Source organism: Virgibacillus sp. FSP13 (assembly GCF_054048505.1).
Window position 1 is genome coordinate 115,344 of the sequence record NZ_JBSVKG010000001.1, and the last position, 57,671, is coordinate 173,014.

The window sequence follows — 57,671 nt, forward strand, 5'->3', positions numbered from 1 at the left end:
CGTATTTTGGAAGTTGGCCAGATCAAGGACAAGCTTTCTATACATAAACCGGAGAAAATACTTCAAAACAGTTGCTTAACAAATGGTTCGACATTGGTAGGTAGAAGGACTGCTGTCAAACAAATTCTTAAGACCAGCAGCAAATTGCCGATCCCAGTAATTCCAGAAAAAGATGTATTTATGTTGCCCACAGCCTCAACCAAAAGCAAAGATTGTGTATGGCTCTCCTTTTATCACATCGAATATTATGAACAACGCGATAACCGGACGTATGTATCTTTTTACGATGGCTCAGGTATTTACATCAACTCATCTGAAAGTACGATCGATATGCAAATTAAAAAGGCTAGTCAAGTAATAACGAAAATGAATCGACCAGCAGCATTTGGCTAAGACTGGTAGTGGTAGCTGAAAAGACCTAACATATACTTCTAATCAGAACGGTAGGTACATATTGTTAAGCGTGGGAGATAAGGAAGTTGATCAATGTTGATTGATTTCCTTATTTCTTATTTCAGTGATTTTACGATTGACCGGTCAGTAAACGTTTAATTTCTTTTGACGTTTGTTGCTTTTTCGCACTGCGGGGTCTCACCGATGCCTTTCTTCCCCCGTTAAAAGGAAGGCCGACTAAGAATGGGCTTGCGCTCAGGCGTCGGCATAACACCTATGAAGGGGCATGTATACGGGCTGCTTGTTAGGAAACTCATGCCATAAACGCGTGAACTCGGGCCGAAGCAGGGGAAGCTCGTGCCATAAACGCGTGAACTCGGGCCAAAGCAGAGGAAACTCGTGCCATAAACGCGTGAACTCGGGCCGAAGCAGGGAAAGCTCGTGCCATAAACGCGTGAACTCGGGCCAAAGCAGAGGAAACTCGTGCCATAAACGCGTGAACTCGGGCCGAAGCAGGGGAAACTCGTACCATAAACGCGTGAACTCGGGCCGAAGCAGGGGAAACTCGTGCCATAATCGTGTGAACTCGGGCCAAAGCAGGGGAAACTCGTGCCATAATCGTGTGAACTCGGGCCAAAGCAGAGGAAACTCGTGCCATAAACGCGTGAACTCGGGCCGAAGCAGGGGAAACTCATGCCATAAACGCGTGAACTCGGGCCAAAGCAGAGGGAAAACTCGTGCCATAAACGCGTGGACTCGGGCCAAAGCAGAGGAAACTCGTGCCATAAACGCGTGGACTCGGGCCAAAGCAGAGGAAACTCGTGCCATAATCGTGTGAACTCGGGCGAAAAGAGAAGAAGCATTCAAAAAAGCAACAGTCTTTTAGAAAAGGCCTTTTTAAAAAATAAAGAACTTTTTTGAAACGAACCCATCTAGTTATCCGTATGATAGGGACATATGCTAAAATGAATTAAAATACCTTAAAACGAGAACCTGAGGGTAATGCTACAAGGTAAATAAAGTACATAAATTAGTGGTTTCACCGCCAGTCAAATTGGATAGGGAAAAAAATAAACAAGAGGAGATACATATATGAAAAAGACATTTTTAATCGTACTAGCAGTTGTCTGTTTTGGACTACTCGCAGCATGTAATCAAGATGATGAAACAAAGGAGGATAATAGTGATAAAGTTACAGCTGTGGAGACAGCAAAAGTCGAACAAGGAAATCTCGTAATCAATAAATCAATCTATGGCCGTACCGCTCCAAAATCGTCAACGCCAATTATGGTAGCAAATCCAGGTGAGCTAACAACACTTAAAGTGGAAAATGGGGATGCCGTTGATGAAGATGATCTGATTGCAGCCGTTGGTGGACGCAATATTTATGCACCAACGTCTGGGGAAATCGCTAATTTAACTGCAGAGGAAGACTCCGTTGTGTCTAATTCCGACCCGCTCGCAGTAATTATTGACCTGGATTCGTTAAAATTGCAATTCACTGTTACAGCAGATGAATTGAAGTTGTTTGATAAAGAAGCAACTTATAACGCCATGATCGATGGTGAAAAAATCGAAGCAGAAATTACGTCGATTGCGAAACTACCAAATGATACGGGATTATATCCTGTAGAAGCGACAATTGACAACGATGATGATGCCTTTTTACCAGGTGTTGTCGCTGAACTGCAAATTCCGGAGAAGAAAGTGAAAGATGCGATTATCGTACCAACAGAAGCGATCATAGAAGAAGGCGGTGAATCGTTTATTTACGTTGTCGAGGACAATAAAGCTGTAAAAAAAGATGTCACTGTTAACGAAACCCAATCTGACCGGTCCGCTATTAAAGGGGAAGTGAAAAAAGGGGAAAACGTTATTATAAGTGGACAGCTGACATTACAAGATGGCAGTAAGGTGAACGTTGTGAAAGAGGGGAATGCATCGTGAAGCTAGTAAATACCTCTGTCAAACGTCCTGTTGGCGTCATCATGATCGTGCTAGCGATTCTTGCGCTAGGTCTCGTATCGATGCGCAACCTTGTCATCGATCTATTTCCGAAGATTGATTTACCTATTGCTGTTGTCGCAACAACGTATGAAGATGCCGCGCCACAGGAAGTTGAGAATTTAGTCAGCCGTCCGATTGAATCATCTGTCAGCTCGATCGAAGGAATTGAAACTGTGCAAACCCAGTCACAATCCGGATCATCGCTCGTCATGATGATGTTTAAAAATGGTACGGATCTTGACCAGGCATTGCTTGATGTAAGGGAAAAAATCGATCAAACAAAAGGATTTTTACCAGAAGGGGCAGGTGATCCAAGTGTGCTCCGCTTCAGCCCGGATCAATTACCGGTTATGTGGGTAGGGCTGACTGGAGAAGACCCGGCAACCTTAACGAAAGTCGCCGATGATCAACTTGTACCGTTTTTTGAACGTCAAGGTGGGGTTGCATCGGTAACCGTTGAAGGCGGAAAAGAACGCGAAATCCAGCTGATATTAGATCAAGCAAAATTACAGCAATATGGTGTTACAGCACAAACACTTACCCAAGCACTTAACAGTTCGAACCAATCGGCATCAGCTGGTTCCGTTGAAAAAGGAGACAAAGACCTACAAATCCGTGTAACAGGGGAATTTGACTCCATTGATGATATTAAACAAACGATTGTTCAAACCGAAACAGGTGCGACGATTCATGTAGAAGATGTTGCTGAAGTGAAGGACACTTACAAAGAATCGTCATCGACAACACTCGTTAATGGTGAACCATCCATCGTTCTGTCGGTTATGAAAAAGACGGACGGCAACACAGTCGAAGTATCTGACAATGTCAAAGCAGGCATGGATGAAATCAAAGACGAGTTACCTGAAGGCGTGAATTTGGACGTCATTATCGATACATCGGAATTCATTACACTATCGATCAATTCTGTCGTAAAAAATATTATCATTGGCGGGATAATTTCCATCTTTGTTTTGCTATTATTTTTGAAAAGTGTTCGAGCGACACTCGTTATTGGACTATCAATCCCAATTGCGATTATCTCCACATTTACGCTCATGTATTTTACCGGAGAAACGCTGAATGTCTTAACACTCGGCGGATTAGCGCTCGGAATCGGGATGATGGTCGACAGTTCGATCGTTATTTTGGAAAATATTTATTCCTACAGGCAGCGCGGATATAGTCTGTTTGAATCAGCGACAAAAGGGGCCTCAGAGCTAGCGCCAGCCGTTATCGCATCAACCACAACAACATTGGTCGTGTTTTTGCCAATTGTGTTTGTTGAAGGAATCGCTTCTGATCTGTTTACACCATTAGCATTAGCGGTATCTTTCTCCCTAATCGCATCACTTGTTGTGGCTGTAACATTAGTGCCGATGCTGTCATCAAAATTACTATCGAAAGCAATGGAAAACCATGGACGCAGGTATTGGTTCGACCGCTTTATGGATCGAGTCAATAATGGCTACCGCAACGTATTGAAATGGGTATTGAAACATCGCAAGACAACGGTTTTCGGAACCATTGTGGCGATCGTTGCCAGCCTTGCCTTGATTCCATTTATCGGGGCGGAATTTATTCCATCTTCAGATCAAGGCCAAGTTGGAATTCAAGTGGAGGCACCAGCAGGAAGCTCCCTTGACCATACAAATGATATTGTGGAGCAAGTCAATGATAAGCTAGCTAACTATGAGGAAGTAATCGAAACGAGTTTTGTTAGCGTTGGTGGCGGTGGCTTTGGTGCAGCAGGTGGAGGCGGAAATAGCGCTTCATATACCATGCAATTAACCCCATCATCAGATAGGGAAAAATCAACAAAAGAAATTGTCCAGGAAATCAATGATGATGTGCAAAATATTCCTGGTGCAGAAATTGCCGTTAGCGCGATGGATAGCGGAATGAGTATGGGCGACCCTGTCTCAATTCAATTAAGCGGACCAGAGCACGAAGTATTACGGGAGCTTGGCGATCAGGTTGTTGCCCAAATTTCTCAAGTTGATGGTGTCTATAACCCAGAATCGTCCGCAACAGCAGGGGTTCCACAGCAAACAATTACGATAAACGATGAAAAAGCAGCGATGTATGGATTGACACAACAACAAATCACCGGTCAAATTCAGTTGCAATTCACCGGGCAAGTGGCAACGAAATATCGAGAAGAAGGACACGAAATGGATGTTACGCTATTGTATCCAGAAGATGAGCGAAGCAAAATCAGTGACTTGCAAAATATGAACATCCAATCACCATCTGGTACGACAATTCCGCTTGAGGATGTAGCGGAATTCAAGGAAATCCAAGGTCCCGTAACATTAACTCGGGAAAATCAACAGCCACAGATGAATGTCACAAGTGAAATCGTTGACCGTGATCTAGCGAGTATTACAACAGATATTGAAGCAACGCTAGATGACATGAATTTTCCAGAAGGATACAGCTATAATATCGGCGGCCAAGCAGAGGACATGGCCAAATCATTTTCCGATTTGGCAGTAGCGCTCGTATTCTCGATATTCCTGGTATATGCAGTCATGGCAGTGCAATTTGAGAACTTCCTCTTCCCATTAATCATCATGTTCTCCATGCCAGCAACTGTTATCGGCGTTATGCTCGGACTATTCGTAACCGGATTGCCGTTAAGCATCCCAGCATTTATCGGGGTCATTATGCTCGCCGGTATCGTGGTCAATAACTCGATTGTTTTAGTTGATTATATCAATATACTAAGGCGCAAAGGCATCGACCGGTATGAAGCTATATTACAAGCAGGACCAAGCAGACTGCGCCCAATCCTGATGACAACTTTAACAACGATCCTAGGCATGGTGCCATTAGCATTAGCGTTAGGTGAAGGAGCCGAAACACAGCAGCCATTGGCGATCACGATCATATTCGGACTTGGCGTCTCTAGTATCTTTACACTGTTATTGATCCCGGTTGTTTATACACTGTTCGATGATTTGACTGCGAAGATAACGAGAAGGAAGAAGAAAAAAGGGGCATAAGTTTTTTGGGGAAGTAAATAAGACACGAATTGAGGGTACTAATCGTAGGGTGATTGGTGCCCTTGGTTTTTTAATAATGTGTTTTCTATTTGCTAATACACGCGGACGAGGTTGTTGGATTGTAAAATATTCAAACTATTTGTGGTGTTTATGATAAAATGAATATAGATTTGTGTAGATGGCCTCATTAAAATAAATATATCTACTGAAATTGCCCGAAAAAAAATAAACAAAAAGCAATACGGAGGTGACTCAAATGAAATGGGAAGATGTACGTCAAGCCTTTCCAGAGCAATGGGTATTGATTGAGGCAGTACAAGCTTATACGAGTAAGGGGAGTGAACGTATTTTGGAGGAAATTGCTCCCTTAAAGAAATTTTCCAGTTCCCCAGAAGCAATGAGAGAATATCAAGAACTTCATCGAGAAAATCCTACCCGAGAATTATATGTTCTTCATACTAGTCGGGAAAGACCTAATATTATAGAGAGGAAGTGGGTAGGTGTGAGGCGATGGAGATAGGTTATTACTTACAAATATGGAATTAGCCTCCAAGGGCCAGTCGCTGTTCGAGATATGACTGCGAAGATAACGGGAAGGAATAAGAAGATCAGCTTCTCTATTGAGACAATAAGTAGCACATGAATTAAGGGTGCAAATCGCTTTATGATTGGTACCCTAATTTTTTATAAAGCATTTTTTCCTCAACATCGGCGGGCAACTTGAATAAGTTTACTAAAAAGCATTGCAAAAACGGAGGTGGAAGGTTTGAGTCTTTGGTTTTATATTACAGTTATTGTTGGCTTTTCCCTAATTTATTATGGCTATGACAAGAAGAAAAACTATGAATTAAGAATTGCAGAAATGGAGTTGGAACAAAAAAAGTTAGATTTAGAAATGAAAAAAATTGAATGCGGTATATCTGAAGAACAACAGGATGCAAATGAGTAGCACGAATTAACGGTGCTTCAGTCTACTATTTGGAGTGGTCGGTGTACCGTGTAGGAGATTCAAACTGCTTCAAAGGTTTCACTAGTTTCTTGTTTTATAAGTCAATAGGTAAAAGACAATTCTTATTAAGTAAACGGTGCATTACACTGGCGCTTAGTCTAACGCGAAGTTAGGGGCTGTCAGAAAAGAGCACGGATTAACAGGAATGACCAGAACGATGTTGGTAGACTGAGTAAAGAAAAGGGAGGGTTTCATATGGAGGGACTTCAAAAAATGCTGGATTGCATTGACTATATGGAAAGCAATTTAGACAACGATCTTTTTATCGATGATATTGCTGCAATCGCCTGTATGTCTAAATTTCACTTTCAACGGATGTTCAACATGCTAACAGGCTATACCGTGAGTGAATATATCCGAAATCGCCGCATTACAGTCGCTGCACAGGAGCTGGTTCATTCAAATTCCAAGGTGATTGATGTTGCTATGAAGTATGGATATGAGAGTCCTGAATCTTTTACAAAAGCATTTCGGAGAATTCATGGTATCAGTCCATCAACCGCTAGGAAAAATAGTCAATCTTTGAAGGCTTATCCAAAACTCTCTTTTCAAATTCAGCTAAAGGGTGATGTCGAAATGGATTACAAGATTGTGGAAAAGGAAGCTTTTACTGTTGTAGGAAAAAGTATTCGCACAACTACTATTGGTGGCGAGAACAACCGAAAGATAGCTGCTTTCTGGGATGAATCAAATCAGAATGGATTCATAGGGGAGCTTGCTAAAAACTGCGGATCTCTTGGATTAATTGGAATTTGCCTGGATTTTGACAAACAACAAGAAAATCTAACCTACCTAATCGGTGCGGAAAAAAATGGCGAACAAATCCCATTTGACTGGGAGGAGAGACAGATTTCATCAGCAACCTGGGCCGTTTTCCCTGTTCACGGTGCAATGCCTGACGCGATGCCAAGGGTGTGGGAGCGGATATTCTCTGAATGGTTTCCGGCAACTGGCTACGAACATGCTGATGGACCAGAATTGGAGGTATACCCAAGTGATGCCGACCCGTCTTTAGAAGACTACTATAGTGAGATTTGGATACCGTTGAAAAAATAGGGAAGATGCATGCGGGGACAAGGACAATCACTGTTCTTGTTCTTGCTGTTTTTATGTGGCTGCTGATAAAATTTTATGCAGGGCGAGATATGAAATTAAATGCAAACACTGGTGCAATAACTGACGTGTAATGTGAGTTTAAAATAGTACTAGAATAATTACGTATTCGTGAAGGGAGGCTGGTCATTTTGAAAATAAGAACGTTTTTGATCGTGATTATTGTGCTCATGCAATTCTCAACACTTGTAAATGTTACAGTATTTGATGGAGGGTGGGATGGAATTACTTTGGCCTTTCATACAATATTATTTGTTATGGCGATGGGGATTCATGCACAATCTAGTAAAACGGATCGGAGTTAAAATTTACTTAGGAAATTCAAATAATTTGGCTAGTTGACTACATCGGAAAAATTAGGAGGATGTTATGATACTAAACATGTTAATTCCAATCATTATATTGGCTCTACTTGCTGGTGGGGTTTACTTATTGATTAAATTATTTAAAAAGTAGAGGAAACTGGTAATTTCATATACATAGGAGGGGACGTTTTGGAATTTGATTTAATTTGGATAGCTTTAGGAATTGCTGCCGCAGGATATTTTATTGGAGAAGGGCTGAAGAATTTTCAAAATCCGTCTGCGAAAAGCCTTATTGATTCATTGGACAACGATGATGAGCACGAATTAATCAAGGAAACTGACGTACATTATTTAATGGGTATATCGAAGGAAGACGCAAAAACTTTAATTCAAGAGCATGAAGACATACCACACATTCTAATAAATGGTAAGGTGTACTACCCAAAGGAAAAATTGCGTAAATGGTTGTTAAATTTAGGGGAGTGAGCATGCTTCGGTACATTTTTAGGCATCGAAATTATGATAGAGATTAAGGGCGTTGGCACAGTGACCACGCCTAAGATTGCCTCGTTTAAATCCATCATTTTGCTTGTTTCCACATGAGCTTCCGGATTGTCTGATTCACAACCTCCGAAAACATTAATCCAATCGCAATGCCCCCAGACAGCAGCATTACTTTTGCCGATAGTTGAACCGCTGTATAATAATCATTTTCGACAAAATTGCGCATGGCATCATAGGCACTGCCACCCGGAACAAGCGGTATAATCCCAGACACAATAAAAATAATAATCGGCGTTTTGAACAACTTGGCACAAATTTGGCTCAACGCCCCAACAAGCATAGCCGCCAAAACAGTCGCGGGAACAACATCCATCCCTTGTTGAACAAGCAAATAATATAAAATCCAGCCAAGCATACCGACCAAACCACATTGAACTAACGCCTTTCTTGGTGCATTAAATAAAATCCCAAAACCAGCCGCGGCAATAAAGCTGGTTAACAGATGTGCAATGATCGTCATTTGAAGTACTCCTTTTTAAAATTTATAGTATGTGTAATATATCGCCCAGAATTGTGAGCTTATTGCCCGAGATTGCGAACTTATTGCCCGGGTTAGTGAGTGCAACGCCCGAGATCGTGAGTGCATGGCCCGAGATTGTAAGTGTATGGCCCGAGATCGAGAGCATATCGCCCGAGTTCATGAGCGCATGGCCCGAGTTCGTGAATACATCGCCCGAGATTGCAAGTGCATCAACCGGATCCCTGAGACAATACTAATTACAAAAACCCAAACACTACTGCAACACCTGCACCGATCGCAAATGCAGTCAACACCGCTTCAACGCCTTTCGATACGCCAGCGACCAGGTGCCCGGCCATTAAATCGCGCACTGCATTGGTGATGTGTAACCCCGGCACAAGCGGCATCACAGCACCAATGATAATTTTATCTAACTCCACTCCTAAGCCACTATAAACGAATCCAATTGCCATTGCTCCAATCAATAACGAGGCAAAAAACTCCGCGATAAACCGAATTTCGACTAATCGGTCAATCCCCAGCATCGCAGCAAATCCAAACCCGCCAACAACGACCGAGGGCAGATAATCATGCCATATTCCACCAAACATAATTGTAAAGCTGCCGCTGACAAGTGCTGCTGCAACAATTTGCATCCAACCAGGAAATGTTAACTTAGCTTTATCAACCCCATTAAGTAGGGTCAACGCACCGGAAAGTTCCACCTCACCCGCACTAATTTTCCGTGATATATCATTCACGTTTGCAATTTTATGTAAATCAGTTGAACGATTGGAAATCCGAATAAAATTGGTTGATTCCGCAAAATCAGTTGCAAAATTAATACCAGTAGGGGTCGCATAACTCTGGGCATTTTCCAGACCAAACGCCGAGGCAATCCGATTCATGGTATCTTCCACACGATAGGTTTCCGCACCACTCTCCAGCATAATTTTCCCTGCCAGCATGCAAACCTTTGTTATCAAACCAGGATCATTCACGTTAACAACACCTCGCAAACTTGAAAACTTCGCACTAATCCATGCCAATATTATAAGGTGTAATGGTCTCGATTGGAAGGATGACAGGTTGAAATAGTTGCCGATTTCCTTTTGTGAATATCACACGAGGGTATAGAGTATTAACAGGAAATGCAGAGTATCGGCGCCAGCGAGAAAACATCGTCCCGAGAGGAGAAACATCGGCGCCAGAGAGAAAACATCGTCCCGAGAGAAGAAACATCGGCGCGAGAGCGAAAACATCGTCCCGAGAGGAGAAACATCGGCGCCAGGGAGAAAACATCGTCCCGAGAGGAGAAACATCGGCGTCAGGAAGAAAACATCGTCCCGAGAGAAGAAACATCGGCGCGAGAGCGAAAACATCGTCCCGAGAGGAGAAACATCGGCGCGAGAGAGAAAACATCATCCCCAGATACGCCCAGCCCAAAATAACAAAAAGTGCTCCTACCTGATTGTAGCAGCACGCTATGGCTAAAAGCTTTTTTTCCTGTCTAATGTTGCTCATATAAAATCGTTTGCGCTATGCCAATAAAATATTCCGATTCATCAACAATGTGGTCAATGACAACTTTTGCCGTTTGATTGCCAGAAACAGCTTTACTTTCTGTCTTGACTTGCCGGCAAAATTGAATAAAAGCTACACTTTCTTGCAGGCAGAATGATACGAGCTCAAGCACTTGTTGATACAAATTTGGCGAAAGTTGATTGTTGCTCCTGATGACTGACTCAACAAAGCGTTTAACATGTTGATGGGTTGTATTCAATACATCCTCCCATCTTTTCAATGCATCAACAAATTCCTTTTCCAAATTTTGTACAAGTTCCCGCATAACCACCGTATGCTCAGCTTCTTGCTGCTTCCAAAATTCGGTTTCATCTAAAACCCTTAGTGGCATCTGACTTCCATAATAATATTGCACCCGACCAGCCCCCTAATTGTGTAAATTAAAGATGTCCAATAATATGTATGCTTGTAACGGGGTGATCATGTTATGAAAGGAGTAAGATCATCACCCATTTACCCACTTTTTCATTTAACTTATCATTTTACAATAATAATAACGTATACTATTATAGTGAGTAATCACTCATTATTTATAACGTAAACAACGAATACAACCGGAAACATGCATTAGATCATCAAGTCGCTTGGTATGTCATTTTACATAATTTGGCGTGGTGATTTTTCATGATGAGTTGGGCGGGCTCATTTTGCACAGCGCTCCAGCTAGTTATCACGGAAAATTAAGGCACTCGCTCCGCAATGTAACATAAGAGAACGATGCACGTGTCATGTGGCATATGGCGTTGGAAAAAATATAAGGAGGTTCCATCCATGTCATCATTCGTTACTTTAAAAAACATTCAGCACAGCTACGGGCAGGAAACGGTAATAAAAAATGTTGATTTGTCGATTCCGAGTGGGCAGATTTTCGGGTTGCTTGGTCCGTCTGGTTCAGGGAAAACGACGCTTGTGAAAATTATCATCGGTTTGCTTGAATCAAGTAATGGGACGGTTTCAATCGATGGTCAACAGATGCCGTCATTGCAGGCCATGGAAAATGTTGGCTACATGGCTCAGTCTGATGCTTTGTACAGTGAATTGACGGCTAAACAAAATCTTAGCTTTTTTGCTAGCATTTATCGGATTCCAAAGAAACAGCAAAAGCAGCGAATCCGGGAAGTAGCGGAAATAGTTGATTTAACTGGAGAACTTGATAAGCCGTTGGAATTGTATTCAGGCGGGATGAAGCGGCGCATGTCACTTGCGATTGCACTGCTGCACAAGCCGAAATTATTGATCCTTGACGAGCCGACTGTTGGGATTGACCCGGTGCTTCGGGAGTCTATTTGGCGAGATTTAAAAAAATTGCAGGATGAGGGCACGACGATTATTGTGACCACACATGTGATGGATGAGGCGGAAAAATGTGATCGCCTAGCATTGCTAAGGGATGGCTATTTAATTGCCAATGGAAGTCCAGATGAATTAAAAACAGAAAGCAGTTCAGAAACATTAGAAGAAGCCTTTTTGCATTATGGAAAAGGTGTGAGCACACAAATCTGAAAGGGAGCACTTTCTTAGGAAGGTTCGCGCTCCAAGTATAAAACGTCTCATGTATGAAAGAAGTATGTTTCCTTGAAAAAATGCGGGCACTCAAGGTACACGCTACCTAAAGAGGTCAGTCTTTTAGCATGAAAGGCTGTATTTCACATGAAAAAGCACTTGATCTCCTGCAAGAAAAAATACCCACACAAATAAATTAAATTGGAGGTGTGAGCTTGCGAATACGTGCGATTGTCAAACGGATTTTTCAACAATTCATTCAGGATAAACGCAGCCTGGCATTATTGTTTATTGCACCATTGTTTGTACTGACATTGCTGTGGGTTGTGTTGGACATGGACCAATACGAACCAACGATTGCGGTTACTGGTGTGCCGGACAGAATACAGACCATTTTGGAAGATGAGGATGCGACCATTGAGCAAATGAATAAGGAAGAAGCAGGGGAAGCCTTGGAGAACAAGACGATCGATGCACACTTAACTTGGGAAGGAAAGCAAGCCGAAATAACAATGGAGGGAAGCGATCCTACTGCGACAAAGGCTGTCCAGCAGCTATTAAGTCAAGCATCGAAACAGATGAATCCCAACGCACTTGATCTGGACGTCCAATTTCTGCATGGATCAAGCGATTTACAGTTATTCGATAACATTGGCCCCGTATTGATTGGCCTTTTCGTATTCTTCTTCGTTTTTCTATTAAGCGGGGTATCGTTTTTGCGTGAGCGTACACAGGGAACCCTGGAGCGACTGCTGGCAACTCCACTAAAGCGCTGGGAAATTGTCACTGGCTACATGGGTGGTTTTGGTATTTTTATTATTTTACAATCCATTATTATCGCTGTCTATTCCATTTACGTATTAGACATGTATATGGCAGGTTCGATTTTTGCCGTATTGGTTATTGCCTTTTTGTTGGCAATCGCTGCTCAAAGTTTGGGGACACTTCTTTCAGCATATGCCAAAAACGAATTCCAAATGATCCAGTTCATCCCAATTGTCGTCGTTCCACAAGTATTCTTTTCCGGGGTTTTTCATACAGATCAGGTTGGCTGGATCGATACAATCGGCAAAATCATGCCACTGACATATGGCGGTGATGCTTTGAAGGAAATTATGATCCGCGGTCAGGGCCTCACATCCGTTATGGGAGATATTTGGGTATTAATCGGCTTTTCATTAGTATTTGTTTTGCTCAACATCGTAGCATTGAAACGACATCGGAAATTATAGATTAGGAGAGATAGCAATGTCAGATAATCAATCGACATCCCGTTCCATGACAGCGGTACTAAAACAAACAGAAAAAATGACACCAAAACAAATCAAAATTCTGGAAGCGGCAATTGAACTCATTGCGGAAAAAGGGTATGCTGCTACGTCAACAAGTGAGATCGCCAAACGAGCTGGCGTAGCAGAGGGCACGATTTTCCGCCATTATCGAACAAAAAAGGATTTGCTCATTTCCATCGTGAATCCGGTAATCATACAATTCATGGCACCTGCTTTAGCTGAAAAATTTGTTGAAGAAGTATTCCGTGAACCACACACAAGTTTTGAAGACTTTTTATATCTGTTTATTAAAAATCGTTTTGAATTCGTTCAGTCTAATGTCTCGCTAATAAAAATAGTCGTACAGGAATTAGCGTTTCATCCGGAAATCCAGGCTGCGTATAAAAAAGTAGCACTAGAAAAGGTTATCCCGGCCATTAATCAGACCCTAAATTTGTACAAAGAAAAAAATCAACTGAAAAACATACCTAATGACAGTATCATCCGGATGATGGCCCCAACTGTTATTGGTTTCTTGATTACACGTTTTATCATACGACCAGATAAAGAATGGGATGATGAAGCAGAGATGAAGCTGACTGTTGAGTATATTTTGCAAGGTGTGGGAGAACAGTTGACATAAACTTCAGAAATCAATTATGATGAAGCTAGGAAACTAATACAATAAAATATTCCTGCATATAATATTACCACGATACGTTTAAAGGTGGTGGTTATAATATGTGCAGTGAAAATGAGGGGGCTAAAAAATTGACAACTGCCCAAGTTAGGAAACATTCGGCGGTGAGATCTATTAAGAGACATCGGGATCAGATAAATGCTATAAAAAACCGACAAACGGCTTCTGTTCTGGATATGAATGAATTTCAGAAACAACATAGCAGTAAAACACCAAAGCTAGATGAGGAGGGAAATATTGTGTTAGATCCGCATAAAAAGGATGACTGTCTTTGGATGGATGACGAATGAGGCCTGGGGAAATATTTGAAGGCTATTTCAAATATCAAAATAGCGATATTGGTAAATACAGGCCTTTTCTTGTTCTACAGTCGGATGATACTAGAGCCCAAGCGCTTATTTGTAAAATCACCACCAGTTACCCTTCAGCTTCGTTTCCGCATCGTGTTCCAATTTCTCGCTGGCAAGAAGCTTCTCTTCAAAAATTTTCTCATGCACAGGTTGATAACAACAAAATTGTCCCATATCATATACGAAAAAAATACATCGGAATGATCAATAATGAAGATTATAAAACCATTATCGGTTATTTTGTTTGGTTATACCCTATTTAAGTTTGCTTGCCAATATGGAGTCAACTTTAACTATATTTAGAAATCTCCAAATGGGGATACGCTTTTTTACAAAAAATATCTTGGACACTAACAAGTGATTTGCGATGAACAAAAAAAGCAGGAGCACCTGCCCTGCGTCAAAAGTATATTTAAAAAGATCAGCATATTTTCCCGTGCGGTTTACTTAGAAGGATGATTATCGGTTGTAGACGCTCGTAATTGATAGGAATTTCTCCCCGCATTTTTGGCTTCATAGAGCGCAATATCAGCATTTTTTAACATCGAAAATGCAGTCGCGTCTTGTGCTGGGGCCATAGCTATACCCATGCTCGTGGTAACTTTTAAAGAATTACCATGTAAATTCCACGGCCGCTGCATCGCTTGTTGAATGTTTTTCGCTATCGTTACAGCATTTTCGGCTGAACCAATACCAGGTAAAAGGATAACAAATTCATCGCCGCCAAGTCTGGCTACTATATCACAATCACGGATCGTCTCCCGTACCCGTTTGCCAAATTCCTCAATAACTTCATCCCCAATATCATGGCCCATTTCGTCATTGATGCTCTTGAAATGGTCAATATCCATCATGATAACGGCTAATCCATTCTGCTTTTCCGTGTATTCCTTCAACGAGTTGGCTAAACATTCCTTAAATAAACGCCGGTTCGGTAAACCAGTCAGCGGATCATGTAGCGCAAAATGTTCCAGTTGCCGTTCGTATTCCTTTTGTAGACTAATATTCCTCGTCAGCACGACCATATGTTTAAATGTACCTTGATTATCAAAAACCGGTGTACCGTGTGCTTCACACCAAATAGGCTCTTCCTTATGATTGTATTGCTTAAACTGTACGGTAAACGATTCCTCATTTTTAATCGATTGTATGACTACTTTATCCATGGTCATACGATCGTCAGGATGTACATTATGAAGAAAAAATTTTCCGACATATTCAGGATGGTTAAATCCTAGTATATTTTTATAAGAAGGAGAAACATACATAATCTTTCCTCTATCATCAAGCAAGGTGATCAAATCTTGAGCATGCTCCGCAATGATGCGAAAACGCTCCTCACTTTCTTCCAGTTTCTTTATCAATCTAGCAACATCTGAAATATCTCGTAAAATACCATATATCCCGGTAACTTGTTCATCTATGATTAATGGCGTCACTTTTAAGGAAAGTTCAATTCGTTGCCCTGATTTGTTATGAATCTCCAGGCGTGAATTTTTAGTGGTGCCAGTTATTGCCTGCTTAAACAATCTTTTTAATAGGTTGGCATCTTCTTTAACGACCAAAGAATTTAAAGTGGTCCCAACAAGTTCTAGCGGTTCGTAACCAGTGACACTTTCAACAGCGATATTTCCATCCACAATTCGGCCATTTAAATCAAACAAAATGATTGCGTCCGAATTATGATGAAACAATGACTGGTAACGTTTATTACTTTCCTGGAGCTTGTCCCACGTCTCTTCCATTTCCAATCGGGCATTTTTTTCCTTGGAAATATCCTTAACAACTGCCACAATTTGCTTACATTGGTTTTGCTCATCGAACAAGGGTGTTAATGTCGTTTTAGAATAGCTTCTTTCATCTTTGGAAGACACATAGGAATCCTCATAGGTCACGGTTTCACCAGTGGTTATTACCTTCTTATATTGTTCGAATAAAAAGTTTCCCGTTTCCTCTTTATAAACGTCGCGAATGGATCTACCAACAGCATTCTGACTCAGCCCAGTTTCATCCATTGCAGCCCGATTCAAAAAGTCATAAATAAAAATAGGATCCCGTTCAACACGAACAACAAATACCATATCACTAATTCCGTCCATCAATATTCTATCAAATGTAGACTCCATTCAATTATACCTTTTCCCTTCCTTCATGTCGTAAAAAATGTGTAGCAATCTTAGTATAACGAGATAGGCTGATTAATCAATCATTTCGTTCGTTTTTCGCGAAAATTTTTATCTGCTCAACCAGCGCCTGTTTAGCAGAGTCATCAGTTAAAAAGTCAATGCCATAATTCGTTGTGGCACCTACCTTTTTATTCCAAACAATAATACCGATGAAGTTGAATTTATTACCATTCAATGCAAAAGAGATCGATAAATGGATTGACTTATCGATTGTATCAGGCAGGTTCAACTCCGAATTCAATTTTACTCCCTCTGGACTAATATCAATTATCTTCGCTTCTCCTTCAGAAGTTTCGACCGAATGACCATCAATTTCTTTAATTTGAAAAAGTGCGGAAATCGGCTCATCAAAGGTATAGCGAAAAGGCTCTTCTCTCTTATACCTCATCGTGAATGCCCACCTGAACTATTTGCTCTCCACCTTGAAGTTTTTCAAAAGCAATTCCTCTTCTATTTAATTCATCTGTTAACAAGTTTAGAAAATCCCGGTCCAATTTTAATTCCAACGCTTTAAAATAGGCGTCTAATAACGCATTATCACTTAAACACTGCATGTCCATTACTTCTCCCATTCATATTTTTCAGTTCCTTTAGACATAAAAAAGTTTCGATGCCTTCTGCTGATCCAATTCGAAAGTCACCGAAAACTACTTCACCATAACAAAATAACCATAACTTCGCATGAGTCATTTTACCTATAACGGACGAAAAATTATCTACTTCAATAAGCAGCAAAGCCTATTGAAGGAAAAAACCTGCCATTATCGAATTAAATGTCATGTGTCTGTCAGTAGTGAACTGTAATTTTATAGTATTATTTATCCGGATTTGTAAAAAATAAACCTGGTATATCGGCATTTGGAATTGTAATTTTATGGAGGTAATGGTGTGGGGAGAGTGCGTTTGGCTAAATGCGGAAGAGTGGGACCGAGAAACATCAGCGCGAGGGAGAGAATATCGTCCCAAGAGAGGAAACATCGGCGCGTCAGGAGAAACATCGTCCCGAGAGAGGAAACATCGTCCCGAGAGAGGAAACATCGGCGGGAAAACGAAAACATCGTCCCGAGCGAGGAAACATCGGCGCGAGAACGAAAACATCGTCCCGAGAGCGAGAAACATCGGCGCGTGGGGAGAAACATCGTCCCGAGAGAGGAAACATCGGCGGGAGAACGAAAACATCGTCCCGAGAGCGAGAAACATCGGCGGGAAAACGAAAACATCGTCCCGAGAGAGGAAACATCGGCGCGAGAACGAAAACATCGTCCCGAGAGCGAGAAACATCGGCGGGAAAACGAAAACATCGTCCCGAGAGCGAGAAACATCGGCGCGAGAACGAAAACATCGTCCCGAGAGCGAGAAACATCGGCGGGAAAACGAAAACATCGTCCCGAGAGAGGAAACATCGGCGGGAGAACGAGAACATCGTCCCGAGCGAGGAAACATCGGCGGGAGAACGAAAACATCGTCCCGACAGCGAAAACATCGGCGCGAGAACGAAAACATCGTCCCGAAACCGAGAACATCGCCGCCCCCGCCAAACATCGCCCCGAAAACGCAGCACTCGCAGCATCCTCCCAAACCCGACCCTCCCATGCAACACTTGTATACCATCCTACACTACCAAATCCTCACAAAATAATGCGCTTCACTCAATTCAACAGCCACATTCGCCAATTTCTCCATTATAACCGCATATATCGTGCTACTTCGTGAATTGCGATAAAATTCATACTTTGGTATAAATGAATGGTAGAAAAAATTTTACGAAACACTAAAGGAGTTCAATCATTATCATGGAAGAACGACAGAAACTGAAAAAGTCATTAAAACCTCACTGGGTCTGGGCAATTGCCTTGGGATCATCAATCGGCTGGGGTGCATTTGTCCAACCGACCGTCTGGATGGCAGATGGTGGACCAATTGGTGTTATTATTGGATTTTTAATCGGTGCAGCGTTAATGATGTTAATCGCTGTTAGTTATGGATTTTTAATTAAAAGCTTCCCCGTTTCAGGCGGTGAGTTTGCATATTCCTTCGTTAGTTTAGGCCGCACGCACGCATTTATCTGTGGGTGGTTTTTGACCCTCGGCTACATATGTATTGTTGCTCTCAATGCATCTGCATTCGCATTAATGTTCAAATTTGTTTTCCCAAAACTTATTGAAAATCTTCACCTCTATCAAATTGCCGGATGGGATGTCTATGGCATGGAAATAATTATTGCATCACTAGCACTCGTTATTTTCGGTTATCTCAATGTTCGTGGCACCGGATTAACCGGCCGCATGCAATTTATCTTTTGCGTGATCATGCTTGTCGGGGTGCTCGCGATCACATTCTCAATCGGCGGAAGCGCTGGGACATCATTAGCTGATATCAAGCCATATTTCCCATCGAACACATCAACATTTGCTGCGATTATCTCAATTGTTGCGATCGCACCGTGGGCATATGTTGGCTTTGATAATGTTCCACAGGCAGCGGAGGAATTCAAGTTTTCATCTAAAAAAGCATTTACCCTAATTATTTTGGCGATTCTATTTGCAGCGGTATTGTACAGCTTTATGATCATCGCAACCGCAATGGCTCGCCCATGGGAAGCACTTGTTGCGGAAAATAATCTTTGGGGAACGGCAGTGGCAGTTACGGATGTACTTGGAACGCTTGGTCTAGTCATCTTAGTCGTAGCACTCAGCATGGGGATTTTCACCGGACTGAATGGGTTTATCATTTCATCCAGCCGCCTGCTGTTTGCGATGTCACGTGCGAAAATTTTACCGGAAGTATTTTCAAAAGTTCATCCAAAATATAAAACACCATACGTAGGCATTATTTTCACGGTTATTGTGGCCATGTTCGCGCCGTGGTTTGGCCGTCAAGCATTATTATGGGTCGTGGACATGTCATCAATTGGTGTGTCGATCGCATACTTTTACACGTGCTATACAGCATTCAGCATTTTTAAATGGTCGATGGACAGCGAGTTCGATCCGGCAAAACATGTCATTGCACCAGGCAAAAAATTCATCTCTTGCATCGGCATGCTGGCAAGTTTAACATTTATCGGACTCTTGCTTATTCCAGGCTCACCAGCATTCCTCGGCATCGAATCAAGAATCGCATTAATTGCCTGGGTCGTATTAGGATTTGTGTTTTACCTAGCTAAACGGACAGAATTTAATAAAATACCGAAAGAAGAATTGAACTACTTGATCTTAGGGAATAAGAAGATTGAAGTGGAGAATAAATAGTAAATATGAAAAGCCTTTGTTCCGGTTATAGGGACAAAGGCTTTATGTTTGTTATTTGGGGACAGTTCCTTGCAAAGGATCCCCGGTAATAACGGGAATAACCCCGGTAATAAGGAAGAAAGCTCCGGTAATAACGGGAATACCCCCGGTAATAAGGAGGAGAGCTCCGGTAATAACGAGAATACCCCCGGTAATAAGGAAGAGAACCCCGGTAATAACGGGAATACCCCCGGTAATAAGGAAGAGAACCCCGGTAATAACGGGAATATCCTAGGAAATAACGAAGAAATCCCCGGTAATAACAGGGGAATCCTAAGTAATAACGAAGACTTTTCAAATAATAGTCAAAAGTTATTAGAAATTGCAAGACCAGCAAGAGAGAAGTTCAGGCTTAGACCAGAAGAATTAAGAAGTTTAATATTATTATTATGCTCTGATCGTTTTCTTACATTACATGAACTATCTCAACTACTAAACAGAGAGGCTAGTGGTTTACGGAAAAATCACATCAAAAAACCGGTGAAATTGAATAAGTTAGAACTTCGCTACCCCGACACACCAAGCCATAAGAACCAGGCTTATAAAGCGGTACAGGATATATAAATTTTGGGGGACGGACGTTGGATGGGGCAATTTTTGCGAATGAAATAGGAGATTGGGTAGCAACTCCAGCAATAAATATGCAACTAAAGTATTCCGTAAAAATATCAACCACGTTTCCACTTATGAATGAAAGGATCAAGTCTAGTTACGACTTGATCCTTTACCATTCAGTTTGTATTAGACATACCCAAATCCCTATTCCATACCTTGAAAAAGCAAAACACGCGCTGGTGAAGCGTCTGTTCCTTGGATTCTAAGTGGTGCAGCAACCATAAAGAATTCTCCTTCAGGTACATCATTCAATCGCAAGCCTTCCATGATAATGACGTTGTGCTGGAAGAGCGTACGGTGGGTTGGATGTCCTTCCTGGCTCCGTTCAATCCCGAGTCCGTCAACCCCAACACCTTTTATACCGATGTCTGCTAGATAAGCAGCAGCGTCTTCTGCAACGAAAATGAAATTAAAATCGAATGCATCCTGTAGTGAGTTTTTCGTTTTAAACAGAACAAAATCATTTTTCTCGATCTGAAAAGCTTCAATATCCTTTTTCGTGATGCGATCTTCAACATGTGTTAAATCAAACAATTTAACCTGACCAACTAGATCTTGAATATCGATTGTCTCCATTGTATTGCCGTCATTAATCATGTGCAACGGAGAGTCGACATGTGTTCCGGTATGGAGATCCATCGCAATGCGGGACTCTGTTACATGTCCATTCGTTGCTGTCGTAATTTCCGGCTGTTTCTCCTCTTTATTTTTGTAGACAGGCATTCCTTCAAAAATAGGTGCTGTTACATCGTATAATTTCATCATCGATTGCTCCTTCTTTTCATTATCGTTTTTCTAGTCCTCTGTGATTGGCCACCAGTGAAATCCGTCTTTTTCAAGTAGCTTGGCCGATTCTTCTGGTCCCATTGATCCAGCAGGGTAATTAGGAAAAATCGGTTTATTTGCTGCCCATGATGTCAGAATAGGATCGATAAATGCCCATGATAAGGCAACCTCATCCCAATGGGTAAAGTTTGTTGTATCACCAATCATGCAATCGTAAAGCAGTTTTTCATATGCTTCTGGTGTATTAATTCCGTTAACCCCATTATTCGTATAAGCGAGTTTTATCGGTTCCGCATGTGTTCCAATCCCTGCCTTTTTTGCATTTAAATAAAGGGTGATTCCTTCATTCGGCTGGATATTGATAACAAGCAGGTTAGGGTGCTTTTCCTCTTCATTTTCATAATACAAATTCATCGGAATATCGGTAAATTCTACCACTATTTTTGTTGATTTTTCCTTCATTCGTTTACCTGTACGAATATAAAACGGAACCCCAGCCCAGCGGTAATTATCGATCATGACTTTGCCAGCCACAAAGGTTTCCGTGTTCGACTCCGTTAATTCCGCTGCTTCTTCACGATAACCGCTGACATTTTTCCCGTTTAATTGACCATTTCCATATTGGCCACGGACAAAGTATTCTGCAACATCTTTCGGTTTCATTTGCCGGAGTGCACGCAGGACCTTGATTTTCTCGGAACGAATTTCTTCTGTGGTCAACTTAATCGGCGGTTCCATGGCAAGTAATGCAACCATTTGCAGTATGTGGTTTTGCACCATGTCCCGAACCGCTCCTGAATGGTCATAATAACGTGCTCGATCTTCCACTCCAAGGGATTCACTTGACGTAATTTGCACGTTGGAAATAAATCGATTGTTCCATAGATGTTCGAAAATTCCATTGGCAAAGCGGATCACTTCAATATTTTGCACCATTTCTTTTCCTAAGTAATGGTCAATCCGATAAATTTGCTCTTCATCAAATGCTGCACGAATTTCGTTGTTTAATTCTTTGGCAGATGGCAAGTCATGACCAAATGGTTTCTCAATTACAAGGCGTGTCCACCCAGCGCCATCTTTTAATCCGTGCGTTTTTAAGTTATTGGCAATTCCCCCGAAAAATTCCGGCGCCATCGCTAAGTAAAAAATTCGGTTGCCATCTGTTTGATAGGAATCCTCAAGCTCATGTAGTAAAGCATCCAATTCCTGATAGGATGAAGGCTCTGTCACATCAAACGGGTGGTAATAGAAATGGGATGTAAAGGCAGCCACATCCACATCCTCTTTTGTTGAAAAAGCACTTTCGATCGATTTCGCTACATTGTCACGGAAAATATCGTTTGTCCACGGTCTCCGCGCTGTACCGACAACGGCAAAATCATCGCCAATTTTCCCATTTTGAAAAAGACGATAGATCGACGGGAACAACTTGCGCTTTGCCAAATCACCTGTTGCCCCGAAGATAACGATAACTGCTTTTGGTTGTTGTTTCATATCTGATGCCTCACTTATATGTAAAAATTTGCGCAGATTCACGGGTTCCTGCTGATTTATTGTTTCACTATCCTTTCATCTTACCGGCATTGCCGTTGTAAATCAATGAATCATAATCTCCATTTTCGCAAAATCATTCATAAAAAAGCCCTCATCCCAGGCGGACAAAGGCTTTGCTCTATACAGGCAGCTATTCATTTCCAGCCGCATCATTATCAGCACAATCACAATCCTGCTGCTGTGTTGGCGCAACATCTTGCTCATTCGGGTTTGGATGAACAATAAAGGTTGTGAGGCCAATAACGGCTAACGTGTAGACGAAAATAGCGATACCTACAATTATTTTTTTGGATGTATCCATGGCAACCTCCCCTAAGATAGCACACTTTTTATCCCATCTTTAAAATTATCACAATGGGTGGGGAGTGGCAAGGGAGGTGTATGTCCAATTGCAGTTTATTCCTTCGTATATAATGTATCGATCAAACTCTCACTGGAATGTCCTGTAGAATATTGATTCCATTGAGCTGAGAATTCTTTAATACGCTGCATATCGTATTTATCTTCTTGTATTACACGAATTAAGTCTTCCGTATTTGTCACAATTGGACCTGGAACAAGTTCACTATAGTCTGTCCAAAACCCTCGCGATTGGCTATATTTGGCTAAATCGTAAGCGAAAAAAATCATCGGTCGCTGCAGGAGGGAAAACTCAAATGGAATAGATGAATAGTCGGTTATGAGAATATCGGTGATTACAAGTAGGTCGTTAACATTCGTAACATCTGACACATCATAAACAATGCCGGGATATTTGTTTTGAAAATCGTGTTTAATTGCCGGATGTAATCGCAAAAATAAAACATATTCATCACAAAATTCATCACAAAATTTCTCCACATTAATTGGAATAGTGAAGTTGGCGGGTTCATTATCTCGAAATGTCGGGGCATATAAAACAATTTTCTTTTGATTTGTTATTGGATATTTTTTGCTCAGAGCTAAGGTTACACTTCTTTTTTGAATCGGGTCAAAGAAAAAATCCGTACGAGGTATGCCGCAACGGAAAATTGTTGCATTAGCATTACCAAAGCTTTTCCGGAAAATAGTAACCATCTTATCCGAGCCCACAACAATATGAGTAAACCGCTGATAGACGGCATTAATTCGCTTCTGGGCATGATTTGACCGTTTTTTTAAAGCAGTATCTTCAAGACCGAATCGCTTAATTGCTCCAGCCGCATGCCATAATTGGATACACATTACATTCGGTTTCAGGTTCATTTTCGCTAAAATTCCTAAGTAATTATCGATAAAGATGACCTTTGAGGTTGCCAAATGGTAAACGGACTCTATCCATTGTAAGGGAGATTGGAAATCCAATACTTTTCCGGAAGTAATATTTGAAAAAGGAATGTCACACTTTGGTGTTTTAACAATAGTGAAAGGCTGATTTGTTTCTCTTTCAAGTGCACGAATGGTATATAAACAATTATGGCCAAACGTAGCAACAAAGGTCGTTTTTCGCTGTAAGGGTAATAACTGAAATACGCGAAATATGATTTGAAAAACAGCTAAGTATACAGTAATGATCCATTCTCTAAACATTTTTTCGATTGAAGTCACTCTTAATTTTTGTTGTGGAGATGCCAACTGTTCGCGGCAAATATACAACTTTACAATAATCTTTTAAAAAATCAAATTTACCCTTCCAATCATCACCCATTACAAAGACATCGACATCATGTTTAAGAACATCATCCACCTTTTGATCCCATGAGTTTTCGGGAATTACTTCATCGACAAAACGGATAGCTTCCAAAATGACTTTACGTTGCTCGAAATCGTAATATGCCTTTTTATCTTTAAGTTCATTAAATTTGTCTGTAGAGATGGCAACGATTAAGTAGTCGCCATATTCTTTCGCACGTTGCAATATGTTTATGTGTCCAATGTGCAGTAAATCGAATGTGCCGTATGTGATTACTTTTTTCATGGTATAACCTCCGATAGCTGTTATCGTTACTGTTAGTATGGCAAACTTTTGTGAAATCATGATAAAACAATGTATTCTAATGTTATGCAGATCCTAATGTTTTATTTCCAGAACAAAAGCGAAGCGAAACGATGCTGATCTTATCGTACGAAGGTGAGGGAAGTTCCTTTAGTCGCTTAGCTGGACGTAGCTCATCCTGCCCGAGAGCAAACCAGAGCCGGATTTCATACTCCCTTATTTTTCCATAAAAAAAGACACCGATTATTTGGTGTCTTGGTATTGTCTTTGATTTAATATCTGTTCGTCTTTTCCATATAATGCATTAATAAGTGTTTTACTTGCATCGCCATTTGAGTACGTATTCCATTGATTAGCAAAACCTCTAATGCGCTTCAAATCAAAATGGCCATTTTCAATTACATCAATTAAATCATCCGTATCGGCTACGACTGGGCCGGGGACAAGTGCTTCATAGTCCTCCCAGAACCCTCTTGTTTGTTCATATCTATCCAAATCATACGCAAAGAAAATCATTGGCCGCTCTAACAATGAAAATTCAAATGGGATGGAAGAATAATCCGTTATTAAAACGTCAGTAATTAATAATAAATGGTTAATGTCAGTAATATCCGAAACATCACATACAAAGTCAGAATGCTGATTACGGTATTCATGTTTAATCGCTGGATGCAATCGTAAAAATAAAACATAGTTATCGCTGAATTTTTTATAAAGTTTGTCAATATCAAGTGCTATTTCAGCTTTATTTAGTTCATCATCCCGGTAAGTAGGGGCGTATAAAATGACTTTTTTACGATTGCTTACCGGATAAATTTGTCGTAACTCTTGTTCTATGACATTTTTCTCTTGAGTATTAAAGAAAAAGTCGCTCCGAGGGATACCACTCCGCAAAATTGCTTCATTCGATAGGCCAAAACTCTTCCGAAAAATAGTTGCCATTTTTTCAGAACCTACAACTACATGAGTAAAGCGCTGATAAACGCTTTTGAACCGTTCAAGAGCCCGCTCAGACCTATTTTCAATAGAGGGATCCTTTAAGCCAAATCGCTTTATCGCTCCAGCCGCATGCCATAATTGAACACATTGCACATTTGGCTTAAAATTTGTCACGGCTAAAAAGCCAAAATAATTATCAACAAATATTTTATCAGATGTGGCTAAATGATAGATTGATTGAAGCCACTGCATTAGATTGATAGGTTGGAAATTCAACACTACAGCATCGTGTTCGAAATCTATCTTGCATTGAGGGGTTTTGAGAATAACAACCGGGTCATCTGCTTGTTTTTCTAACTCATTTAACGTATACAAAATATTATCCCCAAATGAAGCAACAAAAACTGTTTTCTTCTTTTGGGGAAATAATTTAAAGACATTAAAGAGTACCTGAAACACAAACAGGTACACTGTAATGGCCAGTTCTCTAGCCATTGTTCGACAGCTGCAAATCTTTTTTTATTTTTGTAGTTGATATTCCGACTGTACGTGGTAAATAAACAACTTTACAATAATCCTTTAAGAAGTCAAATTTTCCTTCCCAGTCATCTCCCATGACAAATGTATCAACGTGATGTTTCTGAACATCTTCTATTTTTTGTTCCCAGTTGTGTTCAGGAATAACTTCATCAACAAATCGAATTGCTTCTAAGATGGCTTTACGCTGTTCATATGAATAATAAGCCTTCTTACCTTTAAGTGCATTAAATTCATCTGAGGAAATAGCAACGATCAAGTAGTCACCGTATTCCTTGGCACGTCGCAAAATATTTATATGACCTGTATGAAGTAAGTCGAATGTTCCGTATGTGATTACTTTTTTCATTAGTGATACCTCCACATTGACTCTTATATCGTATTATAACATGTTTACTAAAGTTAATTTTTAAATTGATTTTACAGTAATTTAACAAATGTGATATATAACTATATTATATTATACTATGAAATGCAGATTATATAAACTAGAATTTTATGTGAAAAGTGTGGGATATGAAAGAGGTTACACTTTCTGAAGGTTACAATAGCCAGTATAAAGGAATCCCAATGATTCGTAATTTAATTCATTGGGATTCTTTTTATCTATTATTGATCAAATTTGAAAGCTCAATAGCTAATATTATCATCGTGGTTAGGGTAGAAGAGGGACAATTCTTCACCGGTTGCAAAGTTCATTTCCGTAAATACGGAATCATTATTTTCACGACTTCCCCAACCATTGATTTCTTGGTCTTCGTCAAGCATTTGTGCAGAGCCTTTTCCCCAAGAATTGACTGGTTGGCAACTTTTCGTACTCCGAAATTATTTTTATCTTCATTATCAGCTAGTCTATCATTAAAATCATATTTTTGCAGGATGAATTCTATTTAAAAGTTACCTTTTCATTATCTAAAAAACACCATATACTAAAGAGAAAATTAGTATATGGTGTTGATCGATTTATTTTACTGTTATATATTCTGTTCCGTTTTTACCACCGCTGACCCAAGCTTTTTTACCTTTATAATAAACCTGGTACCATTCATCATTTCTAGAAATATTGTTCTTTTTATCCAGAACAGCGGCTAATAAAGTTTTACTTACTTGTCCAAGTGTATCTCCATTAGGGGATTGACGAACATTAAGATTTGTTGCTGTTACTTCTAGCAGATTAATGAAATCGACAAAATCCCCATGGACCCATCCAGTTTTACCGTTATATACCACTTTTAGCCAATCCCCGTTGAAACCAATCACTTCAATCTTACTTCCATTAGGAATTCCGCCAATTCGGTTTCCGTTAGGATTGTCTCTCAAATTCAAATTATCCGAACCTGTATTTGTTATACCGTATACGTTATCTGGATAATCTGTGCTTGTTGTTTCATTTCCGCTTCCACTTCCACTTCCACTTCCACTTCCATTACTGCCGGTATTAGGCTTAGGCTTTTCAGCTTGGCCTGGTTGATCAACAAACTTTGGTACATCATAGACTAAAGTGAAACTATTCAAGGAATCATAAATACCATCAATTCTCTTTGTCTGTGACACAGCCCATTGGACATGGGTTGCGTATTGATGTGTTGCCGGATTGTCCGGGTTCCATTTCATTTTATAGAGTGTATCTTGCCCTCTATTTATATAGTTTTGAGCAACCTTACCAGCCCCGCCTAATATGGCAGCAGATGGGGAGAACCAGTTATGGTCAAATGCATATTTCGCGCCACAAGAAAGTGGACATGAATCTTTTGCACCGTATCCATACATATTATAGACGATGTGTGCTGCATTTTTACGATTACTTACTATATTTCCATTTGCATCAACAGGAACACCTGCAGCTAATGTGGAGGTTCCATTTCCTGTTTCATGCAATGTATGCGCGATCAGGTAAGCCTCGTTTATGTTATACTTTTTACCTGCATCAATAAATGCTTGGCCGGTTCCATCTAAAGAACCCTTATTTTTTAATATGTTTTGATTAACTTCTTCTGCATTTAATCCGGCTGGTTGCGTTAAATCCAGGAACTGGTAATAACTTGCTGTTCCTTCTTGAAAGTTTGCCGGATTAGCATAGTAAGCTACCTCTTTCCTTGTGGCGGGTATATTTCCTGCTCCATCTGATTTTGGTCCACCGTATTTCATTTGTCTATCAACCATGTAATCAAATGAGTAGTTATAGGTAGTTACATTCGTTATGTCTTCTGTTGTTATATCATTTACATTTATATAACCGGTAAATCGGTCGCCATGTAAATAGACAGTAGCCTCATACCAATTCCTAGAGAAGGTTCTGAACTTTAAGATGCTGCCCTGACTATAACTTTTTAGTATACTTGAACCTCTGGAGGCACGTGAGTAGACTTTAGTTGGCTTTTTCAAAGCGCGCCCATCCAGAGTTTCTTGTTTACCGGGTAATAACTCCTCTACATGACTCGAGTGAATATATCCTGTCTTTCTGACCCCACCAACATAAACAGTCGCTTCATACCAGTCACCTGTGAAGGTTTGATAGGTCAATACACTTCCATCTGGATAAGATTTCAGGCTCTTGGAATTTGTAGATGCATCCGAATAAACAGTGGTAGGATTCTTTAGTCCAATGCCTTTTAATACCTTTTGATCTTTTATCGCATTCTCCACATCTGTATGATGGATAAATCCTTCTCTCCATCCGCCGTTTGCATATACTGTGGCCTTATACCAATTCTCGCTAAATGACTCATAAACTAGTACACTACCAGCAGGATAAGACTTCCAAGCTCCTCCATTAGTCGATGCCTCTTTATAAACGGGTGTTGAACTTTTTAATGCCACCCCTTTATAACTAGTATTCTCCTTAGCGGCTGGTTCAACATGTGAATGGTGAATATAGCCCGTTTTTTTAATTCCATCGACAAAAACAGTAGCCTGGTACCAATCAGATGAAAAAGTCCTGAAAAGCAGTTTTGATCCTACGTCATAAGACTTTAGTTTACTAGAATTAGTCGAGGCATCAGAATAAACAGTTGTCGGGTTTTTTAATGCTAATTCACGGTGTTCATTTTGATTTTGAATTGCATTTTCAACATGACTTTTCTGGATATAACCTGTATGCCGTTTACCACCTATATAAACGGTAGCTTCATACCAATTGGTAGAAAAGGTCTGATAGAATAATATCGAACCTTTTGCATAAGACTTAAGATTGCGCGAATCAGTCGTTGCATCACTGTACACAACGGTTGGACTGTTTAAAGCGACACCCTGTAATAATACTTGGTTTTCTACCGACGTTTCTACATCATTTTTATTGATGAAGCCATTTTTCCTAACGCCATTTACATATACGGTAGCACTATACCAAGAGGAATTATAAGATTCATAGACCAATACTGTACCCTTTTGATAGTCTTTAAGAACAGTCGAATTTGTTGATGTACTTTCATAAACATTTGTTGGATCCTTTAAAGCAACACCATTCAAATAAGATTCGGCATTCACCTTTGCATTTGGGCTTAGGAGCGTTACAGAGCCAGTTACTAAAACGAGAATGAAAATAAATCTAAAAAGTGACCGTAATTTATGATATTGGTTGCACAAAAAAGTATATACCTCCCTTATTGTTATAGTGATAAGAAAGTTTTTGGTATTATAATCACTCCTTTTCATAGAGGTTAAAAACATAAAGTTTACAATCTATTATCGCAACAATTTTGTAAAAAGTTAAGTGTTTTTTCGAAAATAATGATGGATTTTGTTGGGGATTAATTTGGAGTTAGGTATTCTTGTCATTTAATGTCTATTTATCCATTCTTTTGGTGGAGTAATTTTAAGAATGGGTTGTACAGAAGAGTGGATTTAATGTACAGTTAAGCTTGCAATAAGTTGCATAGACAAACGTGATTTTTTAAATAGAAAGCAATTATGAAATTATATTGATTTCATTTATATTATAATTGAAAAAACTTTATAATTAAAAATACGGAGAGGATATACTTTAATGGTTTTTAGCTCAAATATATTTCTATTTTTATTTTTACCAGCAATTCTCCTGGCTTATTTTATCACCCCAAAGGCTTTTAAAAATATTGTTTTGCTAGTGGCGAGCCTGTTTTTTTATGCTTGGGGAGAACCAAAGTTTGTATTTATAATGATTCTATCAATCATTGCCAATTATATTTTTGGTTTACTTGTCGATCTTAATAGAAATAACAAGATGAAAGCAAAAGTGATTTTGGGTATTATGGTAGTTGTCAATCTATTGTTATTGGGTGTTTTTAAATATGCCAATTTTGTGGTTGATAATCTAAATAATCTATTAAATACGTCGTTTTCTATACCGGATATTCCACTTCCCATTGGGATCTCATTTTTTACATTTCAAGCAATGAGTTATGTAATTGATGTATATCGTAAAGATGGAAAGGTCCAGCGTAATCCATTTAACCTAGCATTATATATATCTTTGTTTCCACAGTTAATTGCGGGGCCGATTGTTCGTTATCAAACAGTAGCTAATCAGATAAATAAACGCATTTCTGACTTTCCAAGGATTGCCTATGGTGTTAGAAGATTTATCATTGGTTTGGGTAAAAAAATGATTTTGGCTAATAACTGCGGATACGTTGCCGACCAAATCTTTACTCAAAATCCCGCTGATATGTCTTCCGGACTAGCGTGGATTGGTATTATAGCCTATTCATTACAAATATATTTTGACTTCTCGGCATATTCGGATATGGCGATTGGATTGGGGAAAATCTTTGGCTTTGATTTTCTAGAAAACTTTAATTATCCCTATATTTCTAAATCAATATCTGAGTTCTGGAGAAGGTGGCATATATCTTTAGGATCTTGGTTCAGAGATTACGTATATATCCCTTTAGGCGGGAACAGAAAGGGTAAATTAAACACCTATAGGAATCTATTCATTGTATGGTTTGCAACTGGCTTATGGCATGGGGCAAGCTGGACATTCATAGTTTGGGGGATTTATTATGGACTATTCATAATGCTGGAAAAGGCATTTTTAGGAAAAGTCCTCAAAAAAATTCCTAACGTGTTTCAATATATCTATACACTATTAATTGTTGTTATTGGCTGGGTATTCTTTCGATCGGAAACATTTACTTATGCGTTCTCCTATATAAAGGTTATGTTTGGAATTAGCGGAACTGGAGTCTGGGATATTGATGCTCTTTTCTATTTATCCCAATACGGCATAATATTGTTCATTGCAATAGTAGGCTCAACACCTATTTTAAAGAAATTGTATGGGCTCATAGAATTTAAATCAAAAGAATCAATATTTGTCAGACTGATAGGGAAGGAAATTTCTATTAACCTGTATGTTTTATTAATATTATTTTTGTCTGTAACTTATACAGTTTCGAATACATTTAACCCATTTATTTATTTCAGATTTTAACTATTAGGAGGAGTTGTATGAAAACCTCTTTGGGAGATAAAATAGTTGTAGTTATATTCTTAGCATTTATATTCTCCTTTGGCATATGGAGTTTAGTCAAACCCGACGATAAGATGTCGGTTGTAGAAAATCGTAATTTAGACCAAAGACCAGATGCTACATCGAGTAATTTGCTTTCAGGGGAGTACTTTAAAAGGTTTCAATCCTATTATAATGATCAGTTTCCATTAAGAAGCCAATGGATTGAAGCAAACAATAAAATTGAAAAGGTTGCATTGCAACAAGATGTAGTAAACTCTGAATATATTAGTGATGATGGCTATTTAATACCTACCCTTGTCTCATCGGATGATACTCTAACACCCAAAGACATTGCGCATCGAATTAATAAGTTTGCAACTAATGTAGAAAATGAAGATGTAAATATTTATTTTTCCTTAGTACCAAATAAAACAACAATGATGGAATATAAGTTACCTGATTATGTATTTAGTGAGGCGAATCAATTGTCAAATCAATTGATAAATAATCTTAACAATGTTGCATCCCTTGATCTGCGTAATGCTATTAAAGCACACATGAACGAGAAGAATTTATATTTTTATACAGATCATCATTGGAAGGCAAAAGCAGCATATTATGCATATCAAGAAATAGTAAGCGAAATTAAAGAAAATAATAAGGCTTTATCGGGCCCGATCCCTAAAGATAGATTTATATGGAAAGAAAGTGAGGCAAAGTTTTTAGGTTCAGATGCTAGAAAAACCACAGCTTCTTACGTGGAAATGCCTGATACGGTTACAATTGCCAGACCTGACTTTGAACATGAAAATCTTGAGGTATGTTATCGGGGCGAATGCGACAAAGATCTTTATGACTTTAGGTATTTAAAGCTACAGGATAAATATACAAACCGCTATAAGGTATATATGTCTGGTGATTTTCCAGAGGGGATTATTAGGAATCCTAATGTTAATAATAATCAAAGGTTGCTTATTTTAAAGGATTCCTATGCAAATCCAATGATTCAATTTTTATCAAGACATTTTGAAGAAACAAGAGTACTGGATCTAAGACATTATGATAAAAAAAGTGTCTATCAATATATTGATGAAAACAATATAGATGATGTGCTTTTTATTCATAATATCAATTCGTTAGTTACAACACCATCCTTAACCAATTTCAAAAAATAATTACCACAAAGAGTGAGAAGTTATTTTTCTGTACTATTGGTGTGGTGTACAGCCCACATATCAGAAAAAGTCCAGCATTAGTACAGAAGATGCTAGACTTTTTCTTTATTATAAATTGAAATTAACTATCAATTACTGTTATCCAATCATTCACAAAGCTTTCCTCGCTAAACCGATCAAGCACATCTTTTGAGTTGCTCGCTAATTGATCTCTTAATTCTTTATTTTTCATTATCTCAATTGTCTTAGATGCTAACTTTTTCGTATTACCTTTTGGTACCAAAAAGCCGTCAATCCCGTCACGAATGATATCTTTAGGTCCATATTTGACATCATACGATATGACTGGGGTGCCTGCAGCGAGACTTTCTGTTAATACCATACCAAATCCTTCATAGTCTGATGTCAAAATAGAGCATGCGGCTTTTTGGTATATCTTTACTGGTTCATAGGCGAAACCTTTTAACTTTACATTTTCTTCTAAGTTTAACTTTCTAATTTGTTTTGTTAATTCATCTTCAAGTGAGCCAAATCCATATATATGATATTCAGCATCAGGTATCTCTTTGATTACATAGCTGAACGCTTTAATAGCCTCATCCAATCTCTTTTGTGAATGGTATCTGGCGAGCGTTACTGCTAGATTCGGGTCGTATGCAGTACTACTACCTGATTTCACGGGATTTGCAGCATGAGGTATTACAAAATATTTACTTTGCTCCCCAAACAGATTCGTAATATCCATTTTCTGTTCCTTGGTTAAAAAGACGACACTATCAAATGAATCAATATGATCATAAAAAGGTTTCCAGCTTTTTTTAACTTCAGCAGTTTCATCGTAAGGCTCTTCATAATGGTTATTATGCAGTATTGCGACTTTCTTCACACTTTTACTATTTATATTTCTTACAAGTGTATCCGTATATCTAGAATCTGACATTATGACAGGATTTTTCAATTTAGATACTTTATCCTCAACCCACAATGTATATAATTCATAAAGTGTCTTGTATTCCTGTGGCTTATTTTTAAAGTAGACGGTTCTCTTTTCGTTTCCTTTCGTGTCTACCCAAACACTTAAGATACATTCCCCTTTGCTATCAAAATAGCGGTCGAGTTTGGGTTTATTATGAACGAGATCCATTTGGCGAGAGCGAACGAGATAACCATATTTGTTATATTCGTCACGTTGGTACCTGTGTCTACTTTCATTCATATAATCTATGAACAGCAATTTTTTGTCATCATCAAATCGTTTATATTTTTTATAAAGTCCATTTTGATAATAACGATAGGAGGGTAAAGCATTTCTAGTATCCTCAAAAACAACGTATCCTTTTTCCTTAACTTGGTTGATTGTATGTTGTTTGAAAATCCCTCCCTTTTTATAGGGACCCATAAGGTCAGAAAAAAAGTTAACTACTTTAACCCTTTTATCCAGCTTTCCGGATTTGTATAATTTCTCTTTAATCTCATGAAAGTTGGGTTGGAATTTGAGAGTTAGGAAAATGACCTCATCAAAATGATTAATAAGCGTATTTGCACGTTTCAATACAGCCTTTGCTAAACCGCCACGGACGATATTTAATGAACTAAAAACAAAAACGGGAGTCCTTTTTGCCATTATTACATTCCTTTCCTTATTACTATTGTCTGTTTATATTAAAAAACGAGAAGGGAATACATCCTTTTCGTTTCTTTAGGTATCTAGTTTGACATTATTTTTATGAAAAGCAATCTTTTGATCCAGTTGATTCAAGTAATCGATTAGTGGCTCACGCAGATCCTCCCTGGATAAAGCTATCTCCAAGGTTGCTTTTATGAAACCTATTTGTTCGCCAACGTCATACCTGTTTCCCTCAATTTCATATGAATAAACTCTTTGAATTTTATTTAATTCCTGTATTGCGTCCGTAAGTTGGATTTCGCCACCTGCGCCAACAATTTGTTTATCAAGAAAGCTAAAAACTTCTGGTGTTAGTATATACCGTCCTATAATGGCCATGGTGGAAGGTGCTGTTTCATATGAGGGCTTTTCCACAAGATTTTTAACCAGGTAACTTCTCCCAGACTTCTCAATATAATCTATTATCCCATATCTATGGGTTTCCAGCCTTGGGACATTTTTAACTGCAATTGTTGACGATCCTGTTTTTTCGTACTCATTTATTAACTGTTTTAAACCAGGTTCCTCACTTTGAATAATATCATCACCTAGAAGTACAGCGAAGGGTTCGTTTCCTATAAATTTTCTTGCACACCAAATTGCGTGTCCAAGGCCTTTAGGTTCTTTTTGCCTAATATAATGGATGTCAACATTTGCTGACTTTCTAATCTTCTCAAGCAATTCGAATTTTTCCTTTTTAACAAGGTTTTCTTCTAATTCAAACGATCTGTCGAAATGATCTTCAATAGCTCTTTTTCCTTTTCCTGTAACAATTATAATATCTTCAATTCCAGATTGAATTGCTTCCTCTACAATATATTCGATTGTAGGTCTATCAACTATTGGTAACATTTCCTTTGGCATTGCCTTGGTAGCTGGCAAGAATCTTGTGCCCAATCCGGCAGCTGGAATTATTGCTTTGGTAATTTTCTTCATAGTTTTCCTCCTAAACCACCCTAGTTATGTATGATTAGGGATGTTAGTATATTAATCTGAAAATTATTGGTGGATGTTATTCAGCCACACAAATACATTATTTCACAAGAATCATAGTTTTGAAAGCTTGGTTCCTATCTAGTAATTTTGATCTATTCCATGCTATTTATAATTTTTTGGAAATAACGTGGTAGTGCTTTCAGTTCTTTTTCTATTTTATAAAATGAAGTATGATAATATGTGAATGAATGTATTAAGATTAAGTTTTACTGTACAGCATTTGTGTTTAAAAAAGAAAATTAGTAAACAATGTATTATAATGAATACAGAGTCAAATTTTATTATCGGGAGTTGTATATGAAATTGTTTGCACTGTTTAATAAAAGGAAGAAGAAACAGAAAAAGAAACTTAAGTATAACTTAGATATTAATCAGAATAAGGATAATTTAAAATTAACTGGTTCATTATCGAAGGAATCATACACCGTTAGTGAGCTATGGTTGTTTTCCCGCGAAGAGAGAAAGGGTCATAAGGTTGACGAAAGTAATCATTCTACAAATGAATTTGAATTTAATGTTTCATTAGATAAGCTACTAGCTAAGTTGGAAAACGAAAGCGAAAACGAAAGCCAAAATATATTTGACTGGTATATAAAGGTAATCGCCCCATATTCTGAATTGGCTGAGGCGAAAAAAGAGGACGACAATGTTAAGCTGATTGAAAAAGATGATGAATTAACAGCTGAATATTATTTGCGATTTGGAAGGTTTCAGCATACACAAATAAATGAGTTATCTTTTTATTATAAAGAAGATGATTATCTAATCAATTATTTGACACAAAAAGGTAATTTGTCTGTCACAGTAAATAATGAACCAGATTCACCAACAAGGATCCAGGTCGAAAAGGTAAAATCACAAAAAAGTAAACTGAAAATTGAAGGAAAAATATTCACCAGGAATTCTCTCGTCAAGAATGCTGATCTAGTCCTAAAGGGCAGGGATACTTCGCTTGAGTTGAATACAGCAAATACAGCGTTTTATCATGTGAAGGAAATGGCTGAAAAAAGGTATGGCTTAAATAGATACACGTATTCGGCTGAGGTTGACCTTGCTACTATTAATAATGGAAAGTTGCCTGAAGAAGATGTATACGATCTATTTTTCAAGTTGGACCTTCATGATAAATTCGATGCAAAATATGTACGAATTGGTCGCCCAACGTTTAGAGCTAGGTTCCTTTTAAAAGATATTTATGCTAAGGACAAGGCAGAGGCAATAGTTATTAATCCGTATTTTACGTTCAAAATGTCCAATTTATCACTGGAATCATACAAGTTTCCGATTGAGACGTACAACTATTTACGTAAAACAATGCGATGGGCCTGGTTGTTGCGTTTATTAAATAGAAATCGTGATATTTGGATTGTCGGGGAGAGGTCTTATAAGGCACAAGATACAGGTCTTGCATTTTTTAAATATATGCGAACAAATCATCCGACTAAAGAGGTATACTATGTCATTGATCATGACTCCCCTGAAAAGGCGAATGTAGAGCATCTTGGGAATGTTCTTGATTTTAAATCCAAAGAGCATATCAGGAAGGCGATCATCGCTAAAAAGGTAATTTCGTCGCACCATCCCGAATACTTGTATCCAATTAATACACCTAAATTTAAATCAAAGGTAAAAGCGGACAAAGTGTTTTTACAACATGGTGTAATGGGTACAAAAAACATGGTTGCAAATTATGGCAAGAAAGCCTCTAGTTTTAATACTGACTTATTCATGGTAAGTTCAGACTTTGAAAAGGAAATGATTATAAACGACTTTGGCTATGATCCTGAGCAGGTGTTTGTTACGGGGCTTTCCAGATTCGATACACTGTTCGAAAATGACGTAGAGAAGAAGCGACAAATATTAATTATCCCTACTTGGCGTGACTGGATCGTAACGGATGAAGCATTTTTTGAAAGTGCCTATTATGAACGCTATAAACAATTAATAAACAATCATGAATTGCACGACCTAGCTAAAAAATATGATGCCGAGATTTTGTTTTGTTTACATCCAAACATGCAGAAATTCAGCAAATACTTTGAAAATAGCTCGGTAAAAGTTATTAACCAAGGTGAGGTTGATGTTCAACATTTAATTAAGGAAAGTGCGTTAATGATCACCGATTATTCAAGTGTCGGCTTCGATTTTAGTTTCTTGCATAAACCTGTCATTTATTATCAATTTGATCGATCCAAATTTATTGGCAAAAGACCTTCCCATTTAGACCTTGATAATGACTTGCCAGGAGAAATTTGCGTTGAACAAGATCAAGTTTTGAAGTTGGTTGAGGAGTATGCACATAATGACTTTCGTATGAAAGATGAATATAAATTACGTGCAAATAAATTTATTAAGTACAGGGATCAGTTATCCAGTGAAAGAATTTGGAATGTCATCAACAAAACCCGAGTTGACAGGAATTTGTTCGACAATCCAAAGATAGAATTGCTGTTACAAGCCTTGTTTACGAAGTACAGGAAGAGCAAATATTATTTTCCGAGTATGAAGCTTTTTTATAAGATAGGATCAAAGGTAATTCCAGTTGATAATAAGTTGATATTATTTGAAAGTGGTCTAGGAAAACAGTATGGTGACAGCCCTAGAAAAATTTATGAAGAAGTCCTTAAGCGTGATTTGGATTATAAAAAAGTGTGGGTTTATAACAAGCGGCAACGGTTTAAAGATCCACAGACAAAACGCATTAAACGATTAAGCCCACAATATTACTATTATTTAATAAGGGCACGTTATTGGGTAAACAATCAAAACTTCCCGGCCTATATAAGGAAGCGTCCTAAAACAACTTATCTTCAAACATGGCATGGAACACCATTGAAAAAAATGCTCTATGATATAGAAGAAGTTCATGGTCGAAGTGATGATTACGTTGAACGAATAGGAGAAGCAGTTAAAAATTGGGATTATTTAATTTCCCCTAGTGAATATGCAACAAAGGCATTTAGAAGCGCCTTCCAATACAATGGTGAAGTATTAGAGGTTGGCTATCCAAGAAATGACATCTTTTACAAAGCTGAAAAGCACAAGATTGCCAGAAAGGTAAAAAGTCAATTAGGTATCGATAACGGAAAGAAAGTCATCCTGTATGCTCCAACATTTCGTGATGATCAAGCACAAAAGAAAAATAAATTTTCATTTGATATAAACATGGACCTTCATAAAATGAAAGAAATGCTAGGAGACGAATACATTGTTTTATTAAGGATGCATGTTGTAATTAGCAATAATTTGCAACTGGACGAATCCTTGGAAGACTTTGTGTATAATGTCTCTAATTATTCAGATATTCAAGAATTACAGTTGGTAACTGATATTTTAATAACTGATTACTCGTCCGTTATGTTTGATTTTGCGAATACTGGAAAACCGATGCTATTTTATACATTTGATTTAGAACATTACCGTGATGATATAAGAGGTTTCTATATGGATCTTGAAGATGAAGCACCAGGGCCGCTTGTATATGATACGGATCAAATTATAGAGAATGTTTTAAATATCGATAAGGTGCAAAACGACTATCAACAGAAATATACTGACTTTCAGCATAAATACTGTCTATTGGAGGATGGAAATGCGAGTAAAAGGGTTGTAGATGAGTTGTTTTAAATTATTACTATAAATCCGTTAAATTAAATCACATTGTCGTGATACTTTCGCGAACAAACCATTAACAAGGGGTGATAGTAAATGGAAATGAGTTTATCCAAGAAAGCTACCGAACTTGTAAATGATCGGAACACAAAGATCCTGAATAAACCTAGGACACTAAAAAAGAAGATATTTGAGAATAAGAAAGTGGTAACGGTAGTAATCGCAGCATATAATGCGGAAACTTACATTCAAACATGTATCGATTCTTTAATTAATCAATCTTTACCCTTTGAAGAAATAGAAGTAATTGTTGTTGATGATCATTCCACAGATGAAACGATTGAAATATTAACAGATTATGCGAGAAGGTATTCGAACATTACGGCTGTTCTACTTGAAGAGAATACAGGAACAGCCGCAATGCCAAGAAATGTTGGCATTGAACTAGCTACTACTGAAAAAATAATGTTTTTGGATTCTGATGATTGGTTGGCTGAAGATGCACTTTCAAAACTCATAAACACAATGGATGAAAATAATGATGATTTTGTAGTGGGTAAGACTGTGAAGGTAACTGACCATGGAGAAAGTATTCTTGCTGAGTTTGTATCATATAAAGATAGAATTCATGTATCACCTTTTGATATTCCATACATTTTTTATCATGGGGGCCCACCGTCAAAATTAATGAAAACAGCTATTTTAAAAGAAAATGATATTTGGTTTCCCGAGATGAAGTTTGGTGAAGATAAATTCTTTCTTTTTCGTGTATTACTCAAATGTGACAGTATTTCAACTATAACAACACCCATATGTTATGTTAATCGGCTTTCAAACAATGAAGCATCGTTGACGAGAAATACTACTGTGTTAGATAAAAGAAGAGCTGATATGGAAATGTTGAAATATGTGGCAAAGCTAGATTTGCCTGCTGAACAGGATAAAATACTGCTGAAACGATTAGTGGAATACGATTTGGTTAAAACATGCGACAGTTTTATTTTTGTACGAAGTAATGATAAGCGAAAATACATTGAATTCATAAGAGAGGCACTCGACATATTAAAAGATCGTCAATACGATCTAATAGAGGCATTCGATTGGCCTTTGTACCAAATTGCAGCAAGATTGGCTGAGGAAAATAAGGATCAGGACTTCATTGATCTGTTTAAGTGGTATAAATTAAACAAAAACAAACATGTCGTTATCAAGGATGGTATCGCATTTTACAGTGTTACACCTTTTGATAATAATCACCCATATAAACTTGTACCAATCCCTCTTTTCATTCGTGCAAAGGATTCTTATGTAGAAAACAATGAATATGTTCAAACGTTTGAAATCTATGGGAGAGAACTAGATACTGTTAAATATGCTTTGATACGTGATCGAAAAAAACTGGATAACGAGATAAAAGTTCCTACTAAAATCACGGGGAATACGGGTGAATTACGAGTTAAGTATCAGGAATTAAACGTTCTTAAAAATTCATTGTTTAATGTTTTTGTTCGGTATGATGGATATCGTTTAGCGAATATTAAGCGGATATCTGAAAACAAAATAACATATGATCATCGTAATTTTGCATTTTATACGACAAAAGCAGGGAATGTTGGATTTTCACTTAAAGACAAATAATTAATGATTTTGTAGATAAGGTGGCAGCTTAAGGTGAATATAAAAGAGTTGATAGTTAAATTTAGGAGAGGGCGCACTGTACAGAGGGGTCTTAAGGCATTTTTTATAGTAGCAAGTAAATTACCTGTTAAAAAAAAACTTGTCATATTTGAGAGCTTTCACGGTAAACAATATAGTGATAGCCCACGAGCTATTTATGAATATATGTTAAAACATTACCCTTCGTACGAGATGTATTGGAGTGCAGATAGACGTCATTTAAACATGTTTGCAAATTTAAAGGGGGTAAACGATGTACGCCGTTTTTCAATTAAATGGCTAGTGTTAATGGCGAGAGCAAGATATTGGATTACAAATAGTAGACTCCCCCTCTGGATTCCAAAGCCAAATCATACGATATATGTGCAAACATGGCATGGTACCCCTTTAAAAAGACTTGCCGCTGATATGGATGAAGTACATATGCCAGGTACCGATACAGTTAAATACAAACAGAATTTTTTGGAGGAAGCAAGTAAGTGGGACTATTTGGTGTCTCCAAATGAATATTCAACAGAGATATTCAAAAGAGCCTTTGCATTTGGCGAAACCATGATTGAATCCGGTTATCCTAGAAATGATTTTTTAATCCATAATAATAATCAGGAAACCATTGCTGGGATTAAAAGTAGAAGCAAATTGCCAACAGATAAAAAGATAATACTATACGCACCAACGTGGCGAGACAATCAATTTTATACGAAAGGCAAATATAAATTTGATTTGCAGTTCGATTTAGATCAACTTAGAAAAGAACTCGGTGATGACTATATTATTGTGTTGAGACTCCATTACCTTGTTGCGGAAAACCTGGATCTTACCGGATATGAAGGGTTTGTTTATGACTTTTCAAGTTATGAAGATATCCGGGAACTATATTTAATTACTGATTTGTTAATCACCGACTATTCATCTGTATTTTTTGATTACGCCAACTTGAAACGCCCAATGATTTTTTATGTTTATGATATAGATGATTATAGAGACAACCTGCGCGGATTTTATTTCGATTTTGAAGAAAAAGCTCCAGGTCCATTGGTTAAAACAACTGAGCAACTTATTGACGAAATTAATAAAATTGACCAAAATGGATTTGTTCCATCAGAAACAACAAAGGCATTTTATGACAAATTCTGTTATTTAGAAGATGGGCATGCAAGTGAACGTGTTGTAAAAGAAGTATTTGATAATTAATATCGATTGGCTTATACCATTAAGTGGCATAAGCCTTATTATTTATTGTCTTTTATGATAGTTGCTTGTATAATTTATTAACGTGTAATACAAAGATTATAAAGATATTGCGTTTAAGAGGTTGTTCAAAAAGTCCGGTAAAAATGACACATCGAATTTCTTCGTTGGCTTGCTTTTCCGTTCCTCACGGGCTAAGGAACTTCTGCTAAAACCGCCAACGTCCTGTGGGCAACGCAGAAGTCACCACATCCTATGGAAGCCCGTCCCGGTACTCAAGGCTACGCCGCCTCGAACTTCTCGGTCCTTTTTATCCTCCTTTTTGAACACGCACTTTAAGTGAAAGGACATACCTATGAAATCTGCAATCATTGTCATTAAAGAACAAATAAAGCACTTTTATTTAATAAGACGACTTTCTACGTATGAAATAAAAAGTAAGAACAAAAATAATTACTTAGGGATTTTATGGGAAATTATAAACCCATTAATCCAGATCCTAATTTATTGGTTTGTATTTAGTGCTATACGGAAGCGTGAGCCAATTATAATGGATGGAATGGAAATACCATTTTTCAGTTGGTTACTTGCTGCATTCTTTTTATGGATGTTTTTTTATCAATCGACCATCCAAGGATCCAAATCAATTTATTCGAGATTGAAAATGCTGTCAAAAATGAATTTTCCAATGAGCGTGATTCCAAGCTACACGATATTTTCACAGTTTTATGTTCATTTATTCTTGTTGATAATATCAATTATTATCTTTCAATTTAATGGGTATTATATCAACATATACTATTTACAACTGATTTATTTCATATTTGGGACATTTTGTTTAGTGTTCTCAATATCATTGATCACGTCGACATTATCAACAATTATTCGAGATGTGCACATGTTTCTGAATTCAACCTTACGCATGCTCCTATATTTATCAGGGGTATTGTGGCCAATAACGATTTTAAGTGATCAGTTTCCTAAGATTATGGTATTACTAAAATTAAATCCCCTTTTATATTTAATCGAAGGGTATCGTGCCGCATTCTTTGGTACAGGTTGGTATTTCGTGGAACATTGGCAATATACACTTTATTTTTGGGGACTAGTCATCGTGTTATTTTTGTTTGGTTCGATATTACACGTCAAATTTAGAAGACACTTTATTGATTATTTATAAAGGCTTGTGATTATAATGGAAAAAGCGATTGTCGCAAAAAATATTACAAAAAAATATAAATTGTATCGTAGCACGAAAGAACGTTTATTAGATTTAATTACGCCCAAAAGCTATGGAGAGGATTTCTTTGCATTAGCTGATGTGAACTTCGAAGCTAGTAAAGGTGATGTTGTTGGGTTTATTGGAATAAATGGGTCAGGCAAATCAACACTATCAAACATTGTCGCCGGAATTGTACCGGAAACTTCCGGATCCATTAAAACAAACGGTCAAGCATCATTGATAGCTGTTGCCTCTGGACTTAAAGGAGACCTTACAGGTAGAGATAATATCGAATTAAAATGTCTTATGTTAGGCTTTAGTAAACAAGAAATAAAGAAACTAGAGCCAGACATTATTGAATTCTCTGAACTTGGTAAATTTATTGACCAACCAGTGAAATCCTATTCAAGCGGAATGAAATCTAGACTTGGGTTTGCGATTTCAGTTAATGTTGACCCGGACATATTAATTATTGATGAGGCTTTGTCGGTAGGTGATAAGGCTTTTGCTGAAAAGAGTCTGGATAAAATGAAGGAGTTTAAGGCACAAGGAAAAACAATGATCTTTGTTAGTCACTCCATCGGGCAAATGAAACAATTTTGTGAGAAAATCTTATGGTTAGAGTATGGTATGGTGAAAGATTTCGGTACGGTTGAAGAAGTTATGCCGAAATACGAGCAATTTTTAAAGGAATATAAGAAAATGTCGAAAAAGGAAAGAGTAGCATATAAGACAGAAGCATTGAAAAAACAGCATGAGGCTTTGATGGCATAAATTTAACAATTATATGTTTGGGGGAGAAACATTTAAATTGAAAAAAGTGTTATTTATGGCTATGTTAATAATTATTAGTAGTTTAACTCCATCAATCGCGAATGCGGCTAGTTTCGGGCCGGAAGAATGGAATCAATACCGAATGAACAATGATAAGAATGCCGTGTTTGATAATGGATCTGATCCGCTTGAATACCATGAGTTCGAAACGGCTGATGAGGTTAGAGCAACCCCAGTAATTGCAGGAAATAAGTTACTCATCGGAAATCATAATTCTGGGGATTTATTTGCTTTTGATGTGGCTACTGGAGAAAAATTATGGCAAAGTAAAGCACCCAACTGGATTCATTCGGAAATGATTTACCATGATGGAAAAGTTTTTGTCGGTTTTGGTAATCGTTTTTTTCAAGAAAGTGGTATTCGTGGTACAGGGGAGAGTGGGGTTTTGGCATTAGATGCTGAAACCGGTGATACACTATGGAAGTACAATACAGATGGTGAAGTTATGCCAACACCGGCATTTTATAATGGTGCTGTTTATGTTGTAACAGGAGATAAACATTTATATAAGCTAGATCCTAATTCGGGTGAACTGTTGCATAAAAATGCGCTTAACCATGTCGTAAGTATGTCGGCACCAAACATAAGTGGAGATTCATTATATGTTGGCAGTGGTCGTCCTCAACCATACGTTTTCTTGGCGTACAATTTACAAACAGACAAAATTAAATGGCAAACAGAATTTCCTGATGTATTCTCTGGTTTAGATGATGTCCCACCAGCAGTATCAGGCAACACTGTTGTGACCACGGCATTGGAAGGTGACAGCGATAACCCTGAGCATTTCATGTATGCGATGGATATTGAAACCGGGGAAATTATTTGGAAAGAGAGTCTAGGCACAGGTGAATTTGTAAAAAACAATAAATCCGGTGCTCCAATGATTTATCAGGGTAACATTTATGTAGGAAGTCCAATCACCAAAACTTTCTACGCCTATGATTTAAAAACCGGTGAGCAGTTGTGGAAGTTTAAGAATGAAATCATGAAAGCACCACCTGTTGCAGAAGATGGCATCGTGTATTTTTCTAATACGAAAGGGTTCGTTTACGCTTTAGATGCTGAAACAGGTGAAGTGCTCAGGAAAAAGGAACTAGGTGGCAAACTAGCACCTGGAGGACCAGTTATAATTAATGATACATTATTCGTTGGGAGCCAGGATTCAAATGTTTACGCTGTGCCACTGACTGACATTATAAAAGAAGAACAGAGCGATACGTCTGAGATTGCTTCAGATCAAGATAGTAATACCATGCAATATGCTATCATTGCTATTGTGGCAATTGTACTAATTGGTTTAATCCTTATCCTGGTTAAACGGAGAAAGTAAAATTGCAATGAAGTCAATAAGAAGGCTCCAGTAACATGAACCATGTATCTGGAGCCTTTTATATTTGGCCTGTTATTTAAAAGATTGGGACTGCGATTACTCGCCCTACCGAAAACATTTGCTGTTTTTTACACGATAAATAAAAATGCGACATAATTTCAGTGTGACTTCCTCCCATCCTTCACAAGATGAGTGCTAAACCTGCGCTGCGGAAAAATACTCGCTTTCCATGGGGAACGCTTCAGCCTCCTCGGAAGAAACCCACTTCCTGTGGGGCCTTCAGACTGTTCCTTTTCCCATAGGAGTCTCGCACTTTTCCGCAGTTTAGAATAGCCTTTCTGTTCAGATAAGGAGAACACCGCTAAACGTCGGTTCCATGGACGTAACTAAATCGTTAATGGAAAACCTACTAGCGAAATCAGAATCGTATACTTCTTGAAAATACAGATCGATTTTCTGCGTACAATGTAACGCTGCTGCCAAGGTATTCCATGTCGTGTGGGGACAGCGTATGTCCGAAAGAGCTTGGATACGCGCTCTTTACGTCACGAGGGGGCAGGACCTCACCCGAAACGTTAATCAACTATCACAAAAGTAAATAGTCACTGTGATTTAATTATGCAAGGAATAATTGTAGCAAGATTATAATGTACAATACTAGTGGAGGAAATACACGTAGACTCCAGCGGGAGGAAAGGCCTAGGTGAGACCCCGCAGAGCGATAGCTCGAGGAGGCTCAACAGCTGCCCGCGGAAAGCGAAGTGTATTTCCGGAACGGTGGGGAGCAATTCCATCCCTATTACGTCACAGTTATTTCAACTACGAAATTAAAAAGCAACAAACACTTCTGGGTTATTCGAAAATACCCCATCTACACCAAATTCAATTAATTCTTTATATCGATCTTTTCCGTTTACAGTATACGGATAAACCTTATACCCAAGCCGTTTACACTCTTGTACAAATGTTTGATCAAGATAAACTTGATTCGGATGAATACTACTAATTCGGAGCCCGCTATGCTTTGCATACTCCCATGCTTGCAAAATACGATAATAAAATAACATACCAAGTTCCATGTCTGGCGCAAGCTTCTGTACGTTTGCCAATGAAACATGATCAAAGGACGAAATAATAACGTTTTCCATACGATCGTGCTGTTTCAGACAATCTAACAAAATACGTTCAATACTATCGTAAATTACAGGAATACTTTTAATCTCAATGTTTAGAATGACATCATTAGGGCAAATAGCCAGTAGCTCTTCTAATGTAATTAAAGTTGTTCCTGTATATTCCTCAGAAAAAGCTGCACCAACATCAATCTGCTTTATTTCGGCCAATGTATAATCCTTGATTAATCCTTTGATATTTTTATTAAATCGTGCAAATCGATGGTCGTGACAGACGACAAGGTGATTATCCTTCGTTAATTGTACATCCAATTCAAGTGCACGTGCACCACGATCGATTGCTTTTTGAAATGATGGTAGTGTGTTTTCTGGTGCCTCGGTAAGTGAGCCTCTATGAGCGAAATTAAGTACCAAATGACATCTCTCCAATCAGGGGTTAAAGGTTATTCAAATCATAACATAGAAGATTGACTTATGGATTGGTACAGAAATCACACTTCACTTGATTACCTCTGAACCATACCCTTTATATTCCTTAATACTACTTTTATCAGGCTCCGATTATATACAAAAAATACTAGTAACCCAAGACAAACACTGATCCAAATTCCAATCCAATCAAACATAAATGGAACAATAACCGCGGCTATCAAAATAGGTAATAAAATTAGCATATCTCCCCACTTGAACCGGATAGTGAAGTAGGAACTAGCATAATACACACGCATCAGCCACATCACTAAAAAGGCCAAAAAAGTTGAAATTGCTACAGCATATAACCCGATATACTGGATTAGCAGCAGATTGATGAGTACATTCACGATAGCCCCAACGAGTGAGGATAGGAAAATAAGGTTCGTTTTTCTTGCCCCGTGATAGCCAGCTCCCCAAAATTGTGAAAATGCACTTACTAGAGTCGCAAGCAAGAGGATACCGATATATTTCCACGAGCTGTAAAATTCTTCAGCAATGATGAGTGACAAAACCGGCTTTGTTAGTAGGGTTAAGCAAATCACCGATGTTGTCATCAATCGAAAAAAGTGGTGGAAAACTTTTGTATAGTATTCATTTTTGTCAACCGATTCAAATTCGACAATCGCACTATCTTTCCAAGCCAGCGAAAAAACAGAGCTTACCATTAATATCACGGCAGGTATTTTATTGGCAATTGCATAAATGCCGTTATCTTCTATTCCCAAAAACACCGTAATAAAATACCTGTCCGACATCGTCATGACCCACCAGCTTGCTGCACCAGGTATGATCGGAACCGAGTAAATAAGGAAGGATTTCATGACCTTTTTGGAATAAGCCTTTAGGGAAAGATAGCGGCTAAAGCGCATCACAATCCAGGCCATGACGACGACACATATCCCGGCAATAATGGCTGAATAGAAAAACGCCTCAAGTCGCAAATCCAGGATAAGGATGAAAATAAGATTTAACGCTACCGTAATCGCGGTTTGTAGAATACCGATAAGGGCAAAAAGCTTGTTGTAGCCTAATCCTCTTGCACATTGCTGCAGAAAACTGGTGAATATCGACACATCAATAAATACGAGTGCCAGCCAGCCGTACGGGACCGAAATAAAAGCGAATAAGATTGCAGCGAGGACATTGAAAATAAGCAAGTTTCTTAGTACAGTGACTGCACCAGTTGTGATAATGCTTTGTTTCGTTGCATCTGTTTTCTGATCAAGTAACCATCGGTAAACGGCTGCAACGAGTTCAAACGTGATAAATGGTGTCAGTAATGTCGCTGTTGTAACAACAATATCCCACAAGCCATACTCTGCAGTGGTAAAATAATGCGTATAAAGCGGCAGCATCAAAAAGACCAATATTTTTGAGCCAAAGTTAGCTACCGAATAAAGTAACGTGTCTTTTAATAATTTATCTCCATTTGCCATGCTACAACTTCCCTTTTAGATAGAAGACTCTTTCATGTGGGTTGACAGTCTACCTGTGTGTTGTAAGCCTAGTGTTTAGGCCTTTAAATTGAGTTTCACTAGTATCTTCCTAATCGGGGATTTAAATCGATAGTATGGTATCAACATAACTGATGAAGCGGGAATTTTATAGTTGTACCGCTTCATTTCCCGGTAAATCTCCCTGGAATATTGTTTGCTTTTTAGTGTTGCTAAAACTTGTGCAATATAGCTAGTCTTCCTGTTCTGATACTTTTTCAGATCAAATACATTTTCATACAGGTGCAATTTTCCCATAACATCAAAGGTCAGCATTGTGCGCATACATTTTTCACATTCCGAGCAATTAGCTGCATCCCCACTGGTACATACATTTAGGTAGCGATAGGTTGGCTCATAATTGGTAATCATTTTTGTTTTCTCAACCCGGGAATAACTTGATCCGGCTGAAAAGAATGATAACGATTCTGTCGACAACATATTCAACGTCAAAATGTCATAGGATGCGCCAATTGTCGGGCTTAATTCAAAGTGCTGGATTTGTCTGCCTGATGAATAATAGTAGTAGCGAAACAACTTTTGCAAGATAAGTACACAAGCAACATTTCGAATCGTATGAGTCGGTACATAATCCATCTGGAGCATTTCACTTAAATTGGAATCAATCGGGATGGAATCTATTCCCTTCTCAATCGAAAATGGCTTGACCAATTCCAGCCTTTTTTGAAAAAGGGTACGAGCATCTTCACCACCAAAATCGCCATTTGAACCGACGTTATGAAATGTAAAATGCGTTAGTTTTAATGACTCCGGACATGTGTCCATAAGATGTTCGTAAACGGTACAAAATGAATCAACACCCGCAGAAAAACCAGTCCCAACCGCACCAATATTTTTGACTGGTGTGCTTTCTAATCCATTATGTATGATCGACACCTGTTTTAAATGTGGCATGGCAACTGTTAGGGCCTTCATAAAGTAATTTGTCAGTGTGTAGTATAGTCGTTCTGATACGGGAAAATGAAGTCTAATATCCTCCCCATTTTTCATAGCAAGCAACAATAACCCCACTAAAAAGGCGTCTCCTCTTTCGTATGTAAGGTAATCCTTGTATTGCTTTGGCACGGAGAACCAGACAACCTCTTTTTTACCACCTGTTTCTATTAAAGCACGAGTAATTGCTGTATCCTTTTCGGTGATTACTTCTGGTTTATGAATGATAAGCAAGCGCGTCTCCTCTTTCTAGTCTTTCTTTAGGTAATGATCGAGTACTTCAAAATGTTTTTCTGCCTGTTGCACCTGTTTCGTTATATCTAGCTTGTTTGTTTCCATACTTGCAAAAACCTCTTCAGCCTCAAGTGTATGGATCGTATTAAAATCTGCATACGAACCATTGAAACCCGCATCCTGCATTACATTAGTCATTTTATTGCTGTAAACAATCGGGAATACAGCCTTATCCATTACCCAACCCAGAATCATAGCGTGAAACCTTGATGCAACAACAAAGCTGGATTTTGCTATAACGGTTAACGTTTCATCAATATTGAATTGATAAACATGCTTCGTTACGCTATTTTTATAGTCTCGGGGGATTTGCTTCATAATCATTTCTACTGCTTCATCATCCTGCTCCATTTCACAAAAAGCCATCAATGTGACGTAATATCCTTTCTTCATGAAAAAGATCGCGATCTCAGACATCTTTTGATAATAAATTGTGTCGTAATTAGCTAAGTGTTTCCTGATAGACGGCTTGATGACAGAAAGGACGATTCTTTTTTCTTGTATGTTAGCGATGGGTTTCTTCATTTGGAAAATGATATCATCCGCCATCCGTACTCGTGGTAAATCATTAAAAAGGTCATAAGAATATTGTTCGCGAAAACAAATGTCTGTATAAGTGCGAAACAGTTCCGTGTATTCGGTATAAAAATCCTTGTCATCAAATGGTCCAAAGTTAGCTCCTAATAGAAACATGGGCTTGTCTTTCGGCTTCATCGTTTTATTAGATTTTAACTCCTCGCGCCAATTTTCGCCTTGAATGAACAGCGAACCACCAATTTGAATCACCATCTCACAGGACCTAGCAATCATCCGGCGGGTAAAATTGTAAATGTGGAAGCGGCGAAAAATAAAGTTGAGACCTCTGAATAATAATTTGTCACTTGGAATAATATGAACATTCGGCAGTTCTTTAAAAATACGTTTGTAGCCGCTCGGTGCATAAAGCATAAAGGTTGTATCTGGATAACGTTCACATAAAACTTTGATGAATAAATCATCACCTAGATTGAATTGGGTATAGGCGTAAATCATGGCTTTTTTCATATTAATCAATCCCTAGGGGTTCTTCATATCATGATTGCACAAAATGAATATGTTTAGACATGAAAGGCATTGAAAAAACAAATGTTCGGTGTTATAATAGAATTAAGAATAGATTCGGCTAAAACGAATGGGAGGGGGAGTGGAATGGAAAACGAGGAAATCTTAAATAAGATACTGGAGAAGCTTGAGAGTCAGGAGAAAAAGCTGATAAAACAGGAGGAGTTTCAAGAGGAAGTAAGAAAGAAGTTCGCATCCCAGGATGAGAAACTTACCTCATTGGAAAAGAATTCGATATCCCAGGATGAGAAACTTATAACAGTAGAAAAGGAATTGACGTCCCAAGGTGAAAAACTTACATCACTTGAGGAGGAACAAACTAAAATATTTGATTTGCTTGTTACAGTCAGTAAAAAGGTTAGTGAACCTCTGGGCAATATAGATGCACTTGAGAAGCGAGTGTGGAATCTGGAAAAAGATCTCTCACAAATTAAACAAAAAACAGGATTGTAAATAATGACACTGGAGTAGTTTCCCAGTGTATTTTTTTGTTTAAGCGCGGGATCATCAACCCGAATCGCGAAACATCGGCGCGAGAGCAGGAACATCAGCCCAAAAGCAGAAACATCGTCCCGAATCGCGAAACATCGTCCCGAAAGCAGAAACATCGTCCCGAATCGCGAAACATCGGCGCGAGAGCAGGAACATCAGCCCGAGAGCGGAAACATCGTCCCGAGAGCAGAAACATCGTCCCGAGAGCAGAAACATCGCCCCCGTGAGCCATTTTAAACAACAATCCTTCAGAATAAAGGCTGTATTCAAGAAGATAAATTCATTCGCTTCAACAAAGAAAATATCGGATGGAGCCGCTGGTGCAGCATATTTTTCGTGGCAAAAAATAAGTAGATGCCATTTATTGATTTGTGTTTAATCATATTTCCAACCAGCCGGGATTGCAATGTATCTGAAAAACGGGCATCCTTCACATGATCAGCAGTAAGGATATTGGCAATCAAAGTTTTTTTCTCCCTTGGCGACAAATCACTATCCTGATGAAATAAATTGTTGAGACCATTCACAATACTATTAGCCTGAATAATGGCAAGAAAATAGCGATTATCCCCTGTATAGCAATTCTTTTCCGTCAAAAAACGTTTCATCTGTTCAAGCAACATCTGTTGATTTTTTACGAAATCCTTGTTAAAAGCCGTTGTTAATGAATGATGAGTAATGCAATAGTTGTACAATGTATCACGAATAATATGGATCTGGTCACAAACATTAATATAAGCAAGATTAAACAACAGATCCTCGCCCATTTTAAAATGTTTATCAAAGCGAATGTGATAATCGTTGATAAGGCTTGCGTCATACAGCTTGTTGCAAGGTGAGGGGAGAATGATTTTTTTGTAAAGTTCACCGATACGCTTTAAAAAATGAGCATGTGGATACACACCAGTATTGGATGGAACTGTTAATGAGGTCACTCGTTTCTGCATTATTTTATATCCACAAATAACAAGCTGAACGTCACAATTCATTGCCTTTACAAGACGGGCGGTCATATCAGATTGAATGTAATCATCTGCATCGACAAACTGAATATAATTGCCGGTTGCAGCTGTAATGCCGGTATTCCGAGCGACGGATGGTCCGGCATTTTGTTGGTGGATGACTTGAACACGATGATCTTTTTCCGCGTAACGTTCACAAATAAGTCCACTATCATCAGTCGAGCCATCATTAACCAGAATCACCTCAATCAGTTTATGCGTTTGAGTCAAAATACTGCTGATACACCTGCTGAGATATTCCTCCGCGTTATATACGGGCACGATAATACTCACTAAATTAGGTAACGCCATCTCTATCCACCTCAACATTTTCCATTCCTAATACTAAAATACAAATGGTTACATACGACATAACGGATGGAGCGAATAAAACGTGACCAGCTAAAAGTGCAATTCCAAAACATAATCCAAGCGTGAATGCTAATAAGAATTTACGAATATTTAGTGGAAACATCCCTTTTATAAGCTGGATTATCAGATAAATTAACGGCATGATCAATAAAAAACTGCCTATAACTCCGTATCCAAAGAAAAGGTCAAAGAAATCCATTTCAATCAACTTTGGATCCTTGGTATAGTCTCCCGCATATCCCATTCCAAATAGTTTTCGGGTGGTGGTAACGTCTGTGTAATCTGAATAGGCCCGCTGCAAATAGATATTCCGGGAGCTTAAAACTTTTCTGACCAATCCCCTTGACTCGTTTGTATCTGTAACATATTCTATCTGCTTCATTTCCGGATCTGACACCATTTGCTGGGTATTTGAGAAAATTGGCGATAATGGGATAAAACATGCAAATATAACGATGATCCCTAGGAAGAGTAAGGCGCTTTTCTCCTTTACGACACGCAATCGATATGTAAGTAGAACGTACAGAACACCCACGAAAACAATACATATTCCACCGAGAAAGGCGGTTTTTGTGCCAACCATTGGGATCATACTCACCATCAAAATGAATGCGATCCACGAATACAATGTTCGTTCATACCAAAGATGAGCAAGACTTAATCCAAGCAATACAATCACAATGACACTCAATTCATTTGCTGCAAAAAACCAACCAGAGAATCCAATACTGCCATATTGGTAGCTGTCAATGCTTGTCCCAGTCGCAATGGCCAGCCAATAACTAATTCCAATGATTATACTAGCTACCGTAGCTGCTCGATAAAGGATTGCTTTATTGATTATTCTTTGCTGCAGAAGAATGATTGATGCATGAATCATAACAAGATAATAACTTGTTTTGATCGCAAAATTGATTTCTTGAAAATAAGCCATATGCGTTTTTTGTAAACCGTTAACAATCAGCATCAGCAAAATCGCCGCATATGACACGGCAAATAGCAGAAGCATATTCCGTTTATAACGGAATAAGTACAAAAAAATATAGACAAATAAACCTGCCATAATCAATGCTCTTGATAATGACCCGATCGTTATTGTCATCCCGTAGTAGCTTGATATTGAGGTAATGATATCAATTATTGGCTGAATGATAATCAAGAAGAATATAAATTTATCCCAATTGGGTTTCGTAATCTCCATGGTGTTTTATCCCTTCGTTTTGATGATATACACAACAATTATGGTCATTTATCAATCAAATATTCACTTTCATTATATTTTCCATGCTGTCTGGTTATATTGATTAAAACATCAAGTAAAAACAATAGCGCCTGGAAAACCTTGTGGAGATTTTGTTTGCCATCAGGCGCAAGCAAAGGTAGTGAACCGAACAAATGAAAATATTACATCTAAATGCAGGTAATGAAACAGGAGGGGGCATGCATCACATCCTTGAGTTGCTCAAGGAATTTAACCGGGATGAGTTTATCTTAGGTGTGTTGGAAAAGGGGGAAATGCTAAAGCGGGCACAGGGTCTTGGGATCCAAACTGTCTATTTTTCCAACCGGTTGAAACTCAGTATCCCACTCATACATAAAATTGCCACCTTTATTAAACGAGAACAAATTAGCTTTGTTCATACACACGGACCACGGGCGAATGTATACGCAAAAATTTTAAAAAAAATGGTGTCCTTCCATTGGGTTGTGACGGTTCATAGTGACCCGACCCATGACTTTATGGACAAGGGAATGTATGGTGATTTTCTCTGCCGGCTTCATTTAAATGCAATAAAAAATGCGGATAGAGTCATTGCCATTTCCGAACCTTTCCGGACGAATCTACATGTTGCAGGGGTTGAAAATAACAAAATTGTAACCGCATTAAATGGAATTGATTTTCGAAAAAAGGCAGACAGGCCACACGTTAGGAACGATTTTGGTTTTGGCGATCACGACTTTCTTTTTCTAATGGCAGCAAGACTCGAGCCGGTAAAAGGGCATCAAATTGCACTAGAGGCTTTTTCAGAAATTATGAAAGGGCATAAAAGTTGTCATCTATTGCTTGCCGGAGATGGCACGCTAGCAGATACATTAAAACAGGTAGCTCGTGATTTGTGTATTGAAACAAATGTTCATTTTCTCGGGCACCGCCATGATATTGATAAGTTTTATGGAATGGCAGATATCACAATGCTCACCTCATTCAGTGAAAGTTTCCCATTAGTATTGTTGGAGGCAGCAAGAGCCAAAACACCGGTTATCGCAACAGATGTTGGCGGAGTTTCTGAATTGCTGTGTGACAAATCATACGGCTGGAAAACAAGTCCAGGCAACATTCGTGAATTGACAAGTGCAATGGAAGAGGCGATAAATTTTCGAAATCGGGGTATGTTAAAAATGATGGGTGAAAAACTCTTGTCCCACGCATCCAGCAAATTTTCATTGGAGATTTTTGCTCAAAACGTTTATAATGTATATGTGAATATGGATAAGGTTAATTAACATGTCGATTTAAGTGTTAAGCGAGCATGAGAATGGACGGCATTGAAAGGGATTGCATGAGGAACAAGTGCAACAGCCCGGATCAACACACCATGGAAGCTCGCTGATAAACAGATCAACTCGCATATGAACTTACTATTCCAACATCATAACTATAAAGAGAGTCTATTTGCAAAAATGGACAATTGAGGTGGGCTAAGTGATAAAAATTGTGATATTAGCCTTTTTAACTATGTTAATTTCATTAATTATTACGCCGTTTTTAATAAAAATATCTAAAAAATTCCATGCAACAGATAAACCAAATTATCGTAAAGTTCACGCCGAACCAACTCCAACTTTAGGCGGTTTAGCAATTTTTTTTAGTTTTATTATTGGATTAGCCATTTTACAGCCGACGAACGAATATCATCTTGCAATCGTTTGTGGCGCCTTTATTATTATCGTACTCGGTTGTGTAGATGATTTGATGGACTTATCGCCGAAAATTAAATTTGTCACCCAAATTATTGTTGCCGCCCTGGTTGTCTTTTGGGGTGGTTTACAGGTAGAATTTATTAATTTACCGTTTGGGGGCCAAATCGAATTTGGTTTTTTAAGCTCTATTGTAACGATCTTTTGGATAGTGGGGATTACCAATGCGATTAACCTGATTGATGGATTGGACGGGCTCGCTGCTGGTGTCTCATCGATTGCATTATTTACGATTGCTGGCATGGCCGTTATTATGGGTGATGTTTATGTTACAACGATGGCCTTAATCCTCTTCTTCAGTACGATTGGGTTTTTGCGCTATAACTTTTTTCCAGCAAAAATTTTCATGGGGGATACGGGTGCACTTTTTTTAGGGTACATGATTTCCATTCTGGCACTACTTGGCTTTAAAAATGTAACCATCATTTCATTTATCATTCCCATTTTCATCTTGGGAGTACCTATTTCTGACACATTAATCGCGATTGTCAGAAGATATATTAATAATCAGCCATTGTCGAGTCCGGATAGTTCGCATTTGCATCATCGCTTGATTAAATCGGGCTTCACTCACAAACAAACTGTGTTAATCATCTATGCGCTTAGTGCGATGTTCAGTGTAGCGGCCTTTCTGTTTTCCATGACAACTGTTTGGGGATCGCTATTGATCTTTACGATAGCATTATTAGCCATCCAATTTTTGATTGAAAATCTGGAATTAATCAATGCAGAATATAAGCCGTTAACCAATTTTGTAAAAGGATTGCGGCATAAATAGTAGTGGGCTGACCACTGCTATTTTTTATGGATAATCATTGGTTGTCCTTTTTGATTTTGTATATGCTAATCAATTGCACGCTAACAATCAAAAATTTGTGGGTTCATGTTAAGAGGTAAATGCTCGAATTCGGAATGGAAGTGCGCGTTCATATTAGCACACAAAAAAGCCGCCAACCATACGGTCAACGGCTCCCTAAATCTAGTATGAAGTTGTCGTGCCTTCGTTAGTACTGGACTCCGTTCCAAAAGGCTCTGTACTTTCCGATTCGCTTGCAGTTGCGCTCGTTTCATCTGCCAAATCTAATTGGCTTTTCAAAATTTGCTTTGTCTCTTCAAGTGCTAATTCATCCAATTTGTAAAAATACTTATCACCTGGTTGATAATCCTGCCCTTCCAACGTAAGTGAATCTATATCCAAATTTTTTCCGCTTGTTCCATAAGATATAAAGCTTTTCATTTCATCGAATGTCATATTCGTGGTCATGTTTTTTCCTACTGCTTCAATAATGTTATCAATCTTTAAAATGGAATTCATCGATACCGCCTTTTTCATAACCGCTTTGATTACTTCTTGCTGCCGTTTCCCGCGTTCGATATCATTATCCTGCTTCCGGGTACGGGCAAAGGCTAATGCTTCTTCACCATTTAAATCCTGCTCGCCAGGTAATAAGTGAATGGCTCCGGCTTGATCTTTAGAATTCTGTTCATACATTTCATAAGGAACATCAATGGTTACGCCATCGACCGCATTGACAACGTCGATAAATGCTTCAAAGTTAACTTTTGCATAATAATCGACTGGAATATCCAATAAATTTTCTACTGTTTCAATGGTTGCTTGGGGTCCACCATATGCATGAGCTTCGGTGATCTTTGTGTTTTTACCGGCATCAGCAACATAAACATAGGAATCGCGTGGTATACTGAGTAATTTTACACTTTTATCGTCCTTATTCAGGGTTGCAAGTATCAGAGTATCTGTACGCGAACTTCCATCTTTATTATTTCGGATATCACTGGCATCTACACCCATGATTAAGACGGAAACATTATCTTCTGCCGGATCAACTGTTGTCACACGCAAATCCGACTTTTGCCGTCCATCATCTTTATAGGAATCAGATAATACAGAATCTGCTTTTACATATAAATAAGTAGCATAGCTTACGAGTCCAAAAAACACGATAAGAATGGGTAATAAAATAAACAATACGCGTTTCTTAAGCCTGCGTTTCTTTCTCTTGACACGACGTGAATTGTCTGACATAGAAAAATTCCCCTTTTTAAGCAAATACCTTTATAATTAGTATTATGCGTAATTGATTGTCTATATAGC

Annotated in this window: 53 protein-coding genes and 1 pseudogene (1 of these 54 only partly in view); 29 read left to right on the forward strand and 25 right to left on the reverse strand. The window is 38.4% G+C overall.

What is annotated here, in order from left to right; all coding sequences use genetic code 11:
* A protein-coding gene (locus ACW2QC_RS00560) for a competence protein ComK (protein WP_457542028.1) crosses the window boundary here: on the forward strand, positions 1-393 show its 3' portion. It extends 84 nt beyond the left edge of the window; only the last 393 of its 477 coding nucleotides appear in the window; its start codon lies beyond the left edge, outside the window; its stop codon occupies positions 391-393.
* Positions 394-706: 313 nt separating this feature from the next.
* On the opposite strand, the gene ACW2QC_RS00565 is transcribed toward ACW2QC_RS00560, so the two are convergent.
* Positions 707-1,051: a hypothetical protein gene (locus ACW2QC_RS00565; RefSeq protein ID WP_457542029.1), complete on the reverse strand. Its 345-nt coding sequence runs from the start codon at positions 1,049-1,051 to the stop codon at positions 707-709.
* Between the two features lie 434 nt (positions 1,052-1,485).
* Between ACW2QC_RS00565 and ACW2QC_RS00570 the strand changes: the two genes are divergently transcribed.
* From ACW2QC_RS00570 to ACW2QC_RS00600, 7 genes are all read left to right on the forward strand, one after another.
* A complete protein-coding gene (locus ACW2QC_RS00570) occupies positions 1,486-2,340 on the forward strand; it encodes an efflux RND transporter periplasmic adaptor subunit (RefSeq protein WP_457542030.1) in 855 nt (284 codons plus the stop codon).
* Positions 2,337-5,405 (forward strand): efflux RND transporter permease subunit, encoded by a 3,069-nt coding sequence (locus ACW2QC_RS00575; protein ID WP_457542031.1) that lies wholly within the window; start codon positions 2,337-2,339, stop codon positions 5,403-5,405. The genes ACW2QC_RS00570 and ACW2QC_RS00575 overlap by 4 nt, the downstream gene beginning before the upstream one ends.
* 256 nt (positions 5,406-5,661) lie before the next feature.
* On the forward strand, positions 5,662-5,925 hold the full coding sequence (locus ACW2QC_RS00580; RefSeq protein WP_457542032.1) for a hypothetical protein: 264 nt from the start codon (positions 5,662-5,664) through the stop codon (positions 5,923-5,925).
* A gap of 246 nt (positions 5,926-6,171) precedes the next feature.
* A complete protein-coding gene (locus ACW2QC_RS00585) occupies positions 6,172-6,354 on the forward strand; it encodes a hypothetical protein (protein ID WP_457542033.1) in 183 nt (60 codons plus the stop codon).
* A gap of 255 nt (positions 6,355-6,609) precedes the next feature.
* On the forward strand, positions 6,610-7,470 hold the full coding sequence (locus tag ACW2QC_RS00590; RefSeq protein ID WP_457542034.1) for an AraC family transcriptional regulator: 861 nt from the start codon (positions 6,610-6,612) through the stop codon (positions 7,468-7,470).
* A 188-nt stretch (positions 7,471-7,658) separates the two neighbouring features.
* A complete protein-coding gene (locus tag ACW2QC_RS00595) occupies positions 7,659-7,832 on the forward strand; it encodes a hypothetical protein (protein ID WP_457542035.1) in 174 nt (57 codons plus the stop codon).
* Positions 7,833-8,021: 189 nt separating this feature from the next.
* Complete coding sequence (locus ACW2QC_RS00600; RefSeq protein ID WP_457542036.1) at positions 8,022-8,318, forward strand: DNA-binding protein; 297 nt, start codon at positions 8,022-8,024, stop codon at positions 8,316-8,318.
* A gap of 94 nt (positions 8,319-8,412) precedes the next feature.
* Here ACW2QC_RS00600 and ACW2QC_RS00605 read toward each other — a convergent pair whose 3' ends face one another.
* Together ACW2QC_RS00605 and ACW2QC_RS00610 are read right to left on the reverse strand one after the other, a co-directional pair.
* Positions 8,413-8,856, reverse strand: a complete 444-nt coding sequence (locus tag ACW2QC_RS00605) for a threonine/serine exporter family protein (protein WP_457542037.1) — start codon at positions 8,854-8,856, stop codon at positions 8,413-8,415.
* A gap of 257 nt (positions 8,857-9,113) precedes the next feature.
* The gene (locus tag ACW2QC_RS00610; RefSeq protein WP_457542269.1) at positions 9,114-9,824 is read right to left on the reverse strand and encodes a threonine/serine exporter family protein; all 711 of its coding nucleotides are present in this window, start codon (positions 9,822-9,824) and stop codon (positions 9,114-9,116) included.
* 183 nt (positions 9,825-10,007) lie between these two features.
* On the opposite strand from ACW2QC_RS00610, the gene ACW2QC_RS00615 reads away from it, so the two are divergent.
* The gene (locus tag ACW2QC_RS00615) at positions 10,008-10,307 is read left to right on the forward strand and encodes a hypothetical protein (RefSeq protein ID WP_457542038.1); all 300 of its coding nucleotides are present in this window, start codon (positions 10,008-10,010) and stop codon (positions 10,305-10,307) included.
* 59 nt (positions 10,308-10,366) lie between these two features.
* Here ACW2QC_RS00615 and ACW2QC_RS00620 read toward each other — a convergent pair whose 3' ends face one another.
* Entirely contained in the window at positions 10,367-10,795 is a 429-nt protein-coding gene (locus ACW2QC_RS00620) for a DUF2935 domain-containing protein (RefSeq protein WP_457542039.1), read from the reverse strand.
* Positions 10,796-11,211: 416 nt separating this feature from the next.
* On the opposite strand from ACW2QC_RS00620, the gene ACW2QC_RS00625 reads away from it, so the two are divergent.
* The 5 genes from ACW2QC_RS00625 (at position 11,212) to ACW2QC_RS00645 (ending at position 14,527) form a co-directional block, all read left to right on the forward strand.
* A complete protein-coding gene (locus tag ACW2QC_RS00625; protein WP_457542040.1) occupies positions 11,212-11,943 on the forward strand; it encodes an ABC transporter ATP-binding protein in 732 nt (243 codons plus the stop codon).
* A gap of 215 nt (positions 11,944-12,158) precedes the next feature.
* Positions 12,159-13,175 carry an ABC transporter permease gene (locus ACW2QC_RS00630; protein WP_457542041.1) on the forward strand — a complete coding sequence of 339 codons (1,017 nt, stop codon included), beginning with the start codon at positions 12,159-12,161 and terminating at the stop codon, positions 13,173-13,175.
* A gap of 16 nt (positions 13,176-13,191) precedes the next feature.
* Complete coding sequence (locus tag ACW2QC_RS00635) at positions 13,192-13,857, forward strand: TetR/AcrR family transcriptional regulator (protein ID WP_457542042.1); 666 nt, start codon at positions 13,192-13,194, stop codon at positions 13,855-13,857.
* A 128-nt stretch (positions 13,858-13,985) separates the two neighbouring features.
* Positions 13,986-14,204, forward strand: a complete 219-nt coding sequence (locus ACW2QC_RS00640; protein WP_457542043.1) for a hypothetical protein — start codon at positions 13,986-13,988, stop codon at positions 14,202-14,204.
* A complete protein-coding gene (locus ACW2QC_RS00645) occupies positions 14,201-14,527 on the forward strand; it encodes a type II toxin-antitoxin system PemK/MazF family toxin (protein ID WP_457542044.1) in 327 nt (108 codons plus the stop codon). The genes ACW2QC_RS00640 and ACW2QC_RS00645 overlap by 4 nt, the downstream gene beginning before the upstream one ends.
* A 180-nt stretch (positions 14,528-14,707) precedes the next feature.
* Here ACW2QC_RS00645 and ACW2QC_RS00650 read toward each other — a convergent pair whose 3' ends face one another.
* From ACW2QC_RS00650 to sda, 3 genes are all read right to left on the reverse strand, one after another.
* Positions 14,708-16,390, reverse strand: coding sequence for a PAS domain S-box protein (locus tag ACW2QC_RS00650; protein WP_457542045.1), 1,683 nt, complete (start codon positions 16,388-16,390; stop codon positions 14,708-14,710).
* Between the two features lie 76 nt (positions 16,391-16,466).
* Complete coding sequence (locus tag ACW2QC_RS00655) at positions 16,467-16,838, reverse strand: PilZ domain-containing protein (protein ID WP_457542046.1); 372 nt, start codon at positions 16,836-16,838, stop codon at positions 16,467-16,469.
* A complete protein-coding gene (gene sda, locus ACW2QC_RS00660; protein ID WP_457542047.1) occupies positions 16,828-17,004 on the reverse strand; it encodes a sporulation histidine kinase inhibitor Sda in 177 nt (58 codons plus the stop codon). The genes ACW2QC_RS00655 and sda overlap by 11 nt, the downstream gene beginning before the upstream one ends.
* A gap of 334 nt (positions 17,005-17,338) precedes the next feature.
* Here sda and ACW2QC_RS00665 point away from each other — a divergent pair, with 334 nt between their 5' ends.
* From ACW2QC_RS00665 to ACW2QC_RS00675, 3 genes are all read left to right on the forward strand, one after another.
* The gene (locus ACW2QC_RS00665) at positions 17,339-18,163 is read left to right on the forward strand and encodes a hypothetical protein (RefSeq protein ID WP_457542048.1); all 825 of its coding nucleotides are present in this window, start codon (positions 17,339-17,341) and stop codon (positions 18,161-18,163) included.
* Between the two features lie 80 nt (positions 18,164-18,243).
* Positions 18,244-19,701 carry an APC family permease gene (locus tag ACW2QC_RS00670; protein WP_457542049.1) on the forward strand — a complete coding sequence of 486 codons (1,458 nt, stop codon included), beginning with the start codon at positions 18,244-18,246 and terminating at the stop codon, positions 19,699-19,701.
* A 69-nt stretch (positions 19,702-19,770) separates the two neighbouring features.
* A complete protein-coding gene (locus tag ACW2QC_RS00675; protein WP_457542050.1) occupies positions 19,771-20,304 on the forward strand; it encodes a hypothetical protein in 534 nt (177 codons plus the stop codon).
* 195 nt (positions 20,305-20,499) lie between these two features.
* On the opposite strand, the gene ACW2QC_RS00680 is transcribed toward ACW2QC_RS00675, so the two are convergent.
* From ACW2QC_RS00680 to ACW2QC_RS00720, 9 genes are all read right to left on the reverse strand, one after another.
* On the reverse strand, positions 20,500-21,117 hold the full coding sequence (locus ACW2QC_RS00680) for a cyclase family protein (protein ID WP_457542270.1): 618 nt from the start codon (positions 21,115-21,117) through the stop codon (positions 20,500-20,502).
* Positions 21,118-21,150: 33 nt separating this feature from the next.
* Complete coding sequence (gene zwf, locus ACW2QC_RS00685) at positions 21,151-22,635, reverse strand: glucose-6-phosphate dehydrogenase (RefSeq protein ID WP_457542051.1); 1,485 nt, start codon at positions 22,633-22,635, stop codon at positions 21,151-21,153.
* 190 nt (positions 22,636-22,825) lie between these two features.
* A complete protein-coding gene (locus tag ACW2QC_RS00690; RefSeq protein ID WP_457542052.1) occupies positions 22,826-22,996 on the reverse strand; it encodes a hypothetical protein in 171 nt (56 codons plus the stop codon).
* Positions 22,997-23,091: 95 nt separating this feature from the next.
* A complete protein-coding gene (locus ACW2QC_RS00695) occupies positions 23,092-24,243 on the reverse strand; it encodes a CDP-glycerol glycerophosphotransferase family protein (RefSeq protein WP_457542053.1) in 1,152 nt (383 codons plus the stop codon).
* Positions 24,236-24,631 carry a glycerol-3-phosphate cytidylyltransferase gene (gene tagD / locus ACW2QC_RS00700; protein ID WP_457542054.1) on the reverse strand — a complete coding sequence of 132 codons (396 nt, stop codon included), beginning with the start codon at positions 24,629-24,631 and terminating at the stop codon, positions 24,236-24,238. Before tagD (ACW2QC_RS00700) ends, ACW2QC_RS00695 begins: the two co-directional genes overlap by 8 nt.
* 261 nt (positions 24,632-24,892) lie before the next feature.
* Complete coding sequence (locus ACW2QC_RS00705; protein WP_457542055.1) at positions 24,893-26,083, reverse strand: CDP-glycerol glycerophosphotransferase family protein; 1,191 nt, start codon at positions 26,081-26,083, stop codon at positions 24,893-24,895.
* Positions 26,076-26,474 carry a glycerol-3-phosphate cytidylyltransferase gene (tagD, locus tag ACW2QC_RS00710; protein WP_457542056.1) on the reverse strand — a complete coding sequence of 133 codons (399 nt, stop codon included), beginning with the start codon at positions 26,472-26,474 and terminating at the stop codon, positions 26,076-26,078. Before tagD (ACW2QC_RS00710) ends, ACW2QC_RS00705 begins: the two co-directional genes overlap by 8 nt.
* A gap of 281 nt (positions 26,475-26,755) precedes the next feature.
* Entirely contained in the window at positions 26,756-26,893 is a 138-nt protein-coding gene (locus tag ACW2QC_RS00715) for a hypothetical protein (protein WP_457542057.1), read from the reverse strand.
* A 195-nt stretch (positions 26,894-27,088) separates the two neighbouring features.
* Positions 27,089-29,710: an SH3 domain-containing protein gene (locus ACW2QC_RS00720; RefSeq protein WP_457542058.1), complete on the reverse strand. Its 2,622-nt coding sequence runs from the start codon at positions 29,708-29,710 to the stop codon at positions 27,089-27,091.
* A 400-nt stretch (positions 29,711-30,110) separates the two neighbouring features.
* Here ACW2QC_RS00720 and ACW2QC_RS00725 point away from each other — a divergent pair, with 400 nt between their 5' ends.
* Both ACW2QC_RS00725 and ACW2QC_RS00730 read left to right on the forward strand, forming a co-directional pair.
* Positions 30,111-31,538: an MBOAT family O-acyltransferase gene (locus ACW2QC_RS00725; protein WP_457542059.1), complete on the forward strand. Its 1,428-nt coding sequence runs from the start codon at positions 30,111-30,113 to the stop codon at positions 31,536-31,538.
* Between the two features lie 17 nt (positions 31,539-31,555).
* Positions 31,556-32,734, forward strand: coding sequence for a DHHW family protein (locus ACW2QC_RS00730; RefSeq protein WP_457542060.1), 1,179 nt, complete (start codon positions 31,556-31,558; stop codon positions 32,732-32,734).
* 121 nt (positions 32,735-32,855) lie between these two features.
* Here ACW2QC_RS00730 and ACW2QC_RS00735 read toward each other — a convergent pair whose 3' ends face one another.
* Entirely contained in the window at positions 32,856-34,358 is a 1,503-nt protein-coding gene (locus ACW2QC_RS00735) for a glycosyltransferase (RefSeq protein ID WP_457542061.1), read from the reverse strand.
* Between the two features lie 75 nt (positions 34,359-34,433).
* Positions 34,434-35,336 (reverse strand): UTP--glucose-1-phosphate uridylyltransferase GalU, encoded by a 903-nt coding sequence (gene galU / locus ACW2QC_RS00740; protein WP_457542062.1) that lies wholly within the window; start codon positions 35,334-35,336, stop codon positions 34,434-34,436.
* 357 nt (positions 35,337-35,693) lie between these two features.
* Between galU and ACW2QC_RS00745 the strand changes: the two genes are divergently transcribed.
* The 6 genes and pseudogenes from ACW2QC_RS00745 (at position 35,694) to ACW2QC_RS00770 (ending at position 45,262) form a co-directional block, all read left to right on the forward strand.
* On the forward strand, positions 35,694-39,023 hold the full coding sequence (locus tag ACW2QC_RS00745) for a CDP-glycerol glycerophosphotransferase family protein (protein ID WP_457542063.1): 3,330 nt from the start codon (positions 35,694-35,696) through the stop codon (positions 39,021-39,023).
* 81 nt (positions 39,024-39,104) lie between these two features.
* Positions 39,105-40,646 carry a glycosyltransferase family 2 protein gene (locus tag ACW2QC_RS00750; protein ID WP_457542064.1) on the forward strand — a complete coding sequence of 514 codons (1,542 nt, stop codon included), beginning with the start codon at positions 39,105-39,107 and terminating at the stop codon, positions 40,644-40,646.
* A 15-nt stretch (positions 40,647-40,661) separates the two neighbouring features.
* Positions 40,662-41,879, forward strand: a pseudogene (locus tag ACW2QC_RS00755) (CDP-glycerol glycerophosphotransferase family protein); the annotation flags it as partial.
* Positions 41,880-42,231: 352 nt separating this feature from the next.
* On the forward strand, positions 42,232-43,056 hold the full coding sequence (locus ACW2QC_RS00760; protein WP_457542065.1) for an ABC transporter permease: 825 nt from the start codon (positions 42,232-42,234) through the stop codon (positions 43,054-43,056).
* A 15-nt stretch (positions 43,057-43,071) separates the two neighbouring features.
* Positions 43,072-43,872: a teichoic acids export ABC transporter ATP-binding subunit TagH gene (gene tagH / locus ACW2QC_RS00765; protein ID WP_457542066.1), complete on the forward strand. Its 801-nt coding sequence runs from the start codon at positions 43,072-43,074 to the stop codon at positions 43,870-43,872.
* Between the two features lie 46 nt (positions 43,873-43,918).
* Positions 43,919-45,262: an outer membrane protein assembly factor BamB family protein gene (locus ACW2QC_RS00770; RefSeq protein ID WP_457542271.1), complete on the forward strand. Its 1,344-nt coding sequence runs from the start codon at positions 43,919-43,921 to the stop codon at positions 45,260-45,262.
* Between the two features lie 827 nt (positions 45,263-46,089).
* Here ACW2QC_RS00770 and ACW2QC_RS00775 read toward each other — a convergent pair.
* The 4 genes from ACW2QC_RS00775 to ACW2QC_RS00790 form a co-directional block, all read right to left on the reverse strand.
* On the reverse strand, positions 46,090-46,809 hold the full coding sequence (locus tag ACW2QC_RS00775) for a glycerophosphodiester phosphodiesterase (protein WP_457542067.1): 720 nt from the start codon (positions 46,807-46,809) through the stop codon (positions 46,090-46,092).
* A gap of 92 nt (positions 46,810-46,901) precedes the next feature.
* A complete protein-coding gene (locus ACW2QC_RS00780) occupies positions 46,902-48,305 on the reverse strand; it encodes a lipopolysaccharide biosynthesis protein (RefSeq protein WP_457542068.1) in 1,404 nt (467 codons plus the stop codon).
* Positions 48,306-48,380: 75 nt separating this feature from the next.
* The gene (locus ACW2QC_RS00785; RefSeq protein WP_457542069.1) at positions 48,381-49,550 is read right to left on the reverse strand and encodes a hypothetical protein; all 1,170 of its coding nucleotides are present in this window, start codon (positions 49,548-49,550) and stop codon (positions 48,381-48,383) included.
* A gap of 15 nt (positions 49,551-49,565) precedes the next feature.
* The gene (locus ACW2QC_RS00790) at positions 49,566-50,654 is read right to left on the reverse strand and encodes a polysaccharide pyruvyl transferase family protein (protein ID WP_457542070.1); all 1,089 of its coding nucleotides are present in this window, start codon (positions 50,652-50,654) and stop codon (positions 49,566-49,568) included.
* Positions 50,655-50,798: 144 nt separating this feature from the next.
* On the opposite strand from ACW2QC_RS00790, the gene ACW2QC_RS00795 reads away from it, so the two are divergent.
* Together ACW2QC_RS00795 and ACW2QC_RS00800 are read left to right on the forward strand one after the other, a co-directional pair.
* A complete protein-coding gene (locus tag ACW2QC_RS00795; RefSeq protein WP_457542071.1) occupies positions 50,799-51,164 on the forward strand; it encodes a hypothetical protein in 366 nt (121 codons plus the stop codon).
* 35 nt (positions 51,165-51,199) lie between these two features.
* Positions 51,200-51,430, forward strand: coding sequence for a hypothetical protein (locus tag ACW2QC_RS00800; RefSeq protein ID WP_457542072.1), 231 nt, complete (start codon positions 51,200-51,202; stop codon positions 51,428-51,430).
* 39 nt (positions 51,431-51,469) lie between these two features.
* Here ACW2QC_RS00800 and ACW2QC_RS00805 read toward each other — a convergent pair whose 3' ends face one another.
* Positions 51,470-52,516 (reverse strand): glycosyltransferase family 2 protein, encoded by a 1,047-nt coding sequence (locus ACW2QC_RS00805; protein WP_457542073.1) that lies wholly within the window; start codon positions 52,514-52,516, stop codon positions 51,470-51,472.
* Positions 52,503-53,777 carry an O-antigen ligase family protein gene (locus ACW2QC_RS00810; RefSeq protein ID WP_457542074.1) on the reverse strand — a complete coding sequence of 425 codons (1,275 nt, stop codon included), beginning with the start codon at positions 53,775-53,777 and terminating at the stop codon, positions 52,503-52,505. The genes ACW2QC_RS00805 and ACW2QC_RS00810 overlap by 14 nt, the downstream gene beginning before the upstream one ends.
* A 194-nt stretch (positions 53,778-53,971) precedes the next feature.
* On the opposite strand from ACW2QC_RS00810, the gene ACW2QC_RS00815 reads away from it, so the two are divergent.
* Both ACW2QC_RS00815 and ACW2QC_RS00820 read left to right on the forward strand, forming a co-directional pair.
* A complete protein-coding gene (locus ACW2QC_RS00815; RefSeq protein WP_457542075.1) occupies positions 53,972-55,081 on the forward strand; it encodes a glycosyltransferase family 4 protein in 1,110 nt (369 codons plus the stop codon).
* A gap of 232 nt (positions 55,082-55,313) precedes the next feature.
* Positions 55,314-56,333, forward strand: a complete 1,020-nt coding sequence (locus tag ACW2QC_RS00820; RefSeq protein WP_457542272.1) for a glycosyltransferase family 4 protein — start codon at positions 55,314-55,316, stop codon at positions 56,331-56,333.
* Between the two features lie 201 nt (positions 56,334-56,534).
* Here the strand turns inward: ACW2QC_RS00820 and ACW2QC_RS00825 are convergent, their stop codons facing one another.
* The gene (locus ACW2QC_RS00825; protein ID WP_457542076.1) at positions 56,535-57,602 is read right to left on the reverse strand and encodes an LCP family protein; all 1,068 of its coding nucleotides are present in this window, start codon (positions 57,600-57,602) and stop codon (positions 56,535-56,537) included.
* Positions 57,603-57,671: the final 69 nt, after the last annotated feature.

Coding starts and splice junctions, on each gene's coding strand:
- ACW2QC_RS00565 (WP_457542029.1), bottom strand. CDS start 1,051: ATGGCACGAGTTTCCTCTGCTTTGGCCCGAGTTCACACGATTATGGCA.
- ACW2QC_RS00570 (WP_457542030.1), top strand. CDS start 1,486: ATGAAAAAGACATTTTTAATCGTACTAGCAGTTGTCTGTTTTGGACTA.
- ACW2QC_RS00580 (WP_457542032.1), top strand. CDS start 5,662: ATGAAATGGGAAGATGTACGTCAAGCCTTTCCAGAGCAATGGGTATTG.
- ACW2QC_RS00590 (WP_457542034.1), top strand. CDS start 6,610: ATGGAGGGACTTCAAAAAATGCTGGATTGCATTGACTATATGGAAAGC.
- ACW2QC_RS00605 (WP_457542037.1), bottom strand. CDS start 8,856: ATGACGATCATTGCACATCTGTTAACCAGCTTTATTGCCGCGGCTGGT.
- ACW2QC_RS00610 (WP_457542269.1), bottom strand. CDS start 9,824: ATGCTGGCAGGGAAAATTATGCTGGAGAGTGGTGCGGAAACCTATCGT.
- ACW2QC_RS00615 (WP_457542038.1), top strand. CDS start 10,008: ATGCAGAGTATCGGCGCCAGCGAGAAAACATCGTCCCGAGAGGAGAAA.
- ACW2QC_RS00625 (WP_457542040.1), top strand. CDS start 11,212: ATGTCATCATTCGTTACTTTAAAAAACATTCAGCACAGCTACGGGCAG.
- ACW2QC_RS00635 (WP_457542042.1), top strand. CDS start 13,192: ATGTCAGATAATCAATCGACATCCCGTTCCATGACAGCGGTACTAAAA.
- ACW2QC_RS00645 (WP_457542044.1), top strand. CDS start 14,201: ATGAGGCCTGGGGAAATATTTGAAGGCTATTTCAAATATCAAAATAGC.
- ACW2QC_RS00650 (WP_457542045.1), bottom strand. CDS start 16,390: ATGGAGTCTACATTTGATAGAATATTGATGGACGGAATTAGTGATATG.
- ACW2QC_RS00655 (WP_457542046.1), bottom strand. CDS start 16,838: ATGAGGTATAAGAGAGAAGAGCCTTTTCGCTATACCTTTGATGAGCCG.
- sda (WP_457542047.1), bottom strand. CDS start 17,004: ATGCAGTGTTTAAGTGATAATGCGTTATTAGACGCCTATTTTAAAGCG.
- ACW2QC_RS00670 (WP_457542049.1), top strand. CDS start 18,244: ATGGAAGAACGACAGAAACTGAAAAAGTCATTAAAACCTCACTGGGTC.
- ACW2QC_RS00680 (WP_457542270.1), bottom strand. CDS start 21,117: ATGAAATTATACGATGTAACAGCACCTATTTTTGAAGGAATGCCTGTC.
- zwf (WP_457542051.1), bottom strand. CDS start 22,635: ATGAAACAACAACCAAAAGCAGTTATCGTTATCTTCGGGGCAACAGGT.
- ACW2QC_RS00690 (WP_457542052.1), bottom strand. CDS start 22,996: ATGGATACATCCAAAAAAATAATTGTAGGTATCGCTATTTTCGTCTAC.
- ACW2QC_RS00695 (WP_457542053.1), bottom strand. CDS start 24,243: ATGTTTAGAGAATGGATCATTACTGTATACTTAGCTGTTTTTCAAATC.
- tagD (WP_457542054.1), bottom strand. CDS start 24,631: ATGAAAAAAGTAATCACATACGGCACATTCGATTTACTGCACATTGGA.
- ACW2QC_RS00705 (WP_457542055.1), bottom strand. CDS start 26,083: ATGGCTAGAGAACTGGCCATTACAGTGTACCTGTTTGTGTTTCAGGTA.
- tagD (WP_457542056.1), bottom strand. CDS start 26,474: ATGAAAAAAGTAATCACATACGGAACATTCGACTTACTTCATACAGGT.
- ACW2QC_RS00715 (WP_457542057.1), bottom strand. CDS start 26,893: ATGCTTGACGAAGACCAAGAAATCAATGGTTGGGGAAGTCGTGAAAAT.
- ACW2QC_RS00725 (WP_457542059.1), top strand. CDS start 30,111: ATGGTTTTTAGCTCAAATATATTTCTATTTTTATTTTTACCAGCAATT.
- ACW2QC_RS00730 (WP_457542060.1), top strand. CDS start 31,556: ATGAAAACCTCTTTGGGAGATAAAATAGTTGTAGTTATATTCTTAGCA.
- ACW2QC_RS00735 (WP_457542061.1), bottom strand. CDS start 34,358: ATGGCAAAAAGGACTCCCGTTTTTGTTTTTAGTTCATTAAATATCGTC.
- galU (WP_457542062.1), bottom strand. CDS start 35,336: ATGAAGAAAATTACCAAAGCAATAATTCCAGCTGCCGGATTGGGCACA.
- ACW2QC_RS00745 (WP_457542063.1), top strand. CDS start 35,694: ATGAAATTGTTTGCACTGTTTAATAAAAGGAAGAAGAAACAGAAAAAG.
- ACW2QC_RS00750 (WP_457542064.1), top strand. CDS start 39,105: ATGGAAATGAGTTTATCCAAGAAAGCTACCGAACTTGTAAATGATCGG.
- ACW2QC_RS00760 (WP_457542065.1), top strand. CDS start 42,232: ATGAAATCTGCAATCATTGTCATTAAAGAACAAATAAAGCACTTTTAT.
- tagH (WP_457542066.1), top strand. CDS start 43,072: ATGGAAAAAGCGATTGTCGCAAAAAATATTACAAAAAAATATAAATTG.
- ACW2QC_RS00780 (WP_457542068.1), bottom strand. CDS start 48,305: ATGGCAAATGGAGATAAATTATTAAAAGACACGTTACTTTATTCGGTA.
- ACW2QC_RS00790 (WP_457542070.1), bottom strand. CDS start 50,654: ATGAAAAAAGCCATGATTTACGCCTATACCCAATTCAATCTAGGTGAT.
- ACW2QC_RS00795 (WP_457542071.1), top strand. CDS start 50,799: ATGGAAAACGAGGAAATCTTAAATAAGATACTGGAGAAGCTTGAGAGT.
- ACW2QC_RS00805 (WP_457542073.1), bottom strand. CDS start 52,516: ATGGCGTTACCTAATTTAGTGAGTATTATCGTGCCCGTATATAACGCG.
- ACW2QC_RS00810 (WP_457542074.1), bottom strand. CDS start 53,777: ATGGAGATTACGAAACCCAATTGGGATAAATTTATATTCTTCTTGATT.
- ACW2QC_RS00815 (WP_457542075.1), top strand. CDS start 53,972: ATGAAAATATTACATCTAAATGCAGGTAATGAAACAGGAGGGGGCATG.
- ACW2QC_RS00820 (WP_457542272.1), top strand. CDS start 55,314: ATGTTAATTTCATTAATTATTACGCCGTTTTTAATAAAAATATCTAAA.
- ACW2QC_RS00825 (WP_457542076.1), bottom strand. CDS start 57,602: ATGTCAGACAATTCACGTCGTGTCAAGAGAAAGAAACGCAGGCTTAAG.